The 49,239-nt window shown below is 71.6% G+C and carries 45 protein-coding genes, 1 rRNA gene and 1 pseudogene; 27 read left to right on the top strand and 20 right to left on the bottom strand.

Going from position 1 to position 49,239, the window contains the following annotated elements:
- Positions 1-126: 126 nt before the first annotated feature.
- From AB0E67_RS31080 to AB0E67_RS31090, 3 genes are all read right to left on the bottom strand, one after another.
- Complete coding sequence (locus AB0E67_RS31080) at positions 127-342, bottom strand: I78 family peptidase inhibitor (protein WP_362032968.1); 216 nt, start codon at positions 340-342, stop codon at positions 127-129.
- A gap of 511 nt (positions 343-853) precedes the next feature.
- Positions 854-1,732, bottom strand: a complete 879-nt coding sequence (locus tag AB0E67_RS31085; RefSeq protein ID WP_362032970.1) for a transferase — start codon at positions 1,730-1,732, stop codon at positions 854-856.
- Complete coding sequence (locus AB0E67_RS31090; protein WP_362032973.1) at positions 1,729-3,012, bottom strand: glycosyltransferase family 4 protein; 1,284 nt, start codon at positions 3,010-3,012, stop codon at positions 1,729-1,731. Before AB0E67_RS31090 ends, AB0E67_RS31085 begins: the two co-directional genes overlap by 4 nt.
- Positions 3,013-3,367: 355 nt before the next feature.
- On the opposite strand from AB0E67_RS31090, the gene AB0E67_RS31095 reads away from it, so the two are divergent.
- Both AB0E67_RS31095 and AB0E67_RS31100 read left to right on the top strand, forming a co-directional pair.
- A complete protein-coding gene (locus AB0E67_RS31095) occupies positions 3,368-4,168 on the top strand; it encodes a hypothetical protein (RefSeq protein ID WP_362033057.1) in 801 nt (266 codons plus the stop codon).
- Between the two features lie 188 nt (positions 4,169-4,356).
- Positions 4,357-4,725 (top strand): hypothetical protein, encoded by a 369-nt coding sequence (locus AB0E67_RS31100; RefSeq protein ID WP_362032976.1) that lies wholly within the window; start codon positions 4,357-4,359, stop codon positions 4,723-4,725.
- Positions 4,726-4,944: 219 nt separating this feature from the next.
- Here the strand turns inward: AB0E67_RS31100 and der are convergent, their stop codons facing one another.
- The 5 genes from der to aroH all read right to left on the bottom strand — a co-directional run bounded on the left by der (position 4,945) and on the right by aroH (position 9,536).
- Complete coding sequence (gene der, locus AB0E67_RS31105) at positions 4,945-6,414, bottom strand: ribosome biogenesis GTPase Der (protein ID WP_362032979.1); 1,470 nt, start codon at positions 6,412-6,414, stop codon at positions 4,945-4,947.
- A 110-nt stretch (positions 6,415-6,524) separates the two neighbouring features.
- A complete protein-coding gene (locus AB0E67_RS31110) occupies positions 6,525-7,184 on the bottom strand; it encodes a lysophospholipid acyltransferase family protein (protein ID WP_360118569.1) in 660 nt (219 codons plus the stop codon).
- Positions 7,181-7,897 carry a (d)CMP kinase gene (gene cmk / locus AB0E67_RS31115; RefSeq protein ID WP_362032982.1) on the bottom strand — a complete coding sequence of 239 codons (717 nt, stop codon included), beginning with the start codon at positions 7,895-7,897 and terminating at the stop codon, positions 7,181-7,183. Before cmk ends, AB0E67_RS31110 begins: the two co-directional genes overlap by 4 nt.
- A 194-nt stretch (positions 7,898-8,091) precedes the next feature.
- The gene (locus tag AB0E67_RS31120; protein WP_362032985.1) at positions 8,092-9,177 is read right to left on the bottom strand and encodes a prephenate dehydrogenase; all 1,086 of its coding nucleotides are present in this window, start codon (positions 9,175-9,177) and stop codon (positions 8,092-8,094) included.
- A complete protein-coding gene (gene aroH / locus AB0E67_RS31125) occupies positions 9,174-9,536 on the bottom strand; it encodes a chorismate mutase (RefSeq protein WP_362032987.1) in 363 nt (120 codons plus the stop codon). Before aroH ends, AB0E67_RS31120 begins: the two co-directional genes overlap by 4 nt.
- A 265-nt stretch (positions 9,537-9,801) precedes the next feature.
- Between aroH and AB0E67_RS31130 the strand changes: the two genes are divergently transcribed.
- From AB0E67_RS31130 to pstB, 12 genes are all read left to right on the top strand, one after another.
- Positions 9,802-10,398: a DUF1016 N-terminal domain-containing protein gene (locus AB0E67_RS31130; protein WP_362032990.1), complete on the top strand. Its 597-nt coding sequence runs from the start codon at positions 9,802-9,804 to the stop codon at positions 10,396-10,398.
- A 211-nt stretch (positions 10,399-10,609) separates the two neighbouring features.
- Entirely contained in the window at positions 10,610-11,533 is a 924-nt protein-coding gene (gene mshD / locus AB0E67_RS31135; RefSeq protein ID WP_362032992.1) for a mycothiol synthase, read from the top strand.
- Between the two features lie 179 nt (positions 11,534-11,712).
- The gene (locus AB0E67_RS31140) at positions 11,713-12,123 is read left to right on the top strand and encodes a GntR family transcriptional regulator (protein ID WP_073785743.1); all 411 of its coding nucleotides are present in this window, start codon (positions 11,713-11,715) and stop codon (positions 12,121-12,123) included.
- Positions 12,124-12,128: 5 nt separating this feature from the next.
- Positions 12,129-13,088, top strand: a complete 960-nt coding sequence (locus tag AB0E67_RS31145; protein ID WP_362032995.1) for an ABC transporter ATP-binding protein — start codon at positions 12,129-12,131, stop codon at positions 13,086-13,088.
- A complete protein-coding gene (locus AB0E67_RS31150) occupies positions 13,085-14,059 on the top strand; it encodes a hypothetical protein (RefSeq protein ID WP_362032998.1) in 975 nt (324 codons plus the stop codon). The genes AB0E67_RS31145 and AB0E67_RS31150 overlap by 4 nt, the downstream gene beginning before the upstream one ends.
- A 393-nt stretch (positions 14,060-14,452) precedes the next feature.
- Positions 14,453-16,708 carry an RNA degradosome polyphosphate kinase gene (locus AB0E67_RS31155; RefSeq protein WP_362033000.1) on the top strand — a complete coding sequence of 752 codons (2,256 nt, stop codon included), beginning with the start codon at positions 14,453-14,455 and terminating at the stop codon, positions 16,706-16,708.
- On the top strand, positions 16,695-17,702 hold the full coding sequence (locus AB0E67_RS31160) for a CHAD domain-containing protein (RefSeq protein WP_362033002.1): 1,008 nt from the start codon (positions 16,695-16,697) through the stop codon (positions 17,700-17,702). The genes AB0E67_RS31155 and AB0E67_RS31160 overlap by 14 nt, the downstream gene beginning before the upstream one ends.
- A gap of 128 nt (positions 17,703-17,830) precedes the next feature.
- The gene (locus tag AB0E67_RS31165) at positions 17,831-18,247 is read left to right on the top strand and encodes an NUDIX hydrolase (protein WP_362033060.1); all 417 of its coding nucleotides are present in this window, start codon (positions 17,831-17,833) and stop codon (positions 18,245-18,247) included.
- 372 nt (positions 18,248-18,619) lie between these two features.
- Positions 18,620-19,759, top strand: coding sequence for a phosphate ABC transporter substrate-binding protein PstS (gene pstS, locus AB0E67_RS31170; protein ID WP_362033005.1), 1,140 nt, complete (start codon positions 18,620-18,622; stop codon positions 19,757-19,759).
- Positions 19,760-19,922: 163 nt separating this feature from the next.
- Positions 19,923-20,915, top strand: a complete 993-nt coding sequence (pstC, locus tag AB0E67_RS31175; RefSeq protein WP_362033008.1) for a phosphate ABC transporter permease subunit PstC — start codon at positions 19,923-19,925, stop codon at positions 20,913-20,915.
- Positions 20,912-21,994 carry a phosphate ABC transporter permease PstA gene (pstA, locus tag AB0E67_RS31180; protein ID WP_362033010.1) on the top strand — a complete coding sequence of 361 codons (1,083 nt, stop codon included), beginning with the start codon at positions 20,912-20,914 and terminating at the stop codon, positions 21,992-21,994. The genes pstC and pstA overlap by 4 nt, the downstream gene beginning before the upstream one ends.
- A 63-nt stretch (positions 21,995-22,057) precedes the next feature.
- Complete coding sequence (pstB, locus tag AB0E67_RS31185; RefSeq protein WP_073785733.1) at positions 22,058-22,834, top strand: phosphate ABC transporter ATP-binding protein PstB; 777 nt, start codon at positions 22,058-22,060, stop codon at positions 22,832-22,834.
- 182 nt (positions 22,835-23,016) lie between these two features.
- Here the strand turns inward: pstB and AB0E67_RS31190 are convergent, their stop codons facing one another.
- Positions 23,017-24,015, bottom strand: coding sequence for an inorganic phosphate transporter (locus AB0E67_RS31190; RefSeq protein ID WP_073785731.1), 999 nt, complete (start codon positions 24,013-24,015; stop codon positions 23,017-23,019).
- 5 nt (positions 24,016-24,020) lie between these two features.
- Complete coding sequence (locus AB0E67_RS31195) at positions 24,021-24,641, bottom strand: DUF47 family protein (protein WP_351524653.1); 621 nt, start codon at positions 24,639-24,641, stop codon at positions 24,021-24,023.
- Positions 24,642-24,842: 201 nt separating this feature from the next.
- Between AB0E67_RS31195 and AB0E67_RS31200 the strand changes: the two genes are divergently transcribed.
- Complete coding sequence (locus tag AB0E67_RS31200; protein ID WP_362033015.1) at positions 24,843-25,289, top strand: metal-sensitive transcriptional regulator; 447 nt, start codon at positions 24,843-24,845, stop codon at positions 25,287-25,289.
- A gap of 290 nt (positions 25,290-25,579) precedes the next feature.
- On the opposite strand, the gene AB0E67_RS31205 is transcribed toward AB0E67_RS31200, so the two are convergent.
- A complete protein-coding gene (locus AB0E67_RS31205; RefSeq protein ID WP_362033017.1) occupies positions 25,580-25,774 on the bottom strand; it encodes a hypothetical protein in 195 nt (64 codons plus the stop codon).
- A 220-nt stretch (positions 25,775-25,994) separates the two neighbouring features.
- Positions 25,995-26,900 (bottom strand): hypothetical protein, encoded by a 906-nt coding sequence (locus tag AB0E67_RS31210; protein WP_362033020.1) that lies wholly within the window; start codon positions 26,898-26,900, stop codon positions 25,995-25,997.
- A gap of 133 nt (positions 26,901-27,033) precedes the next feature.
- Between AB0E67_RS31210 and AB0E67_RS31215 the strand changes: the two genes are divergently transcribed.
- Together AB0E67_RS31215 and AB0E67_RS31220 are read left to right on the top strand one after the other, a co-directional pair.
- Complete coding sequence (locus AB0E67_RS31215) at positions 27,034-27,222, top strand: hypothetical protein (RefSeq protein WP_362033023.1); 189 nt, start codon at positions 27,034-27,036, stop codon at positions 27,220-27,222.
- Positions 27,223-27,305: 83 nt separating this feature from the next.
- The gene (locus AB0E67_RS31220; protein WP_362033026.1) at positions 27,306-28,970 is read left to right on the top strand and encodes an FAD-binding oxidoreductase; all 1,665 of its coding nucleotides are present in this window, start codon (positions 27,306-27,308) and stop codon (positions 28,968-28,970) included.
- A gap of 125 nt (positions 28,971-29,095) precedes the next feature.
- Here AB0E67_RS31220 and AB0E67_RS31225 read toward each other — a convergent pair whose 3' ends face one another.
- The 5 genes from AB0E67_RS31225 to AB0E67_RS31245 all read right to left on the bottom strand — a co-directional run bounded on the left by AB0E67_RS31225 (position 29,096) and on the right by AB0E67_RS31245 (position 36,257).
- The gene (locus AB0E67_RS31225; RefSeq protein ID WP_362033029.1) at positions 29,096-29,827 is read right to left on the bottom strand and encodes a phosphatase PAP2 family protein; all 732 of its coding nucleotides are present in this window, start codon (positions 29,825-29,827) and stop codon (positions 29,096-29,098) included.
- Between the two features lie 346 nt (positions 29,828-30,173).
- Entirely contained in the window at positions 30,174-31,181 is a 1,008-nt protein-coding gene (locus AB0E67_RS31230; protein WP_362033063.1) for a bifunctional lytic transglycosylase/C40 family peptidase, read from the bottom strand.
- A 341-nt stretch (positions 31,182-31,522) separates the two neighbouring features.
- Positions 31,523-32,170: a hypothetical protein gene (locus tag AB0E67_RS31235; protein WP_362033031.1), complete on the bottom strand. Its 648-nt coding sequence runs from the start codon at positions 32,168-32,170 to the stop codon at positions 31,523-31,525.
- Positions 32,167-34,503: an alpha/beta hydrolase gene (locus AB0E67_RS31240; RefSeq protein WP_362033033.1), complete on the bottom strand. Its 2,337-nt coding sequence runs from the start codon at positions 34,501-34,503 to the stop codon at positions 32,167-32,169. Before AB0E67_RS31240 ends, AB0E67_RS31235 begins: the two co-directional genes overlap by 4 nt.
- A 1,187-nt stretch (positions 34,504-35,690) precedes the next feature.
- Positions 35,691-36,257, bottom strand: coding sequence for an ATP-binding protein (locus AB0E67_RS31245; protein WP_362033035.1), 567 nt, complete (start codon positions 36,255-36,257; stop codon positions 35,691-35,693).
- Positions 36,258-36,453: 196 nt separating this feature from the next.
- On the opposite strand from AB0E67_RS31245, the gene AB0E67_RS31250 reads away from it, so the two are divergent.
- Together AB0E67_RS31250 and AB0E67_RS31255 are read left to right on the top strand one after the other, a co-directional pair.
- A complete protein-coding gene (locus AB0E67_RS31250; protein ID WP_362033038.1) occupies positions 36,454-37,305 on the top strand; it encodes a helix-turn-helix transcriptional regulator in 852 nt (283 codons plus the stop codon).
- 308 nt (positions 37,306-37,613) lie between these two features.
- Positions 37,614-37,835: pseudogene (locus tag AB0E67_RS31255) on the top strand (DUF397 domain-containing protein); the annotation flags it as partial.
- A 151-nt stretch (positions 37,836-37,986) separates the two neighbouring features.
- On the opposite strand, the gene AB0E67_RS31260 reads toward AB0E67_RS31255, so the two are convergent.
- A complete protein-coding gene (locus AB0E67_RS31260) occupies positions 37,987-38,463 on the bottom strand; it encodes a nuclear transport factor 2 family protein (protein WP_362033066.1) in 477 nt (158 codons plus the stop codon).
- A gap of 285 nt (positions 38,464-38,748) precedes the next feature.
- Here AB0E67_RS31260 and AB0E67_RS31265 point away from each other — a divergent pair, with 285 nt between their 5' ends.
- The 7 genes from AB0E67_RS31265 to AB0E67_RS31295 all read left to right on the top strand — a co-directional run bounded on the left by AB0E67_RS31265 (position 38,749) and on the right by AB0E67_RS31295 (position 47,345).
- Positions 38,749-39,375, top strand: a complete 627-nt coding sequence (locus AB0E67_RS31265) for a DUF402 domain-containing protein (protein WP_362033041.1) — start codon at positions 38,749-38,751, stop codon at positions 39,373-39,375.
- A gap of 315 nt (positions 39,376-39,690) precedes the next feature.
- The gene (locus AB0E67_RS31270) at positions 39,691-39,999 is read left to right on the top strand and encodes a hypothetical protein (RefSeq protein WP_018101695.1); all 309 of its coding nucleotides are present in this window, start codon (positions 39,691-39,693) and stop codon (positions 39,997-39,999) included.
- 213 nt (positions 40,000-40,212) lie between these two features.
- Positions 40,213-41,079: a hypothetical protein gene (locus AB0E67_RS31275; protein ID WP_362033044.1), complete on the top strand. Its 867-nt coding sequence runs from the start codon at positions 40,213-40,215 to the stop codon at positions 41,077-41,079.
- A 220-nt stretch (positions 41,080-41,299) separates the two neighbouring features.
- Positions 41,300-42,583 carry a hypothetical protein gene (locus tag AB0E67_RS31280; protein WP_362033068.1) on the top strand — a complete coding sequence of 428 codons (1,284 nt, stop codon included), beginning with the start codon at positions 41,300-41,302 and terminating at the stop codon, positions 42,581-42,583.
- Positions 42,580-44,130 (top strand): SCO6880 family protein, encoded by a 1,551-nt coding sequence (locus AB0E67_RS31285; protein ID WP_362033046.1) that lies wholly within the window; start codon positions 42,580-42,582, stop codon positions 44,128-44,130. The genes AB0E67_RS31280 and AB0E67_RS31285 overlap by 4 nt, the downstream gene beginning before the upstream one ends.
- Before the next feature lie 67 nt (positions 44,131-44,197).
- The gene (locus tag AB0E67_RS31290) at positions 44,198-45,619 is read left to right on the top strand and encodes an ATP-binding protein (protein ID WP_360118941.1); all 1,422 of its coding nucleotides are present in this window, start codon (positions 44,198-44,200) and stop codon (positions 45,617-45,619) included.
- A gap of 112 nt (positions 45,620-45,731) precedes the next feature.
- A complete protein-coding gene (locus tag AB0E67_RS31295) occupies positions 45,732-47,345 on the top strand; it encodes a type VI secretion protein (RefSeq protein ID WP_362033049.1) in 1,614 nt (537 codons plus the stop codon).
- 101 nt (positions 47,346-47,446) lie between these two features.
- Here AB0E67_RS31295 and AB0E67_RS31300 read toward each other — a convergent pair whose 3' ends face one another.
- A complete protein-coding gene (locus tag AB0E67_RS31300) occupies positions 47,447-48,007 on the bottom strand; it encodes a GNAT family N-acetyltransferase (protein ID WP_362033051.1) in 561 nt (186 codons plus the stop codon).
- Positions 48,008-48,387: 380 nt separating this feature from the next.
- On the opposite strand from AB0E67_RS31300, the gene AB0E67_RS31305 reads away from it, so the two are divergent.
- A complete protein-coding gene (locus tag AB0E67_RS31305) occupies positions 48,388-49,056 on the top strand; it encodes a response regulator transcription factor (RefSeq protein ID WP_362033054.1) in 669 nt (222 codons plus the stop codon).
- 107 nt (positions 49,057-49,163) lie between these two features.
- On the opposite strand, the gene rrf is transcribed toward AB0E67_RS31305, so the two are convergent.
- Positions 49,164-49,239: ribosomal RNA gene (gene rrf, locus AB0E67_RS31310) — 5S ribosomal RNA — on the bottom strand; the annotation flags it as partial.

Raw genomic sequence — 49,239 nt, forward strand, 5'->3', positions numbered from 1 at the left:
CGGGGGCCGGGGGGGTGCCGGGGGGTTCCCCCCGGGGTCGTGTGGGGGGGTTCCCCCCCCCGCCGCCCCGGCATTCCGTGAGGGCCCCGACGTGGTCGGGGCCCTCACTCATGCCGGGGGCCGGGCTCAGCCCACCCAACAGCGGGTGACGACCGAGTCCGCGACCTCGAAGTTGATCCGCCCGGCCCGGAACTCCATGGTGATGACCGTGCCCGGCGGCACGGATCTGACGGTGGTCCAGCCGCGCGTACGGGCCCGCCGTTCGGCCGTGTCGGCGGCGAGGCCGACGTACGTGCCGGGCGAGTCCTGGGGCTGGACGGGACGGTTCGACGAAGTCGCCATACCCCTCACCGTAGGTGTCCGGGAGCCGCGGGGAAAGCCGGGACCGGATCCGTCGCACGTCATCCGCACATCCCTTGCCGGTCACACTTGTGTCACAGGATCACGACATCGGTTCCGGCGTCGTCACGCGCCCCGAACACACCGTCCACGCCCCGACGCAGGGTAATCGGAAAACTTCGGGAAATCATGCGCAGGGCGCGGAAAATCGAGCGAATCACCTCGTTCCGAGAGGCCGGAATTTCTCCGCCCAATATCCGACGTGAACGCTCGCGCCACCGGGAATTCACGCTTCCTTATGGCACCCTTATCGTCTGGTCACAAAATTCGTGTCGGGGCGCGGGGAGAGGCGGCGGCATCCGGGACGGCGGAGCTCGGACGGGTACGGGTACGCCGCCCGACGGCGGCCGAGGATCGCTCCGGTGTTCCGGCCCCACCGGTCACGGACCGGCCGAGGGCGCGCGACCGGCCCGGGTCCGCGACCGGTCCGCGGTGGCCGCCCCGGCCTCCCCGGTCAGGCTCCGGGGCCGGGTCCGACCCGTACGCAGAGGTCGTTGTCGCCCGTGTAGCAGGGAGTGGCCCGGGCCCCTTCCCCGATGTCGCGGCCCGGGTAGACGAAGATGTTCTTGCGGTCCCACACGTCGTCGAGGAGGCGGGAGATCCGCACCGCTCCGGCCCGTTCCCCGGTCCCGGGGACCAGCCAGAGCGACCACAGCCGCTCGCCGCGCACCGGCCCGTCCACGAGCCGGTCGAACGGCAGCGTGAAGGCGAACGCCCCGTCGCTCCCGTCGGCGGGCACCCGGCACACCCGGTCGGGGGCGCCGGTCCACCTCGCCTCCACATGGGCGCCGTCGCCGAGCGCGACCCCGTACAGGGTGCCCTCGACGGTCATCCCGTTCCCCTCGAGGGTCACCGGCCCGGCCTCGGCGTGCGGTGAGCGGATCCAGCAGCGCAGGGCGAGCCGGCCGGCGGTCGGGTAGGGGATACGGACCGCGACCCGCCCGCCCTCCGGTACGCGGTCCATCAGCAGTCGCAGGTCCCTGATGCCGGGCTCGACCGCCGTCTCCCCGCCGTCGCCCGCGCCCGGCCGTCGCACATGGACGTCCCAGCGGCCCTCGGCGGGCTCCACCGTGCTCGGCAGCACCGCCCGGAACCGCCCCTCCCCCACCGGGGCCAGGGGAAGCCGGAGAACGGCCCCGTCGTCCCTGCCGCCGCGCAGCCGGAGGAGCAGCTCGGGGGCCTCCCCGTCGTCACGGCCCGGGCCGGGGCCGTCGGTTCCACAGGCGGGGACGTCGAGTTCGAAGGTGATCGACCCGTCCGGGCCCGCGACGCAGTCGGCCCGCGGTGCCCGCCGCTCCGCGGCGAGGGTCGTACGTTCTGCGGGGACGGTCATGCGGACTTCCTCCTGCGGATGATGTCTGCGGCCTTGTGGCGCACGGCGTACGCCCCGTCCAGCACGGCGCTCCGGGTCCGGTGCAGGGTGGTGCGCAGCGCGCCGTGCGAGCGGTCGTGCGGGACCCGGGAGGCGAGTTCGGTGAAGAGCCGCTCGTGGCGTTCGGCGATCCGCGCCGGGTCGAAGCGCTCGGACGCGGCCAGCGCGGCGCGTCCGAAGCACCGCCGGGCCTCGTCGTCCTCGATCAGGCCGAGGAGTGCGTCCTTCAGCGCCACCGGGTCGCCGACGGGCACCAGCCGTCCGTCGATGCCGTCCCCGATGATCTCGCGCGGGCCGTGCGGGCAGTCGGTGGCGACGACCGGCAGGCCGCAGCGCATCGCCTCCACGATGGTCATGCCGAAGGACTCGCGGTCCGACGTGACCGCGGCGATCGACCCCTTGGGCCACTCGGCCTCCAGAGGATCGACCGCGCCCATCAGGAACACGTGGTTGTGCAGGCCGAGTTCGCCGACGAGCGCGAGCAGCGCCCGGCGCTCGTTCCCGGTCGCGTCGCCGGATCCGTAGATGCGCAGCCGCCAGTCCGGGCGGACGGCGACCACGTCGGCGAACGCGCGGACGAGCAGGTCGTACCGCTTGACCCGGTGCAGTCGGCCCGCGGCGACGACCCACTTGCCGGTGCCGTCGGCGGGTGCGATCCGCGGGACGGGCACGCTGTTCGGGATGGCCTCGATGCGCACGCCGGGCAGCCTGAACCCGGCCCGGTAGGCGCGGGCGTCGGCCTCGGTGACGGTGGTGATCGCGTCGAGCAGGGCGTAGCGGTGCCCGATCTCCCGGCGCAGCCGGTAGCCGTGGCTGTCGAGGGTGAGGTGCTCCTGCCCGATCCGTACGGGCCCGCGCCGGGTCTGCCTGCTGATCTGCACGTTGAGCCCGGGGCGGGTGCCGACGACGACGTCCGCGTCCAGGGAGCGCAGATGGTCCGCCACCCGGGCGTCGGTCAGCCTGCTGTACTGCCGGTACCTGCTGTCGCCGCGCGGGAACACGGACGCGGGGCGGGCGTGGTCGGCGGCGTCGCCGTCGTAGGCCGGACTCTTCTTCCGCAGGTCGACGAGGTGGCCGAGGCGGACGCCCGCCGGGGCGCCCAGCACCGGGACGTCCCGGTGCCGGAACACGGACACGATCTCCACGTCATGGTGCTCGGCCAGCGTCCCGGCGAGGTTGAACGTCGTACGGATCGTGCCCCCGACTCCATAGGCGTTGTGGAGCAGGAAAGAGATGTGCATGAAGTGCCATGGCTCCTGGTTCGGCGGGTCAACGGCGGGCCGCACTTGCCAGGACGGGTCGGACCGGCCATCGGTTCATTCCGTGCCTGGACCAGTTTCAGCCACCTTTGCGTTCACCTGTTTTCCCGATTTATCGACGTATCGGTGAACCGCTGCACAGCAGATTGGCTCACCTCGCCCGGCATCAATCGGCACACATAGGGCGTAACCACCCCTCTGAATGTGAGATTCACTCTCTACGTCAGATGGTTCGATTACGTTCCCTTTCCCGCGTGACCCCGACCTCGGATCGCCCGTTGTCCCTTTCATGAGCCGGGAAGCACCCGGCGCACGCACCGAGTTCGAGGAGCCACCCGTGCCGCGCATGCTCGACGTCAGCGAGGACGTACGCGCCGAGATCGGCGACGCCGAAGCCGACCGACTGCTCGTCGGCGACAACACCCCAGGCAGTTACGACTGCACCTCGTGCCGTACCCCCGGCGACTCCGAACAGGAACGCACCAGCACGGTCCTCTTCGTCGGCGAGGAGACCGCCGTCCTCGCCTTCGCCCATGCGAGCTGCATCCCCTCGCAGGTCGTCAGGGTCGCGGAGGAGCAGTTGCAGGGCGCGGTGCGCAGCATCACCGATGGGGAGGCGGAGTCGCAGGGCCGGCGGGTGCTTCCGGAGGGCATCGGCGCCGAGCAGGCCGTCCTCGGGATCACCAGCGGACTCGTGCTGATCGACGACGATCTCCACCCGGCGCTCGTCGTCGAGCCGACGGGCGCGATCGTCCGCCCGGGCACGGACGGCAGCCAGGGCGACGAGTTCCTCCGACTGCTCCTGGAGCAGGGCTTCCAGCCGGTCCACCGGATGGAGCAGGTGCCCGCGGCCCTGCCCGGCTGGTCGATCCTGCTCGCCATGGGCCGGCTGCACGCCGTGCTCCAGCCGGGCACTGACGGCGGGCCCCAGGTCGCCTGGTGGCAGGCGCACGCACCGCTCCAGGTCACCGAGGGCTGGCGGACCGCGGCCAACAAGACGCGGACGGTGCTCGTCTACGCCGCCCCGGCGGGGGCGATCGGCCAGCAGCCCCGCGAGGACCTGCTGCGCGACGCCCTGGACAAGGCCGCCGCGAACGGACTCCTGGTCGCCGCGGCGATGCCGCTGGCCGGGACCTGATTCGCGCCCATCGGGCCTCGGGCCTGTCTTCGGGCCGCCGCACGGCGTGCGGCGGCCCGAAGACAGGCCCGAGGCTGCGGCGAACAGTTAATTCTCGGCCGGGCCCGCATCCGACGGACCCCGGGGTCGTTGGCAGATACGTGCACTCATACGACTCCTCCCACCAGCGCCCGAGCCCGATCCCTGCCATGCGCCCCTCGCGGGAGCCCTCGGGCGGTCAGTCCCAGACCCCGATCTACGACGCGCTGTACTCCGAGTACCGCCGGTCGTTCCGGGCGCTTCCGGGCGATCGTAGCGGCGAGGAGAATCTCGGCTTCGTGGCCTTCGGCCTCGGACTGCTCGGCGGGCGCGCCCCGCTGAACGGCCACTCCTCCGGTCACCCGGCGGGCCTCTCCACCGGCCTGTCCGTACACAGCGCGTCCTCCGCGCACGGCGGGTCCACCGGACGCCATGGCGGCGCGGCCTCCCACACCGGCGGTCCCGCCGCCTGGCAGCGGGTGGGGCGGCATTCCGGGCGGGCCCAGGCCGCTCTCCCGCCGGGCTCACGCGGCGTCTGAACCGCACGACGGAGCCCCGGACCGCATCCGTCCACGGACCGGTCCGGGGCTCCGTCACGCACGTCCGGACGTTGCGGCCGGGGGCGACAAGGAGCGGGCTCATGCCGCCCTGCGGCCGCGCTCACGGCGTTGTCGTCGGCCGCCGATGTGCCGCATCGGCTCCCTCCGCCGCCTCGCGGCCGAAGCCGCAGGACGACGCTCCCTGTCGGCCCCGGGCCGTTACTTGTTGCGGCCGCGCTTCTCGCGGACCCGCACCGAGATGTGGATCGGCGTGCCCTCGAAGCCGAACTCCTCACGCAGCCGACGCTCGACGAAGCGCCGGTAGCCGTGCTCCAGGAAGCCGGAGGCGAACAGCACGAACCGCGGCGGCTTGGTGCCGGCCTGGGTGCCGAAGAGGATCCGGGGCTGCTTGCCGCCGCGGATCGGGTGCGGGTGGGAGGCGACGAGTTCGCCGAGGAACGCGTTCAGCCGTCCGGTGGGGACACGGGTCTCCCAGCCGGTGAGAGCGGTCTCGATCGCGGGGACCAGCTTCTCCATGTGGCGGCCGGTGGCGGCGGAGATGTTGACCCGCGGGGCCCACCCGACCTGCGCCAGCTCCGTCTCGATCTCGCGCTCCAGGTAGTAGCGCCGCTCCTCGTCGAGGGTGTCCCACTTGTTGTACGCGATCACCAGGGCACGCCCGGCCTCCACGGCCATGGTGATGATGCGCTGGTCCTGGACGCTGATGGTCTCGCCCGCGTCGATCAGGACGACGGCGACCTCGGCCTTCTCCACGGCGGCGGCGGTGCGCAGCGACGCGTAGTAGTCCGCGCCCTCCTGGAGGTGGACGCGGCGGCGGATGCCGGCCGTGTCGATGAACTTCCAGGTGACGCCGCCGAGCTCGATCAGCTCGTCCACCGGGTCGCGCGTGGTGCCCGCGAGCTCGTTGACGACGACGCGGTCCTCATTGGCCACCTTGTTGAGCAGCGAGGACTTGCCGACGTTCGGTCGGCCGATGAGGGCGATCCGGCGGGGGCCGCCGACCGCGGTGCCGAAGCTCTGTGCCGGCGCTTCGGGCAGTGCTTCGAGCACGGCGTCGAGCAGGTCGCCGGTGCCGCGGCCGTGCAGCGAGGAGACCGGGTGCGGTTCGCCGAGACCCAGCGACCAGAGCATGGCGGCGTCCGCCTCGCCACTCTGGCCGTCGACCTTGTTGGCGCACAGCACGACGGGCTTGCCGGCCCGGCGCAGCAGCTTGACGACGGCCTCGTCGGTGTCGGTGGCGCCGACCTTCGCGTCGACCACGAAGACGACCGCGTCGGCCGCCTCGATCGCGTACTCGGCCTGGGCGGCGACGGAGGCGTCGATGCCCAGCACGTCCTGCTCCCAGCCGCCGGTGTCGACGACCTTGAAGCGGCGGCCCGCCCACTCGGCCTCGTAGGTCACGCGGTCGCGGGTGACCCCGGGCCGGTCCTCGACGACCGCCTCACGGCGGCCGATGATCCGGTTCACCAGTGTCGACTTGCCGACATTGGGGCGTCCGACGACGGCGAGGACGGGCAGCGGCCCGTGCCCCGCGGCGTCGATCGCGCCCTCGATCTCCTCGGCGTCGAAGCCCTCCTCCGCGGCGAGCTCCATGAACTCCGCGTACTCGGCGTCGCCAAGCGCTCCGTGCTCGTGGTCCGAGCCCCCGGAGTGAATCTGGTCGTTCATGAAGTCCGTTCCTCTTTGCCTCATCATCGATGGGCCGCCATCGAGCGGCCCACTACTCAAGTCTTACGCAAGGGAGCCCCGTGCTCCTCGGCGGGCGCACGGGACGCCCCTCAGCGCCCGGTGAAACGCCGGGCCTCCTCCAGGTGGGCGGTCAACCGGGCCTGGATCCGCGCCGTCGCCTCGTCCAGCGCCGCGCGGGTCCGGCGGCCGCCCACCGCCGCCGCCTCGAAGGGGTCCCCGAACACGACGTCGACCCGGCTGCGCAGCGGCGGCAGCGCCCGTATCAGCCGACCGCGGCGCTCGGTGCTGCCCAGGACGGCCACCGGCACGATCGGTGCCCCGCTGCGCACCGCGAAGTACGCGAGCCCGGCGCGCAGGGCGGCGAAGTCGCCCTCGCCCCTGGTGCCCTCGGGGAATATCCCGAGGGCGCCGCCGTTCTCCAGCACCCCGAGGGCGTTGGTGATGGCGGTGCGGTCGGCGGTCGTGCGGTCCACCTTCAGCTGACCGATTCCGCGCAGGAACGGGTCGAGCGGGCCGACGAACGCCTCCTTCTTGATCAGGAAGTGGACGGGCCGGGGCGCGGTGCCCATCAGCATCGGACCGTCGATGTTGTGGGAGTGGTTCACCGCGAGTATGACGGGTCCGGTGGCGGGCACCCGCCACGCGCCGAGGACGCGGGGCTTCCACAGCCCGTACATCAGGCCGATCCCGATCCCGCGTCCGACCGCCGCGCCCCGCGGTGAGGGCGAGCCCGTGGTGGCTCGGGTCACTTCGCGGTCCGCTTCTCCTCGACGAGGGTGACGACACACTCGATGACCTGCTGCAGGGTCAGCTCGGTGGTGTCCACCTCGACGGCGTCGTCCGCCTTCGCCAGCGGCGAGGTCTTGCGGCCGGAGTCCGCCGTGTCGCGCTTGATCAGCGCCTCCCTCGTGGTGGTGAGGTCGGAGCCCTTGATCTCCTTGCTGCGGCGGGCGGCACGTGCCTCCGGCGACGCGGTGAGGAAGATCTTCAGGTCGGCGCCGGGCAGCACCGTGGTGCCGATGTCGCGGCCCTCGACCACTATGCCCCGCTCGGCCGCCGCGGCGATGGTGCGCTGCAGCTCGGTGATCCGGGTACGCACCTCGGGGACCGCGCTGACGGCGCTGACCCGGGCGGTGACCTCGTGGGTACGGATCGGGCCCGAGGCGTCCGCGCCGTCGACGGTGATCGTCGGGGCGGCGGGGTCCGTGCCGGAGACGATGACCGGCTTGTCGGCGGCGGTCGCCACCTCCGCGGCGTCCTCGATGTCGATGCCGTTGTTCAGCATCCACCAGGTGATCGCCCGGTACTGGGCGCCGGTGTCCAGGTAGCTCAGACCGAGCTGGGCGGCGACGGCCTTGGACGTGCTCGACTTGCCGGTGCCGGAGGGTCCGTCGATGGCGACGATCACTGCGGCCGGGGCCGTCCGGGCGGCGGCGCTTGCGGTTTCCACGGCGGTGGACACCTTCCTGGTACACGGGGTGGGCGGACGGGGGCGCGCGCGAACCCGCCCCGCACAAGGTTACCGAGTGTCGGGACGGTCCTCCGCACCCCTGTGGACAACCGCCCGGGACCGCCGCCCGTACCGCTGCCCGGGGCTGCCCGTCCCCGGGCTCGCCGCCCGCCCGGGACGGGCCCGTCCCGGGCCGCCCTGTACGCCTACTGCCGTATGGCCCAGCCGCGCTCGCGCAGGGCCGCGCTCAGCCCGAGAGCGGCGCTGGGCTCGACCATCAGCTGGACCAGGCCCGCCTGCTGCCCGGTGGCGTGCTCGATGCGCACGTCCTCGACGTTGACCCCGGCCCGTTCGGCGTCGGCGAAGATCCGGGCCAGCTCGCCCGGCCGGTCGCTGATGAGCACGGACACCATCTCGTACGAGGCGGGGGCCGCCCCGTGCTTGCCGGGCACCCGCACCCGGCCCGCGTTGCCGCGGCGCAGGACGTCCTCGATGCCCTCGGTGCCCTCGCGCCGCCGCTCGCCGTCGGCGGACTCCAGGGCGCGCAGCGCCCGTACCGTCTCGTCGAGATCGGCGGCGACCCCGGCCAGCACGTCGGCGACCGGCCCGGGGTTGGCGGAGAGGATCTCCACCCACATCCGGGGATCGGACGCGGCGATCCGGGTGACGTCCCTGATGCCCTGGCCGCAGAGGCGTACGGCGGTCTCGTCGGCCTCCTCCAGGCGGGCGGCGACCATCGACGAGATCAGCTGCGGGGTGTGCGAGACCAGGGCGACGGCCCGGTCGTGGGCGTCGGCGTCCATGACGACCGGGACGGCACGGCACAGCGCGACCAGTTCCAGGGCGAGGTTGAGGACCTCGGTGTCGGTGTCCCGGGTCGGAGTGAGGACCCAGGGGCGCCCCTCGAAGAGGTCGGCGGTGGCCGCGAGGGGCCCGGACCGCTCCTTGCCCGCCATCGGGTGCGTACCGATGTACGGGGCGAGGTCGACGCCGAGCGCCTCCAGCTCGCGGCGCGGCCCGCCCTTGACGCTGGCCACATCGAGGTAGCCGCGGGCGACGCCGTCGCGCATGGCACTCGCCAGCACCGGGGCCACGTGGGCGGGCGGCACGGCGACGACCGCCAGGTCGACACGGTCCTCGGGCGGCTCGTCCGTACCGGCGCCGAGAGCCGCCGCGGTGCGGGCCGACTCGGGGTCGTGGTCGGCGAGGTGGACCTGGATGCCGCGCCCGGCCAGGGCGAGGGCTGCGGAGGTGCCGACGAGGCCCGTTCCGATGACGAGGGCGGTTCTCATTGGGCGATGTCCTTGCGGAGGGCGGCGGTGGCACCGAGGTACACGTGCGTGATCTCGGACTTGGGAAGGTACGTCTCGACATGCGCGAGGATCCGCACCACGCGGGGCATGGCTCCTGCGACGTCCAGCTCCTGGGCGCAGATCAGCGGCACGTCGACGATACCGAGCCCGCGCGCCGCGGCCGCCGGGAAGTCGCTGTGCAGGTCGGGGGTGGCGGTGAACCAGATGCTGATCAGGTCGTCCGCGACGAGGCTGTTGCGCTCCAGGACGGAGGTGAGCAGGGCGCCGACCCGCTCGGCCATGTGCCCGGCCTCGTCCTGATCCAGCTGGACGGCTCCACGGACCGCTCGAACCACCACGTCGTGCTCCCGACTCTCGCGTACATGATCCTTCCGCGCGACCAGCCTAAGAGGTCGCGCGCATAGGTGGGGCGGAAGAAGGAACGGGGCGAGGGGCAAGCCTGGCAAGGCGGAGGAGGGAGGCGACGCGGAGCGTCGTCGACCGACGACAACGCCGCCAGGCGCCGCCCATCGGCACGCGACGCCGCCCCACCTATGCGCGCGCCCTCTTACATATAAGGGCAGAAACGTCACCGCGCGTGCGGCCTCCGGAAACCTGTGCGGCATGACAAAGGAACCCATGACGCGGGCGACCGTACCGGCCCAGCAGCGGACCGCTCCGGAACTGCCGCCCGGTTTCCACGAGATGGTCGCCGGACTCAAGTCGATCGTGCGGGGCGCGCACGTCCGCGCGCGCCTCAAAGTCAACACCGAGATGCTGCGGATGTACGGGGAGATCGGGCGGACCATCCTGGAAAGCCAGGGACGGGAGAAGTGGGGCGCGAAGGTCATCGAGCGGATCGCCACCGAGCTGCGGACGGAGTTCCCGGACCAGCGGGGGTTCAGCCGATCCAATCTCCACTCCATGCAGCAGATGGCCAGGACGTGGGACGCGTCATTTGCGCAACAGGCTGTGGCGCAAATGCCCTGGGGCCACGTCATCGCCCTCATGAGCTCCTGCGAGACCCGCTTCGAGCTGGACTTCTACGCCCAGAGCCGGGACGAGACGACCGTGGAGTTCGCCCTCCAGCTGCAGAACCAGCCGCTCGCGGTCCGCACGTACGCGACCCTGCCCCCGGGTGTACGGGAGCTCATGCCCAGCTCGGAGAACCTGTCCCGGGTCGCCCGCGAGGCGCTCCGTCGCGGAGGCGGAGGAAACTGAGCCCCTGCGGAGGCCGAGCCCCGAGGGCGCCCGAGCCCCTGCGGAGGCCGAGCCGAAAGGACGACTGAGCCCCGAGGAGACCGAGCCGTGTGTGGCTGCGCCCCCGGCCTCGGCCCATGGCACCGCGGCCGCCCCCCGCCCCGTGCCGTTGCGGCTCTCCCGGTCCCGTGACACCCGCCAACCGCCGCCTCGCCCCCGTACGCTCGTAGACATGACGACTGACGTACCTCTGCCCGCCCCCGGGCGGGCGATCCAGACGCTCGACGCCCTCTCCCCCGAACAGGCCCAGGCGGTGTCCGATCTGCTCTCCGAAGCGGCCCGCTCCGACGGCAGGCAGGCCGTGTCCGAGCAGGGGCGGCTGCAGCTGCGGGGCGGGCGGCGCGAGGGAGTGCGGCACCTGCTGCTCAGCAGCGGACCGACCCTGGTGGGGTACGCGCAGCTGGAGGACACCGACCCCGTCGAGGCACCGGCCGCCGAGCTGGTGGTCCACCCGGCGTACCGCGGGCAGGGACACGGTCGAGCGCTCGGTGCTGCGCTGCTCGCCGTGACGGGCAAGCGGCTGCGCGTGTGGGCGCACGGCGGGAAGTCCGCCGCCCGGCATCTGGCCCAGGTCCTCGGCCTCTCGCTCTTCCGTGAACTGCGCCAGCTGCGCCGCCCGTTGACCCCGCCTGACATCCCGGAGCCGGTGCTTCCACCCGGTGTCACGATCCGCGCCTTCGTCCCCGGCGAGGACGACGCCGCCTGGCTCTCGGTGAACCGCGCGGCCTTCGCCCACCACCCCGAGCAGGGCTCGCTGACCCAGCGCGACCTGGACGACCGCAAGGCGGAGCCCTGGTTCGACCCGAAGGGCTTCTTCCTCGCCGAGCGCGACGGCGAGCTGATCGGCTTCCACTGGACGAAGGTGCACGCCGAGGAGCAGCTCGGCGAGGTGTACGTCCTCGGCATCCGGCCGGACGCGCAGGGCGGCGGGCTCGGCAAGGCGCTCACCGCGATCGGGCTGCGCCACCTCGCCGCGCAGGGGCTGCCGACCGCGATGCTCTACGTCGACGCCGACAACAAGGCCGCCCTGACCGTCTACGAGCGCATGGGCTTCGCGACGCACGAGGTGGACCTGATGTACCGCACGGAGACCTGAGCCGGCGCACGGCCCGCAGACCTGCGCAGGCCGCGCGGCGCGAGGGCCCGGGCCGCGGCGGGAAACCGCCCGGCGGGACCAGGGGCGGTGTCGAGCGGACACCGGAGTCGGATGTCCGCTTGACACCGCCCCTCTCTTGCAACACCCTTTCACTACTTGATTAGTGAAAGGGGGGAAGCATGGCAGGACCCGCAGCGATCGAGTACCGCATCGACCGGCGCAGTGGCGTCGCCACGTACCTCCAGATCGTCCAGCAGACCAAACAGGCCCTCCGGCTCGGCCTGCTGGAGCCCGGCGACCGGCTGCCCGCCGCGCGGGAGGTCGTGGAGGCCACCGCCATCAATCCGAACACCGTGCTCAAGGCGTACCGGGAGCTGGAACGCGAGGGCCTGGTCGAGGGCCGGCGCGGGCTCGGCACCTTCGTCACACGGACGCTCGGCGGCGCGGCGGCCGTCGACGACACCCCGCTGCGCGCCGAACTCGCCGACTGGACCCGGCGGGCCCGCGCGGCCGGCCTGGAGAAGGACGACGTGAGCGCGCTCTTCACCGCCGTACTGGACAGGACTTTCGAGGGGGATCAGCCCGGATGACCCGGATGACAGGAGCCACGAGCACGGCGGGCGCGGGGGGCGCCGCGGCGGCAGGCGTCGCGATCGAGGCCGTCGGCCTCGGCATGAAGTACCGGAACGGGAGAGGCGGGGGCTGGGCGCTGCGCGGCTGTTCGTTCCGGTTGCCCGCCGGGCGCGTGTGCGCCCTCGTCGGGCCCAACGGCGCGGGCAAGTCCACCCTGCTCGCCCTGGCCGCGGGCTTTCTGCGGCCCGTCGAAGGGGCGATACGGGTGCTGGGCGCGGCGCCCGGCCAGGCGCGGGCGCGGGTGGCGTTCGTGGCCCAGGACAAGCCGCTGTACCCGCAGTTGACGGTCGCCGGGACGCTCTGGGCGGGCGCCGAGCTGAACCCGGACAGCTGGGACCGGGACACCGCCGAACGCATCGCCGGGGACCTCCCGCGCGACGCGACGGTCCGTACCCTCTCCGGCGGTCAGCGCACCCGGCTCGCGCTGGCCCTCGCCCTCGGCAAGCGGCCCGAACTGCTCCTGCTGGACGAACCGATGGCGGATCTCGACCCGCTCGCCCGCCATCAGCTGATGGGCGCGCTGATGGCGGAGGCCGCCGAGCACTCCACCACCATCGTGATGTCCTCGCACATCCTCGGCGAGCTGGAGAACGCCTGCGACTACCTCCTGCTGGTCGACGGCGGCCGGGTCCGGCTGGGCGGCGAGACGGACGACCTCCTCACCGCGCACGCGCTGCTCACCGGCCCGGTGCGGGACACCGCGCCGCACACCGTCGTGGAGTCCCGCACGACCGGGCGGACGCAGACCACGCTGGTGCGCAGGCAGGGCCCCGTGGACACGGGCGTCTGGGATGCGGCGGAGCCCTCGCTGGAGGAGCTGCTGCTGGCCCATCTGCGGTCGCCGGAGGCGCCGACCCTGCTGACACCGAGCGCCGAGGTCGGAACCGGAGCCGGGATCGATGCCTGCGAGGAGGTGGCATGAGCGCGATCTCCCTGCCCGGCCCGGCCCGTGTCGTGATACGCCAGCACCGCCGCACCTTCTGGGGCGTCTGCGTCCTCGCACTCGTGGGGATCACGGCACTGGTCGGCGTCGTTCTGTGGCCAGACCCTGCGGTCGACGCGTTCGCGGACTCCGGCTGCTCGGTCGAGAACACGGTCCGGGGCTGCGGCGACATCGTCCGCGATTTCCTCGACTCCGAGCTCCGGACCAGTCAGGCCGTCGGCTACGCGACCGGGGCGATGATGGTCCTGCCCGCGCTCGTCGGCCTGTTCGTCGCCGGTCCGATGATCGGCCGTGAGCTGGAGAGCGGCACGTACAAGCTGGCGTGGACCCAGTCCGTCTCGCCCGCGCGCTGGCTGGCCGTCAAGCTCGCGGTGCCCGCCGTACTGACCCTGGCCGGGGTCGCCGCGCTGTCGGCGGTCTGCGCGTGGGCCCGGTCGCGGACCGGTCAGACGTACTACCCCATCGGCGCATACGATCGCGCGGCGTACGGTTCGATCGGTACGGTTCCTGTCGGCTACGCCCTGTGCATGCTGGCCCTGGGCGGGCTCGCCGGGCTGATGCTGCGGCACACCGTGGCCGCGATGGTCACGACCGTGATCGGATACGGGGTGCTGACAGTGACCCTGAACGCCGTGCGCAACCACCTGTGGCCCACCGTGAACAGCACACACGTTCTGGGGGCCGAGCGCGTTCTGCCCGACGGCGCCACTGCCGTGTCCTCGGGCTGGCTGACCGCCGACGGCGAACGGCTGCCCGACGACGCGTGTCTGAGCTGGGGTGCCGACCTCAAGCAGTGCCTGGCCGACAAGGGCGTCACGCGGGGCTACGTCGACTACCACCCCGCCTCGCACTTCTGGCCGCTCCAGCTCGTCGAGACCGGCATCCTGCTCGCCCTGGCAGCGCTCGCCGTCGTCCTCGCGTTCCGGGCGCTGCGCCGCCGGCACGGCTGAAGCTCCGGCCAAGGACCGTCCCGGCCCCCTTCCGAGGGGGCCGGGACGGTCCGCGCACGGCACACCGCTTCCTGCACGTCATGTCGCCGTTACCAGCCATTCAGAAGGGCTTGCCACCCTCTCAGAATGCAGCCAGCTGTGCCGACGCCTCACGACGGGAGACATCCCGGCGGAGACCAGGCGAACCACGCGAACCGCACGAACCTCACGGGCCTCGGAAACCGTACGGTCCCCGAAGCGCGCGCCGGGCGCCCCGGGCGCGCGAACGCCGCCGCCCCCACGAGCCGTACGAGCCGCACGGACGGCGCTCCGGACCGTACGGACCGCGTGTTCCCCGTGGTCTCCACGTCCTCCGGCGCGCCCTCGAAGCCCCGGGCGCGGAAGAATGGGTTCATGAGCCAGCAGCCCAGCTCCGAGGTCCCGGCCCGGTCCACCGCGCAGCCGTCGGTCGGCTCGCTCGCCGCGCACCGGCCGCACGCCGTTGCCGCTTCCTCACGCGACGGGGCCGCCCTGTCCACCGCCGCCGACCTCGATCCCGACATCGACGGCGACGTCGACGCGTACGAGCCCGACATCGACGGCGACGAGCTGCCGCACGACCGGTTCCTGGACCGGGAACGCAGCTGGCTCGCGTTCAACGAGCGGGTTCTCGAACTGGCCGAGGACCCGGCGACCCCCCTCCTCGAACGGGCTAATTTCCTCGCCATCTTCGCCTCGAACCTGGACGAGTTCTTCATGGTCCGGGTGGCCGGGCTCAAGCGCCGCATCGCCACCGGTGTCGCCACCCGTTCCGCCTCCGGGCTCCAGCCCCGCGAGGTCCTGGACCTGATCTGGACCCGCTCGCGCGAACTCATGGCCCGGCACGCCGCCTGCTACCAGCAGGACGTGGCCCCCGCCCTGTCCGACGAGGGCATCCAGCTGATCCGCTGGCCCGAGCTGACCGAGAAGGAGCAGGCCCGTCTGTTCACCTTCTTCCGGCAGCGCGTGTTCCCGGTGCTGACGCCGCTGGCCGTCGACCCGGCGCACCCCTTCCCGTACATCTCCGGTCTCTCGCTCAACCTGGCCGTCGTCGTGCGCAACCCGGTCAGCGGGCACCGCCACTTCGCCCGGGTCAAGGTGCCGCCGCTGCTGACCCGCTTCCTGGAGGCGTCGCCGCAGCGGTACGTGCCCATAGAGGACGTCATCGCCGCCCACCTCGAAGAGCTCTTCCCGGGCATGGAGGTCCTCGCCCACCACATGTTCCGGGTCACCCGGAACGAGGACCTGGAGGTCGAGGAGGACGACGCCGAGAACCTCCTCAAGGCCCTGGAGAAGGAGCTCATGCGGCGCCGCTTCGGCCCGCCGGTCCGCCTGGAGGTCGAGGAATCCATCGACCCGTACGTGCTGGACCTGCTGGTGCGCGAGCTGAAGGTGTCCGACTCCGAGGTCTACCCGCTGCCCGGACCGCTCGACCTGACCGGGCTGTTCGGCATCGCGTCCCTGGACCGGCCCGAGCTGAAGTACCCCAAGTTCATCGCGGGCACCCACCGCGACCTCGCGGAGGTCGAGTCCGCCTCCGCGCCCGACGTCTTCGCCGCGCTGCGCGAACGCGACGTGCTGCTGCACCACCCGTACGACTCGTTCTCCACCTCCGTCCAGGCGTTCCTGGAGCAGGCCGCCGCCGACCCCGACGTCCTCGCCATCAAGCAGACCCTGTACCGGACCTCGGGCGAGTCACCGATAGTCGAAGCCCTGATCGACGCCGCCGAGTCCGGCAAGCAGGTCCTCGTCCTCGTCGAGATCAAGGCCCGCTTCGACGAGCAGGCCAACATCAAGTGGGCGCGCAAGCTGGAGGAGGCCGGCTGCCACGTCGTCTACGGACTCGTCGGCCTCAAGACCCACTGCAAGCTCTCGCTCGTCGTCCGCCAGGAGGGCGACACGCTGCGCCGCTACGCACACGTCGGCACCGGCAACTACCACCCCAAGACCGCCCGGCTGTACGAGGACCTCGGCCTGCTGACCTCGGACCCGCAGGTCGGGGCGGACCTCTCCGACCTGTTCAACCGGCTCTCCGGCTACTCCCGCCGAGAGACCTACCGCCGCCTCCTGGTGGCTCCGCGCTCGCTGCGCGACGGGCTGATCGCCCGGATCGACAAGGAGATCACGCACCAGCGGGCCGGGCGGACCGCCTACGTGCGCATCAAGGTCAACTCCATGGTCGACGAGGCGGTCATCGACGCCTGCTACCGGGCGGCGATGACCGGGGTCCCGGTGGACATCTGGGTACGCGGCATCTGCGCGATACGCCCCGGCGTCCCCGGCCTCTCCGAGAACATCCGGGTCCGCTCGGTCCTGGGGCGCTTCCTGGAGCACTCCCGGATCTTCGCGTTCGGCAACGGCGGCGAACCCGAGGTGTGGTTCGGCAGCGCCGACATGATGCACCGCAACCTCGACCGCCGGATCGAAGCACTGGTCCGGGTCACCGACCCCGCCCACCGCGCCGCCCTCAGCCGGCTCCTGGAGACCGGCATGGCCGACACCACCTCCTCCTGGCACCTCGGTCCCGACGGGAACTGGACCCGCCACTCCACGGACGCGGACGGCCAGCCACTGCGGCACGTACAGGAAATGCTCATTGACGCCCGGAGGCGCCGGCGTGCGACGCCATGACCACCAGACGACGACGCAGGCGGACCTTACGGCGGGCGCGGTGCTCGCGCCCTACCTTCAGGAACGGGCCGCCGAATTCCTCCGCGGCCTGCGCCTGCACCGCGAGCACGGCGCGTCCTCGGACGCCGGGACCCGCACCGCTGAGGAGGCCGCCGCCGCGCTGCGCCGCTCCTCACGCCGGATCGGCGGCACCCTGCACACCTTCCGGACGGTGCTGGACCCGGCCTGGGCCGAGCATCTGCGTGCCGAACTGGCCTGGCTGTCGGGCACCCTGGCCCGGGAACACGCCTACGCGACCCGGTTGAACCGGCTCCTCGAAGCGCTGCACCACGTGTCCGGCGGACCGCTGCCCGCCGCCCGCAAGGCAGCGGAGGCCGGACCCCACGGACCCGACGACAAGGACCGTGCCGCCCTCGGCGTCGGCGCGGCCCGTGCCGGGGCCCTGCTGGAGCGCCAGCTGACCCTGGCCCGGACCCGCGCCCACTCCGCCGCGCTCCAGGCACTCGGCTCCTCCCGCTTCCACGCGGTGGCCGACGCCGTGGCGCTGCTCGCCTCCGAGGTCCCGCTCGCCGCGTCGGCCGCCGCCCCGGCCCACGAGATGCTGCACGGCCCCGCCGAGCGGGCCGAGCAACAGCTGCTGGGCGTGGTGGCCGCGCTGCCGCCGGACGGGGCGACCGAGCCGTACAACGAGGCACTGGACGCGCCCTGGCACCGGACCCGGCTGCTGCTGCGGCTGCACCGGTACGCCCACGAGGTGGTCCGCGGCGCCCCGGACCCGGTCCTGACCGCGGCGGGGCGCGCCCTCGACCTGCACCGGGACGCGGCGGCGGCCGCCGCGGCGGCGGCATCGGCGGCCCGCACCCCCCGGATCGCGCCCGCGACCGCGTACGCCCTCGGGGTGCTGCACGCGGACCAGCGGCACGAGGCGGGGGCGGCGCGCGGGATGTTCCGGGCGAGCTGGCCGTACACCTCGGCGGCGGTGACCACGCCATGAGCAGGCCGCCCGCGCCCGGTCCTGACGCCGCGTCCGCCGGAAGGCCCGCCGCCGCCCGGGCCGCAGGAGCCGACGCCGCCGCCCGTGCCGGGAGGCCGACGGGCAAACCCTCCGCGAACGGACCGGTCCTGGCGGCCGGATGCGTGCTGTGGCGGCGTTCGGAGCGCACCGGCGGCGTGGAGATCTGCCTGGTGCACCGGCCCCGTTACGACGACTGGTCGCACCCCAAGGGCAAGTTGAAGCGCGGCGAGTCGGCCCGGGACGCCGCCCGCCGTGAGGTCCTGGAGGAGACCGGTCACCACTGCGCGCTGGGGACCGTGCTCCCCACGGTGCGGTACGCCGTGAACGGGCGGCCCAAGGAGGTCGCCTACTGGGCGGCCGAGGCCACCGGCGGCACGTTCGTGCCGGGATCCGAGGTCGACCGGCTGGTCTGGCTCGCCCCGGCGGACGCCCGGGCCCGCCTCACGCAGGACCACGACCGGGACCTGCTCGACGTCTGGCTCGCCAGTGCCGCTCCCGGCAACGTTTGCCCCTCCCGGCACTAGCCTGCCGGCCGTCCGACCTCCCCGCCCGGCCCGTCGGCCGGTGTCCGGCAGCACCGCCCGCCCGTCGTCGGCCGTCCGACGCTCCCGTACCGGCCTCGTGGCCCTTGCCCGGTCCGGGGCCACCGTCGGTCCCGGACCGCGCCCCGGTCCGGGACCGGAACCGCCCCCGGACCGGTCCGGGCGACCGGTGGCGAGAACCGCACCGTCCAGCACGGTTCACCTCCCGTTCACCCACCCCCGTAAACCGCTTCACCTGTTCTGCCTAACTTCGGCAGTGCACGGTGCACGGCGAAACGCCGCGGCACCCACAACATCGCGCGCCGTCGTAGAACAAAAAAGGCATCGGCGGCTCCTGGAAGGAACACCCGAAAAGTGAAGCTTCAGCGCAAGAACCGGCTTCGTGCCACCGCGCTCGGTGCCCTCGCCGTCTCCGGCGCCCTGGTCCTCACGGCGTGCGGTTCGGACGACAACAGCAACGGGTCCGCCGACGGCAACGGCGGCGGCAAGACGAGCACCGCGTCGGACATCAAGTGCGACGACGCCAAGGGCCAGCTGCTCGCCTCCGGCTCCAGCGCGCAGAAGAACGCCATGGACCTCTGGGCCAAGAACTACATGGCCGGGTGCTCGGGCGTCGAGATCAACTACAAGTCGTCCTCCTCCGGTGAAGGCATCATCGCCTTCAACCAGGGCACGGTCGGCTTCGCCGGTTCCGACTCCGCGCTGAAGCCCGAAGAGGTCGCCGACTCGAAGAAGATCTGCAAGGACGGCCAGGGCATCAACCTCCCGATGGTCGGCGGCCCGATCGCCATCGGTTACCACCTGGAGGGCGTCGACAACCTGACGCTGGACGCCCCCACCCTCGCCAAGATCTTCGACACGAAGATCAAGAAGTGGAACGACCCGGCGATCGCCAAGCTCAACAGCGGCGTCGAGCTCCCGGACAAGGCGATCCAGCCCTTCCACCGCTCCGAGGACTCCGGCACCACGCAGAACCTCGGCAAGTACCTGAACGCCGCCGCGCCGAGCGACTGGAAGTACGAGGCCGAGAAGAAGTGGCCGGCCCCCGGTGGCCAGGCCGCGTCCGGCTCCTCCGGTGTCGCCTCCCAGGTGAAGGCCGTCGACGGCTCGATCGGCTACTTCGAGCTCAGCTACGCCACCGCGCAGTCGATCCCCACCGTCGACATCGCCACCGGTGCCGCCACCCCGGTCAAGGCCACCCCGGAGAACGCCTCCAAGGCCATCGCCGCCGCCAAGATCAAGGGCACCGGCAAGGACCTGGCCCTCGACCTCGACTACGCGACCAAGGCCGACGGCGCCTACCCGATCGTCCTGGTGACCTACGAGGTCGTCTGCGACAAGGGCAACAAGTCCGAGACCCTGCCGACGGTCAAGTCCTTCCTGAACTACACCGCCGGTGACGAGGGCCAGAAGCTCCTCACCGACGCCGGCTACGCGCCGATCCCGGCCGAGATCAACGCCAAGGTCCGCGAGACCATCGCCTCCCTCTCGTAACCCGGGAGCGCGTCGCGCGGTACCGCGCGACGCACGACACGACAACACCAGCAACACCCGGCGGGCCGGTCCGGTACACCCCTCCGGACCGGCCCGCCCCCGCCCATCCGGTGCACCGCCGCCAGGGGAGCCATGCCGCTCCCCCACACAGACCGGAAAGACCATGGCTTCCACCACACCGATAGACACGCCGCCGGTACCACCGGCGGCGACCGGCCGCGCCCCCAGTACCGGGCGCGCGGGCGACAAGATCTTCCTGGGGCTCTCCCGGGGCTCGGGCATCCTGCTGCTCGTGATCATGGCGTCGATCGCCGTGTTCCTCACCTACCGCGCCGCACTGGCCGTCTCCAAGAACGAGGGCAACTTCTTCACCGCCTTCGACTGGAACCCGGCCGGCGACCCGCCGGTCTTCGGCATCGCGGTCCTTCTCTTCGGCACGGTCGTCAGCTCGGTCATCGCGATGGCCATCGCCGTCCCGGTCGCCGTCGGCATCGCCCTGTTCATCTCGCACTACGCGCCGCGCAAGCTGGCCGCGCCCCTCGGATACGTCGTCGACCTGCTCGCCGCCGTGCCGAGCATCGTGTACGGCATCTGGGGCGCCCTCTTCCTGGTCCCGTACCTGGAGGGCCTCAACCTCTGGCTCGACGACTTCTTCGGCTGGACGTACCTCTTCGACAAGACCGAGGTCGGCGTCGCCCGCTCGCTGTTCACCGTCGGCATCCTGCTCGCGATCATGATCCTGCCGATCGTGACCAGCGTCAGCCGCGAGGTCTTCCTCCAGGTCCCGAGGATGAACGAGGAGGCCGCCCTCGCCCTCGGCGCCACCCGCTGGGAGGTCATCCGCCTCTCGGTGCTCCCGTTCGGCCGCTCCGGCGTGATCTCCGCGTCGATGCTGGGCCTGGGCCGGGCGCTCGGCGAGACGATGGCCGTCGCCACGGTCCTGTCGCCGAGCTTCGTCATCTCCGGGCATCTGCTCAACCCGGGTGGCGGAACGTTCGCCCAGAACATCGCCGCGAAGTTCGACGAGGCCGACCAGTTCGGGCGTGACGCCCTGATCGCCTCCGGCCTCGTCCTCTTCGTCCTCACCCTGCTGGTCAACGGCGCGGCCCGGCTCATCATCGCCCGCCGCAAGGAGTACTCGGGGGCCAACGCATGAGCCACGCAGCCAACACCGGCGTCCAGGAGGTCCCCGCCCGCGCGGCGACCGTCGCTCCCCGGACCGGCCTCGGCACACGGTCACTCCCCCGCTGGGCGCCCTTCGGCTTCGCGGCCGTGGCGCTCGTGCTGGGCGTCGGCACCGGCATCGCCGCCGGCTGGGAGAGCCGCACCCAGTGGGGGCTGTTCTCCGCCCTCCTCTTCGTCGTCATCTCGTACATCACGACCTCGGTCGTGGAGAACCGGCGCCAGGCCAAGGACCGGCTCGCCACCAGCATCGTCTGGGTGTGCTTCCTGCTGGCCGTCGCCCCGCTGGCCTCCCTGCTGTGGACGACGATCAGGCGGGGCGCCGAACGCCTCGACCTGTACTTCCTGACCCACTCGATGGCCGGGGTGCTCGGCTCCGAGGCCAGCGGCGGTGTCTACCACGCGCTGATCGGGACCCTGGAGCAGGTCGGTCTCGCCACCCTCATCGCCGCCCCCATCGGCATGCTGAGCGCCGTCTACCTGGTCGAGTACGGCCGGGGCGCGCTGGCCCGGGCCGTCACCTTCTTCGTCGACGTCATGACGGGCATCCCGTCGATCGTCGCCGGTCTCTTCATCCTCTCGATCATGCTGATGACGCAGACCGACCCGTCCGGTCTGATGGGCGCGCTGGCGCTCACGATCCTGATGATCCCGGTCGTGGTCCGCTCCACCGAGGAGATGCTCAAGCTCGTCCCGAACGAGCTGCGCGAGGCGTCGCTCGCCCTCGGCGTCCCGAAGTGGCGCACCATCCTGAAGGTGGTCCTCCCGACCGCGCTCGGCGGCATCACCACCGGTGTGATGCTCGCGATCGCCCGCATCGCCGGTGAGACCGCACCGATCATGCTGCTGGTCTTCGGCAGCCAGCTGATCAACACGAACCCGTTCTCGGGCGCCCAGTCCTCGCTCCCCTTCTACATCTGGGAGCAGTACAAGGTCGGCACCGAGCAGTCGTACGACCGGGCCTGGGCCGCCGCCCTCGTGCTGATCGCCTTCGTCATGATCCTCAACCTCGTGGCCCGCGGCATCGCCCGCTGGAAGGCCCCGAAGCACTGATACGTGCGGCTCCCGCCCCGTGACCGGCCGCCGACGCGGCCACAGAAAGAAGCAGTGATTCAGATGGCCAAGCGCATCGACGTCAGCGGCCTGTCCGCCTACTACGGCTCCCACCTCGCCATCGAGGACATCTCGATGACCGTGGAGCCCCGCTCCGTGACCGCCTTCATCGGCCCCTCCGGCTGCGGCAAGTCCACCTTCCTGCGCACCCTCAACCGCATGCACGAGGTCACCCCCGGCGGCCGCGTCGAGGGCAAGGTGCTGCTGGACGACGAGAACCTGTACGGACCGAACGTCGACCCGGTCACCGTGCGCCGCACGGTCGGCATGGTCTTCCAGCGCCCCAACCCGTTCCCGACCATGTCGATCTTCGACAACGTCGCGGCGGGCCTCAAGCTGAACGGCTCGTACAAGAAGAGCGAGCTCCCCGACATCGTCGAGAAGTCGCTCCGCGGCGCCAACCTCTGGAACGAGGTCAAGGACCGGCTGAACAAGCCCGGCTCCGGCCTCTCCGGCGGTCAGCAGCAGCGTCTGTGCATAGCCCGCGCGATCGCGGTCGAGCCGGAGGTGCTGCTGATGGACGAGCCGTGCTCCGCCCTGGACCCGATCTCCACCCTCGCCGTCGAGGACCTGATCGGCGAGCTGAAGGAGCGCTTCACGATCGTCATCGTGACGCACAACATGCAGCAGGCGGCCCGCGTCTCGGACCGCACGGCGTTCTTCAACCTCGCGGCCGTCGGCAAGCCCGGCAAGCTGATCGAGATCGACGACACGGAGCGCATCTTCTCCAACCCGTCCGTCCAGGCCACCGAGGACTACATCTCGGGCCGGTTCGGATAGCGGAGGCCGGGCCCTCCTCCGGACCGGCGGAGGGCCGGATCCCCGACCCCCAAGGATGGCCTTTGGGTGCTGCATGGCGGTGCCACCCGTAAGGCAAAGGGTCCGCCCCGCTCCCCTCACGGGGAAGCGGGGCGGACCCGACTTTCGTACCGGCGCGTCCCGGCGGCCCTCGCGGCCGTTCGTCAGCCGAAGAGCAGCAGCACGACCCCGTAGCTGGCGGCGGCGACCAGGGCCGCGGCCGGCATGGTGATGAACCAGCCGAGGATGATGTTCTTGGCAACGCCCCAGCGCACCGCGTTCACCCGCTTCGTGGCGCCCACGCCCATGATCGCGGAGGTGATCACATGCGTGGTGGAGATCGGCGCGTGGAACAGGAACGCCGAGCCGAACATGATCGACGCGCCGGTGGTCTCCGCCGCGAACCCCTGCGGCGGATCCAGCTCGATGATCTTCCGGCCCAGCGTGCGCATGATGCGCCAGCCGCCCGCGTACGTGCCCAGCGACAGCATCAGCGCGCAGACCAGCTTCACCCAGACCGGAATCGGGTCCTCCGGGCTCTCGATGTCCGCGATGACCAGGGCCATCACCACGACACCCATGGTCTTCTGGGCGTCCTGGAGCCCATGGCCGAGCGCCATGCCCGCCGCCGAGACCGTCTGCGCTATCCGGAAACCGCGCTTGGCCTTGTGCGGGTTGGTCTTCCGGAAGATCCACATGATCACGACCATCACCAGATAGCCGACGACCAGCCCTATGACGGGCGAGAGGAACATCGGGATGACGATCTTGTCGATCACCCCGTCCCAGTGGACCATCGTCCCGCCGGCGAGCGCCGCGCCGACCATGCCGCCGAACAATGCGTGCGAGGAGGAGGACGGAAGCCCGAAATACCAGGTGACGAGGTTCCATATGATGGCACCGACGAGGGCGGCGAAGAGGATTCCCATCCCCTTGTCGCCTTCGGGCGTCGCGATCAGACCTTCACTGACGGTCTTGGCGACGCCACTGCCGAGAAACGCGCCCGCGAGATTCATCACCGCCGCCATCGCCAGCGCGGCACGCGGAGTGAGCGCCCGGGTGGAGACGGAGGTGGCGATGGCGTTCGCCGAGTCGTGGAAGCCGTTCGTATACGTGAAGCCGAGCGCGACCCCGATGGTCACGATCAGCGCAAAGGTGTCCACGTGGTTCAGGACTCCTTGACCGCGATGGTCTCCACCGTATTGGCGACGTGCTCGAACGCGTCGGCCGCCTCTTCCAGTACGTCCACGATCTGCTTGAGCTTCAGCACCTCTATGGCGTCGTACTTGCCGTTGAAGAGATGGGCGAGCAGTTTGCGGTGGATCTGGTCGGCCTGGTTCTCCAGACGATTGACCTCGATCCAGTACTCGGTGAGATTGTCCATGGTCCGCAGCCCGGGCATCGCCTCGGCGGTCAGCTCGGCCGCGCGGGCCAGCACCTCGATCTGCTGCGCGATGCCCTTGGGGAGTTCCTCGATCTGGTACAGCACGACCAGGTCGACGGCCTCCTCCATGAAGTCCATGATGTCGTCGAGCGACGAAGCGAGGCTGTAGATGTCCTCGCGGTCGAACGGCGTGATGAAAGAGGAGTTCAGCTGGTGGAAGATCGCGTGGGTGGCATCGTCCCCCGCGTGCTCCGCTGCCCGCATGCGCTCCGCGATCTCGGCTCGGGAGGCAGGGTCCGCCCCCAGCATTTCCATCAGGAGTTTCGAGCCCGTGACGATGTTGTCCGCGGAGGCGGAGAACATGTCGTAGAAGCTCGTCTCCCTGGGGGTCAGACGAAAGCGCACGTGGGGTCCTCGGGGTGCTTTGGATTCGGTCAGGCTGATGCTAGGCGCATCATCCGGCCACGGCTAACCGGCATTCTTCAGTGTCGCGCATGGGATGCGGAGATCAGCACGGGCCCCCGGTCACGTTTCGGCAGAATTCGTTAAGCTATACCCACCAGGGGTATATGGACGGCAGTAGTAAAGGGAATACGGGAGGCAGCCATGACCACCACCGGGACCGCCGCGACCACCTCGGACGCCGGCACCGCGAGCACCGGCGCCACGGCGGATGCCACGACCTCGGGCGCCTCGACCGCCCCCGACCCCGTGGCCGGTTCCGCCACCACCGGGGCGGCCGAGCCGGTCGTCACCGACCACGACCGGGGCATCCACGGCTACCACCACCAGAAGGCCGAGCACCTCAAGCGGCTGCGCCGGATCGAGGGCCAGATCCGCGGCCTGCAGCGCATGGTCGACGAGGACGTCTACTGCATCGACATACTCACCCAGGTCTCGGCATCCACGAAGGCCCTCCAGTCCTTCGCCCTCCAACTGCTGGAGGAGCATCTGCGGCACTGCGTGGCGGACGCCGCGCTCAAGGGGGGCGACGAGGTGGACGCCAAGGTCGAGGAGGCCACCAAGGCCATCGCCCGCCTGCTCCGCACCTGACGACGGGACCCGGCCCGCGACCGGGCGGGCCGGGCGACGACCGGTCACGCCCGGCGGGCGCCGACCGGGCCCCGGGCATCGCCCGTCACGGCGGATGGTCGCGGGACGGACCGGATCACCGCCGGTGCCGCGACCGGAAGATCTGCCCGGAAGGAACGTCATCCGGTGCGTGCGATCGCAAGGTGACCGGAAGCCCTCGGACGGGATCCCTCCTCGGCTCGAACGAAGTCGAGAGCCCGGGGAAGTGCCGGGCGGCGTGACGGGGCGAACGTTGCCGGGAGGGCCAGTGGTCAGGCCAGGCGGTCACCGGACCGCGGAGCGGCGGCCCGCTCGGCGACCACCCCCACGTTCAGCACCTCGTCGATGCGGGCGGAGCTGAGCCGCTCCCCGATCGCGGCCGACGCTGCGATCATCAGCTCGCCGCAGAGCTCGATCTCGGCGAGAGCCACATGGTCGGATTCGGTCCGTGTGCCGAGCGTCACCACGCCACTCACCTCTCATTGCCGTCGCCGACTTCCCAGCGTAGGGAGCGGAGCACGGGCCGCGCATGGCACGGACGGACCATTTCTGCTCCGCCGGCTTGCCTACGTCCGACCCCGCCCGGCCGTCCGGCCGCCCGCGCCGCCCCGGCCGGGACGCACCCGCCGCCGTGCCGACACGCGCTCCACAGACGTACCGGCGCACCGAAGCCGCTCCGCGCCCCGCCTACCGCTCCTCGATCTTCCCGGTGTAGATGTCGTCGTCGTCCGGCAGCCGGACGGAGACGGGCACCCCGAAATCGGACAGCGACGTCGTCGACGTCACCTCCACCGCGGGCCCCTCGTCGGCGAAGGTGAACCGGTGGCGCACCTCGCGCAGCCGCCCCTGTTCGTCCAGGTACGCGTCGAACGGCACGGTTCGGGTGCGAAATCCTTTCGTCGCCGCGACCAGCGCCCCGCGCGATTGCGGTGACGCCTCGCGGGCCGCCCGCCCGATGTCCGAAACCCCTCGGTAGTGCCGCACGCTCACCCCGGCGAGCACCGCCTGCCCCACGTACTCCACCTGCCGTGCCCCGCGCAGCAGTTCCGCCGCGATCATGGGGTCGGTCACCCCGCCGGTGACCAGATTGCCGTCCACCAGTGCCGTCGTGTCGACCCTGACCCACTTGTCCGCGGGCACCCCGGCGCCGCGATTCATCATGTACAGCGCGTCGGGGACCAGCAGCTCGGTGATGGGGCGGTGCCCGTCCGCCCCGGCGGCGTCCTCGGGCAGCACCACCTCCAGCCGGCCGACGCGCCTGCGGAAGTCGTACGCCCCGCGGCCCCTGATCGTCACCCGCGTCCCGCCCGCCGCGGTCTGCATCGACGTACGCACCCGGGCGCTTCCCCCGACGTCCCCGCCCCCGGCTCCGGCCACCGTCCCCGTTCCGGTGCCGGACACCGTCCCGCCGAGCACCTCGGCCGCGCGGCGGACCGCGTCGAGCGAGTCGCCCCCGCCCCGCTCGTCGGCCACGGCGCTGTCGCCGCCGACCCGATCACCCCCGCATCCGGCGGTCGCCGCCATCACGCCCACCACGGCGAGGGCGCAGACAGCGCGCGCCCCGCCTCCGGACCTGTGCCGCTGCACCACCATCGCCTGCCAACCCCCAACGCCGTACCGCTTGACCGAGCCCCCCATCCGTTCCGGATAACGACAACCCGTGTCCCCCGTCACGCCGTTCCCGAACGCCACACCGCCGAGTGGCGGCGCCCAGTACCGTGGACGGGTGTACGTCCAACACACCCCAGAGGTCCCGCCGACCGCCCCCGCCCCCACGTCCTTCGGACACGAACCCACGACTGTGGAACGCGGCTCGTTCTGCACCGCCCGTTGCGCCTGCGGATGGTCGGGACCGGCCCGCCGCTCCCGCGACCGGGCCCGGGCCGACGCCTCGGAGCACCGCGCCTCGCCCTGACCCCACGCCGCACCCCCGCACACCTCGCGCCCGGCCTCTCCCCCCACCGACCGGCCCGCGCCGGCCCCTGCCCCGGAGGTCCGATGGACACGCCCCACCAGCCCCCCGTTCCCCAACCGCGCACGGGGCCGGGCCGGCGCGCGGTGCTCACCGCGGGCGCCGTCGCGGCGCTCGCCGGCGCCGCGAGCGCGTGCGACAACGCCCCCGTGCCCGGCGACGATCCGGCGGGCACGGGAGGAGCGTCGGGCGCTTCGGGCGCCTCGGGCGGGACCGCCCCCGGCTCACCCGCCTCACCGGACCCATCCGTCCCGTCGAAGCCCTCCCCCGCCGGTCCGGCCGACTGGTCCGCCCTCGCGAAGGGCCTCGACGGCAGGCTCGTACGGCCCCGGGACGGGGACTACCCGACCGCCCGTCAGCTCTACAACACCCGGTTCGACGGTCTGAAGCCCGCCGCCGTGGCCTACGTGGGGCACGCTGCGGACGTCCGCGAATGCCTGGCCTTCGCCCGCCGCACGGGCACCCCCGTGTCGATCCGGGGCGGCGGCCACTCCTACGCGGGCTGGTCGAGCGGCGACGGACGCCTCGTCATCGACGTCTCGTCGCTGTCGCGCGTCGAACGGAACGGCACGATCGGCGCGGGCGCCAGACTCATCGAGGTCTACCAGGGCCTCGCCCGCCACGGCCTGACGATCCCCGGCGGCTCCTGCCCCACGGTCGGCATCGCGGGCCTCACCCTCGGCGGCGGCCACGGCGTCGCCTCCCGCGCGTACGGTCTGACCTGCGACAGCCTCACCTCCGCCACCCTCGTCACGGCCGACGGCAGGACCGTCACCGCGGACGCGGACCACCACCCGGACCTCTTCTGGGCGCTGCGCGGTGCGGGCAACGGCAACTTCGGCGTGGTCACCGAGCTGACGTTCCGCACCCGCCCGACCCCGCAGGCCGTCACCGCCTACACGTCCTGGCCCTGGTCGCGGGCCCGTTCCGCCGTCACGGCGTGGCAGGAGTGGGGGCCGTCGCAGCCCGACGAGATCTGGTCCTCGCTGCACCTCGCCGCCGGTCCGGGCGGCGGCAGCCCGACCGTCACGGTGGCCGCGTTCGGTCTCGGCACGTACGACGAGCTGCAGAACGCCGTCGACCGTCTCGCCGACCGGATCGGCGCCCCTGCGTCCTCCGTGTCGCTGCGCCGCCGCGGCTACCAGGAGGCGATGCTCGGGTACGCGGGCTGCGCGGGCATCACCGACGCCCAGTGCCATCTGCCGGGTTCGACGCCCGGCCGCACCGAGCAGGGCACGCTCCAGCGGGAGACGTACGCCGCCGCTTCCGACTTCTACGACCGCTCGCTGTCCCCGGTGGGCGTCGGCGCCCTCCTCGACCGGGCCGAGGCGTTCACCCGCATCCCGGCCTCCGGGGGCGGCGCGGGCACCATCACGCTGACCGCGCTCGGCGGCGCGATCAACCGGGTCGCCCCTCGGGCCACGGCGTTCGTCCACCGCCGTTCACGCGTCCTGGCCCAGTACATCGGTGCCTGGGAGCACGGCACGGCGGGCAGCGCACAGCAGGACTGGCTGAAAGACACCCACACGGCGATGCGCCGGTACGCGTCCGGGGCGGCGTACCAGAACTACCCGGATCCCTCCCTGGGCGACTGGCGCCGGGCCTACTACGGCACGGCCGCCGAGCGTCTGGCGGACCTGAAGAAGCGCTACGACCCCGAGCGCCTGTTCTCGTTCCCGCAGGCCCTCTGATTCCCCGGCCCCTGACGCACCACCACATCGCGGCCGGGAACCGGCGGGGCGGTGCTCCGGCCCCGGTCCCGACGGGCAGCGCGTCGGCCCGGCCCCGGCCGGGCCGGACGAGTTCGAAGCGCGGCCTACGCGGCCAGGTCCTTCTCGCCGTCCCGGCAGACCGCCCCCGGTCGCGGCTCGGGAATCCCGATCGTCCCCGCCCGGCCACCGGGCCTCGCCGCCGACGACGAACCACGCGACCTGACGAGCCGTCCGAGGCGGTCCGAGCGGGCGACGGCCGCCGTCAACGGCGTCAGCAGCATCATCGCGAGCGGGGAGAGCAGCAGGGCGACCGCCGTGCCGAGCGCCAGTCCGCCGACGACGTCGGTCGGGTAATGGACACCCATGTAGATCCGGCAGAAGCCCTCCAGGAGGGCCAGGCCGATCGCGACGACACCGAACTTCCGGTTGACCACGAAGAGTCCGACGGCCAGGGCCATGGCCATCGTGGCGTGATCGCTCACGAAGGAGAAGTCGTTCTTCCCCTCCACGAGGACCTCCAGCCCCGCGTGTTCCCGGAACGGACGCTGCCGTTCCACGAATCCGCGGATGGGGATGTTGACGAGCAGCGCGATCCCGGCGGCGAGCGGCGCCCAGACGATCCCGGCGACCGCCGTCACCGAGTCCTCGGCCGTGCCGCGCCGGCGCACGCTCCACCAGCACCACAGGACCACCAGGACCATGCCGAGCATGATCCCGTACTCGCCCACGAACTCCATGATCCGGTCGAACCAGGCGGGGGCGGACTTCGCGAGCCCGTTGATCTCGTAGAGCAGGCCGACGTCGGGGTTCGACCCATCCATTGCGAGTCCAGCCATCCGCTGCGGCCCCTTGTCTTGTCTGCTGACGCGGGGCACACCCGTGCACCGCCCTGACGAACCCCCGTGTCGGTTCGATCACCGCGTGGTCGCGCTGCCCGTGCGGACCCGTCCGTACGGACCTGCCGGCGAGGGCCGGTCCGGAGGGCGTGCGCGCGGTCGGCTCACAGCCGCCCGCGGGCCGCCCGGTCCACCCGGGTCATCCAGTCCATCCAGGGAACGACGCGGTCCGTGCGCGCGTTCCACTCTCCACCGAATGATCACTATGACGTTATCGAAGAGTGACTCATCGTCGCAGCTCAGGGCCTGGGCCTTACGGAGAGTTCCGGCCACCGCCGTCGCCGCGTCAGACCTCCGGACGGTCGCCGGGAAGGTCGGTCGGGAGGGCCGCGGCCCCTTCCTTCGTCACGCGGGTCGCGCCGAAGTAATCGGGGGTGTCGATCTTGTCGAACCGGATCACCGACCCGGTGTACGGCGCGTTGATCATGTAGCCCCCTCCCACGTACAGCCCCACGTGCCGGATGGCCCGCGAGTTGGTCAGGTCGTCCGAGAAGAACACCAGGTCACCGGGGAGCAGTTCGTCGCGCGAGGGATGCGGCCCGGCGTTGTACTGGTCGTTCGCCACCCGGGGCAGGTCGATCCCCACGGTGCGGTACGCGGCCTGGGTCAGCCCCGAACAGTCGAACCGCCCGCCCTGCTCCGGTGTGCCGTTGCCACCCCACAGATACGGCGTGCCGAGCTTGTTCTGGGCGAAGTGGATGGCCCCGGCCGCCTGCTCCGAGGGCTGCACCCGCCCCACGGGCCGGGCGAAACTCTTCTCCAGCGACCGGATGATGGTGACGTAGTTCTTCGTCTCCGCGATGTTCGGGACCCCGCCGGAGCGGATCACCCGGTACGCCCCGGCGTTGTACGCGGCGAGCATGTTGTCCGTCTGGTCGCCGGGCACCTTCTTCACGTACCCGGCCAGCTCGCAGTCGTACGAGGCGGCGGACGGAATCGCGTCCTGCGGATCCCACACGTCGCGTCTGCCGTCGCCGTTGCCGTCGATCCCGTGCCCGGCCCAGGTGCCCGGGATGAACTGGGCGATCCCCTGGGCGGCCGCCGGGCTCTCGGCCCGGGGGTTCCATCCGCTCTCCTGGTACAGCTGGGCGGCCAGGAGGGCCGGGTTGATGGCCGGGCAGAGGTTGCCCCACTTCTGCACCAGACCCTGGTACTTCGCCGGCACCGCGCCCTTCGCCAGCCCGACCGACCCGCTCCTGCCGGAACCCGCGAGTCCGGCTGCGGCGGAATACGTGCCGACGACGAGCAGCGTCACGAAGCACATGGCCATGCCGACGCCGAGCCCACCGATCACCCAGAATTTTCGCACCCCTCAACCATCCCCCATCCAGGCGGCTTTCATGGCCGCTTTCGCGGGTGTGTACGAATCAACCGGGTCATTGGGGTCGTTCACGGGCCCCTCCCGCACCTCGGGTGACACAGGGGGCGCACCCGCCGGCCGGTGGGGCGCACCGCCCCCCGACGGGGCGCACGCCGCGCCGCCACGGGTTCACCGTGCGCCGAACTCCGACGGGTGTGCGCCGAACGGCGATCGGCACGCCCTGAACACGAGTCAGGGCGTGCCGATCCGGAATCCTCGCGCGTCGGCACGGACCACGCCGTGCCGACACCCCCTCAGGCCATCTCGATTCCCCGTCAGGCCGTGCCGCTCGACCAGTGATCGGACCGCACGTTGGGGCGCGGGAGCGGGTAGACCCCCTTGTACGCCGGTCCGTTCGGCTCGGACGTGGACTCGGCGACCTTCGACTCCTTCACGCAGGGGCTGTCCGCCTCGAAGAAGACCTGGCCCTTGCCGCGGACGCTCACACTGATCCCGAAGCCGTCCTTGGTCTGCGCGTAGACCGCAGGGAAGACCTTGTCGTCGTTCTTGCCCTTGATGCGGTAGCCGTTCTCGCGCCAGTGGTTCTCGACCTGGTCCAGGAAGCTCTGGCGGCGTTCCGCCGACACGATGGTCATCACGGTCCGCCTGCGGGTCACGTCGCAGGTGCCGGTGGTCGTCGGGCCGTGCGCCCACTGCACCTCGGGGTCGATCGCCTCCAGCACGGAGTCGAGCATGCCGTCGGACCGTTCCGCGGCCTCCTGCATGTCCATGTCGGTCCTCTTGGCTCGCCGGACGCCGTCGGTCTCCTGGGTGTTCTCGTCGCCGGTGCCCTTGGTGCTCATGTTGCTCTCGGTGGAATTGCCCGGGCTCTCGCCGCCCGAACCCGCGTGTTCGTTGCCGCAGCCCGTCAGCGCGAAGCCGACGGCCAGTGCCACCGCGACGAACCGGAACCTTCGCTTCATCGCTGTTCCTCCATCTTGAGCCTGTCGGAGTTGCCGGACACGATCAGGGCGATGCTGTCCGCCGACATGGCGTCCCGTACCGGGTCGAAGTAGTTGGAGTGCGCGTCGAAGCTCACACCACCGGTACTGACGAACGGCGTCCCCGGGGCCACCGGGAACCGCTTGGCCCCGAACGCCTTGCTCGCCGGGTCCTTGCCGAACCAGAGGTCGTCGTCGCCCTTGTCGGCCAGGTCGCCCGCGATGTACGCGCCGGCCGGGCCTCCCAGGATCATCCCCACCGTACCCACGACCACCTGTGTCTTGGACGGAAGGTGGGTGACCGGGTCGTTCTGGGCGGCACCGACGAAGACGTGCCCGGCACCGACGCCGAGGTCCACGGCGCGGTCCACGCCGACTCCGGGACTGCCGACCAGGATGATGTCGTCGACCCCCGGGATACCGCCCGGGTGCTGTGTCGCGGCCCCCACGGCGCGGGAACCGTAGGAGTGACCGATGGCGGTGATGTGCGGGTCCGCGTTCTGGTTGGTGGCCGAGATGCCCGACATGAAGTCGTTGTACGCGGCTCCGCCCTTCTCCGCCCGGCTGGTGCCCGCGACGGCCAGGCTGTGCAGCCCGTCCGGCGACTGCGGCGCGTCGTAGCCGAGCCAGACGATCGCCGCGGTCGACGAGTCGTAGCCCTGGGCGCCGATCGCCGTGTCGCGGGCGCGCTTGAGGCCCGTCTTGGCGAAATCCTCGTCCAGCGAGGTGTTCAGGCCCGGCACATAGGCCGACACGTGCTTCGACGTGTCGGGGTTCCCGTACGAGACGATGGCCCTCCCGTTGCCCTCGTCGCTGATGCCGAGCAGGTACATCGGCGGCTGACTGCCCTCGTTCAGCTGACGCTGGATCTCCCGCAGACCGGCCAGCTGCTCCCTCGACTTGGAGTCGGTCTTGCCCTCCAGCTTCGAGATCAGCTCGGGCAGGTTCTTGCGGTTGGCCTTGTCCCGGTCCGCCGCCGGAATGCCGTCCAGGTAGCCGATCTTGTCCGAGGAGAGGTCGAGGTACTGGTCGCGCTGCTGCTGCGACAGGCCGTCCCACCACGCCTTGCGATCGGCTGCGGAGGCGTTGTACGGGATGCGGTCGTTGAGGTAGTCGCGCGTCGCGCCCTGCACCGCCGCTTCGACCCGGGGCCCGGAGCCGGGCAGTCCGGCGACCGCGCCGCCGCCCCCGCCGGACGCCTTGGTCATGTCCCAGGCGGCGGCGATGTACTGGCCCTTGTCCCACTTGTTGCCCGCGCCCCGTGCCGCCTGGCCGTACTGGTCGGCGATGCCCTTGACCGTGTCGCCGGGGTGGAAGACCGCGTCGACGACGCCGGTGACGTCGCCCCACAGGCCGCCGTCGCCGACGACACCGTCGAGGAAGCCGCCCTCCGAGGAGCCGGAGGAACCCGACGAACCGTCTTGTCTACCCGCGTCAACCGGCGAAGAAGAATTGCCGCCGGTCGATTCGCCGGAGCCACCGGAGCCCTCGGTGCCGCCCGAGCCCTGGGTCCCACCGGTTCCCTGGGTCCCACCCGTGCCACCGGAGCCGCCGGAGCCGCCCGACGAGCCCGTGCCACCGGACGCGTCGGATCCGCCGGACGCGGCCGAACCGCCGGAGTCCGCACCACCGGAGGTGGTCGACCCGCCGCTGCCGGTACCACCGGTCACGGTCGCACCTTCGGAGCCCGCACCGCCCGACGAGCCGGACCCTCCGCCGGTCGCCCCCGAGCCCTTGCCCGCCTCCACATTGCCGTCCGGCGGCGCGCACGCGCCCCCGGTCAGCTGGCAGATGGCGTTCTGGATCTGCCCGGTCAGCTGCGCGCCGATTCCCGTGGCCACGAGCGCCCCGATGAGGGCCACGACCACGAGGATCATGCCCAGGTACTCCATCGCCGTCTGCCCGGCGTCGGCACGACGCCACTTCAGCATCCGCGCGAAGCTGAACGGGCGGTACTGGACGCGCTGTTCGGGCCGCAGCCGGAACCACTCGCGCGAACCGGAACGGCAGAGCAGGACGATGACGACGACCGGCAGGACCACCTGCGCCAGGCCCTGCCCTGCGGTGCCGTCCTTCAGGGTCGCGAACGCGCCCAGGGCGAGCCAGATGTGTACGGCGAGGAGCCCACGCCGGATCCAGACGCCCCCGGTCCGCACGTACAGCGACAGCACGAACCCGATCACGCCGGGCAGGGCCGCGTACACGAGCATGCCCAACAGCCGCCCGTCCACCGCGTCGACGGCCGACGCCACGACGAGCGCGTCGATCACACCGATGACGGTGACGGCGAAGAGAAGCCGTACGAGAATCAGCACCGCCTGCAAGGGGCGCGACAACGGCTGTCTACCCGGAGGAACGTCGGCGGCACCGATGCCGGCACCGCCCGGTACCGCTAATTCTCGTATGCCAGACACGGCGAGTCTCCCCAGCTTTGTGAGTGGGTGCAGCGACAGTTCCCCCCGGTACCGTTATGCGACCACAGCACTACAGGGCGCGGCATGGGCCCCAGGGCCCAATACCAGGCTCAAAAACCCAGGTGATCGGCCTCTCCCGTACCGTCACCGACCGCCTGGATCCGGGGCATTGAGGACGGGCCACCCGTCGGGGCGCACCGGCGGACCAGAAGGTGGAGTGGACGTCGGGGCGAGGAATGATCTCGGCGCGCCTCCGGACGAACCTCTCCGAAATGGGGGCAAGGATTGCGCGCCGGCCCGGCCCGCCGCGGCTTTCATGTCCATGCGAGCCTGTTTCCCTGCCACTCATCGGAAACCCACTCCCAGAACAGCCGTCAATGCCATAGGCGCTGGAATGGCAAAACAACGATCTCCGCATTCCGTCCCCTCGGTATCGCTCCGCCCCGATCCCTTTCCGCATGCCCTGGAAGCGATCGACGCGGAGTACTGTCGGCCGACACGGCGTCCCTGTTCGGGTCGAAGTGGCCGAAGTGGGCGTCCGGAGTGATTCCAACTCACGTAGAGGACCGAACCGTTGATACCCGTGATATCGGAGAGCCTGACGACGCTCCGCCGTGCCGCCGAGGGCTAAACGGTGACGCTCACGGCGTCTGCACCCGCCTCATCCGAGGCCGTTCGACAACCGGTCTGTCTCCACCCACAGGACGAGCCCCGCGCGCGGTACGCCGACACCGGCGAGTGGGCGGACGGGGTGGAACACGCCCCTGACCTCCCTCGTTCGCAGCCTGGTTGGACGCCATGGCCCGTTCCCTCACCGCTCCCGGGACGGGGAGCTGAGAATCGGAGCCGTCAGGGAAATCAGGTCCGCAGGAAGGCCGCTGGGGAAGCGGTTGGGAAAGTCGGGGACATCAAGGGCTGCGAAGTCGCCTCAGTCCCTCGGCTCGTCCGCGAGCTCTGGCGGCTCCGGGTCGGCGGCCAGGCGGGCATGCAGGTGTTCGTCGTGGCATCCGCCGTCGCCGAAGCGGAAGGACTCCCGCAGGATCCCTTCCGGCAGGTATCCGCTGCGATGGACGACGCGGCAGGCCCCCTCACCCCGGCCCTGATCGGGTCTCGCGCTGCGCCTCCGCGTCCGCCCCCTCCGCGGTTTCCTCGCCCTCTCCCTTGGCCACGCACTCCACCCAGAGCAGCTTTCCGCCCTGCCCCGACACGATGCTTCTGTCCGGCGACCCGGCGGCCCGCAGTGCGCGTTCGGGCCGCCCGCCGCCACCGACCCCTCCGCCGCTCAAGGGAACCGCTCCCCAGCTCTCCGCGTAGAGCGTCACCAGATACAGCCCGCGCCCCCGTTCAGCCAGCTCCGCCGGGGTTCCGGCGCTCCATCGGAACGGTGCGGGAATGCGCGGGCTGGTGTCGCGGACGCCGAGCCGGATCCGGCCTCGCCCGGCTTTGCGCAGACGCAATGAGTACGGCCCCGGCGAGTGCAGGTACGCGTTCGTGACCAGCTCGCTCGCCAGCAGTTCGGCGTTCTCGACGAGTTCGGGCATGCCGTGCAGGCGCAGCGCGGTGCGGAGCATCGCGCGGGCCACACCGGGAGCACGGGGATCTCGCGGGAGTTGAAGGGTGTACGTCCAGGGCGGGGATACCGTGGCATTGACCATGGAAGTCTCCGTTCACGGAGGGAAGTCGGAAGATGCGCTTCGGGTTGTCCGGTGACGAGGCCGCTCCGTCGAGCGGGGTACTTCCGGACCGGTGGCCTGCGTCACACACTAGAGCCCGATGCGGAATACATTCCATGAAATCCATGGATTACGTAACAGATACGCTCGTGTGGGTGACCAAGACGGGGAGTGAGTGATGCCGCCCAGCACCACACCGACGGCCCGCCGCAGACGGCTGGGGGCCGAGCTCCGCAAGCTGCGCGAACGCGCCGGGATCACCGCGACCGAGGCCGCGCGCCTGCTCGGCGGCAACCAGGCACGCATCAGCAACATCGAAGCCGGCCGCTACGGCGTGAGCGCCGAACGGGTGCGCACGCTGTCCTGCCACTACCACTGCCCCGACGAGGCGCTGGTCAACGCGCTGGCCGCCATGACGGGCGACCGGAAACGGGGCTGGTGGGAGGAGTACCGGGAAATCCTCTCCGCGGAACTGCTGGACCTGGCGGAACTCGAACACCACGGAACCGCGCTGCGCACCGCCCATGTCTCCGGCCTGCCCGGTCTGCTCCAGACCACGGACCATGCCCGCGAGGTCTTGCGCCAGGTCGTCCCCGCTCTCACGCCCCCGGAGATCGAGCATCACCTGTCGTTCCGGATCAAGCGTCAGGCCGTCATCTTCCGCGAGGACCCCGCGCCCTACCGGGCGGTCGTCCACGAGGCGGCCCTGCACATGCGATTCGGCGGTCCGGCCGTGGCCAGACAGCAGCTGGCCCACCTGCTGGCCATGAGCGAGCGCGATCACGTCACGATCCGGGTGATCCCGTTCCGGGCCGGCGGATATCCGGGGACCGGCCAGCCGGTCCACTACGTACACGGATCCGTGCCGCAACTGGACACCGTGCAGCTGGACCAGGCGCACGGCATGGCCCTTCTGGACGCGGAGGCCCACCTGCACAAGTACCGGCAGGTGCTGGACCGCATGGAGTCCCTCGCGCTGGACGCCGCCGAGTCGCGCGACCTAGTGGACGCCATCGCCCGGGACCTCTGAAGAGAACCCGTCGCCGGACCGTGCACGAGGTCGCCGGACCACTCGCGGCGGTCGCCGGTTCGCCCGCGGTCGTCGCCGGACCGCCCGCGGCGGTGGCCGGACCGCCCGCGGCCGGAGCCCTCGCACCCACGGCGGGGCGGATCCCGCGCGCCCGTCTTCGCCGCCCTGCTCCCGCTCCCGGCACGGTCCGTCCTGCGGAGATCCGCGTGCTCCGGCACGGCCCCGCGCACGCCCCGGCGCCCGGCCGGCTTCCCCGCGGCACCGTCAACACGCGCCGTCAACACGCATAGTCAAGGAGAATCCCGTCCATGACCGACATCCCCGCCGACCTGACCTGGATCCGCGCCGCCCCCGAGGACGACGAGGGAACCGGCCCCTGGATCGAGATCGCCTTCGGCCCGGACGAACTCGTCCGCCTCCGCGAGACCGGCGACCCCACCAACATCGTGACCACCACCCGCGCCAAATGGGATGCCTTCGCCAAGGGCGTCCAGGCCGGCGAGTTCGACCACTTCATCGACGACGTGGACTCCCAAACGGACTCCGGCACGGCCACGGTCTCCGACACGGCCACGGACTCCGGCACGGACACCGACCCCGGTACGGGCATCGGCAAGGACATCGACGGGACCGCCGACGACGGCGCCTCCGCCCGGCCCTGAGCCGCCCGCTTCCGGTCCGCTACGAGCCCTCGGCGCCGGGCACGTCGACGGCGTCCGGGACATCGACGGCGTCGGCCTCTTCGAAGGCGCGGGCGACGGCCAGGCTGTCCTCGTAGACATGGTGCCGGACGACGAGACCGTTCTCGACCGTGAGGTGCAGGGCGAACCGGGCCCGATACGCGCGTCCGGTCGAGCGGACGGTCTGGCGGATCTCGCCGAGCACGACCGCGTCGTCGCCGTCGACGAGGATCCGTTCGATCACCGTGGCCGCCCGCCCCGCCACATGGTGCTCGGCGAGCTCGCGGTAATGGGCGACGGCATCGGCGCGGGTGGAGCGGTGGCGGATCCACGGGGTGGCACGGCGACCGTGCTCGCCCTCCGGCCAGTTCAGCTTCCAGTCGCCCCGCTCGGCGTACAGCTCCGCGATGTGCTCGGGGTCGCCGGCACCGATGCGGCCCAGCAGTTCCTCCACCACGGCGCGGGTGGTCGTGGGTATGACCGACAAGGCCGCTCCCTCCGAATACGTCGGCACTCCGCACCCGGTCGGCGCGGAGAGGAACACCATTCCTACAGGCGCCGCCGCCTCCACGCGATGACTCCCGAAGTAATCACCTGGGACATACGGGACGCATGAGATGCATGGGACGCGTGCCACGACCGGACCCCGCCCGGCCGTCGCTCCACGTGTCCTCGCTCGGCGCCACCCGCTTGCGTACCGCGCCACCCATCCGCGAACCCGCGCCACGTGTCCGCGCTCCGCGCCGTGGGCACGATCAGCGGCATGGACGACGCCCCTGGCCGGATACTTCACTGGAACTTCTTCATCGGCGGCCACCTGAGCGCCTCGGTACCCGTGCGCCTCGTCGAGCGCACCGACAGCGGTCAGCTGGTCTGGATGGAGACCGGCACGCCCATGTGGCGTACGAGGCTCCCGCGCGGAAAGCATCTGCGGGACATCGCGCCGCACGAACGCCCGGCCGACGGATACCCGTTGGTCGCCGACCGGTGGCCGATGGGCAGCGCCCTCTTCCACCAGCCGGCCGGTGCCGGGCACTCGGTGCTCTGGCTCTTCGGCCGCCACCGGAGGTTCCGCGGCTGGTACGTGAACCTGGAGCACCGGGTCCACCGCGGTGACGACATCGACGTCGCCGACCACGAACTCGACATCGACGTGGCCCCCGACCGCAGCTGGCGGTGGAAGGACGAACGTTCCTTCGCCGAGAAGACCGGGCATCCGGCCTACTGGACCCCCGAGGAGGCGTCGGCCATCCGGGACGAGGGCCGCGCGGTCGCTCGACTCGCCGAGGCCGGAACGTTTCCCTTCGACGGCACCTGGTGCGACTTTCAGCCACCACCGACCTGGACGACGCCTCCCCGCCGTCCCGTCCCCCGTCACCCTCTGCTCTGACCGGATCCCGTCCCGACCTGGAACGGACCGGCTCCACGCCTTGAACCCACCAGGTCCACACCGGGCTCCAGCCGGGGTGACGCGATGGCGATCATTGCCCGGGGTCACTCTCCGTGATACACAGAGTAACCATACGTGTTCGCTCATACACCGATTCGATCCGCCAGTCAGATGGTCGAACCGGTCACACGTGCGAGATTCGGGTAAAGAGAGCCGTCAAGCCGTCGTACGAAAGCAGTTTCATCAGCGAAGATAGAGGGCGACCCGTGTCGTGTGGCAGGGGCATCGAACTACCCAACAGGGGCGGTGACTTACATGATCCTGGCAGCTGAAAAGGGCGACATCACCACCATCATCGGCGGAATCGCCCCGAACTGGGGGCCGTTCGGGACCCTGGGCAACGAGGCCCGCGTGATGATCGAAGTGGTGATGGCCATCGCCATCCTGCTCTGCCTCGGCATCGCGGTCTGGGGTGCGGCCAAGCAGCGCATCGGCGCCACCGCACTGCGCGACACGTTCAGCGCGGAGCAGGGCAAGGGGCTGATCGTCGCGGGGCTCACCGGTGTGTTCATCATCGGATCCCTGGGGACGTTGTTCACCATCGTCTACGGGATGGCCGTCTGACCGGCGGTCACCCCTGCCAGGGGCGCTTCGCGCCCATTCCTCCGTTCCTTGTCCGCCCCACCTCCACCACCCGCCCGTCGTGCCCACCGGCAGAGGTTGCGTCCCCCTGATGTCGAGTCACCACACCGCGCCCGCGCGGGAAGCCGTGCGGCTACCGTCGTATCACCCGGTTCAGGAAGCGGTCGAGCAAACGGTTGAGGGGGCGTACGAGAGATGAGCACCGGCGACGAGCGCGGCTACGGCGGCCCGGGGCGTACCGCCGACCCGTACAGCACCATCGGTGGTACGCGGCAGACCCGTACGCGCCTGCCCGACGGCGAGGGCGACGACTACGGCGCCGCCCGCCGCCCGGCCCGTTCCTCCCGCTCCCTCGTCGTGGTCGTCGGCGTGGTCGTCCTCCTGATCGCCGCCATCGCGTTCGCGAACCTGGGCGGAGGCGGCAAGGACGGCAAGGACGGCGGCCCGGGGAGCGCGGGCGGCAGGCCCGACTCCTCGTCCACCGCGGCCACCGGCACCAGACCGGTGACGGGGAAGAACGGTTCGATCCCCACCGGGTTCGCCCACGACGAGCAGGGCGCACAGAGCGCGGCGTCCAACTTCGCGGTGGCGCTGGGCTCGGCCGGGATGTTCAGCGCCGACACCCGCCGGTCCATCGTCGAGGCCACCCATGACCCCGCCGTCGTGGAGAGCCTGCTGACCGACCTGACGAAGGCGTACTCGCCGGGCCTGCTGGAGAACCTCGGTCTCCACGCGGACGGCACCACCCCCTCCGGCCTGACCTTCGTCTCCCGGACCATGCCCGTGGGCACGAAGGTGGTCGAGCACGGCGGCGACACCGCCACCGTCGAGGTCTGGTGCACGGGTCTGGTCGGCATGGCCGGCCAGGACTCCACCAAGCCCGTCACCTCACGGTGGTTCACCCTCACGCAGAAGCTCAAGTGGGTCGGTGGCGACTGGCGGATCGAGTCGTCGAGCCAGACGGAGGGCCCCACGCCCGTCAACGGCGACAACCGGGCCTCGACCGCGGACGAGATCGCCAGTGCCGTTCAGGGATACGGAGGCTTCACCTATGCCCGCTAGTGCCGTGACCGGAAAGGCTTGCGGGGCGGACGTCGCCGGGAGGGGCACCGGGTCTCGTCGTCATCGCCCATCGGCGCGCGTCCCCGCATCGGCCCTCGGCCGACGCCGTCGCACCCGCTCCTTCCCGACGCTCCTCGGCCGACGCCCGCGCGCCCGCGCCCTCCTGACGGTCCTCGCCGGTCTGCCGGTGGTGGCGGCGCTCCTGCCGGTCGTGTCGCTCCTGCTGGCCTCACCGGCCGTCGCCGACCCCTCGCCGTCGTCCACGCCCCAACCGTCGTCGACGCCCTCGCCCGGCGCGAGCGACGGCGCCTGCGACCTCATCGTCGGACTCGCCAAGGACTACTGCGAGAAGGGCGAGGCGGCCACCACCCAGACCCCCCGCTCCACCGTCGACGAATCCCTCGACCCCCTCTCCTCCCTCGCCCGGGGCTGCGCCGACGCCGCCGCGTGGATCATCGACAAGCTCAGCGAGGCCGTGAAGCAGACCGCGAACGTCGACTTCACCAACGAGACCTTCCGCAACCAGTACGCGATCGTCTTCGCCGCCTCCGCCTTCCTCACGCTCGTCCTGTGGCTGTTCGCCGTCGCCAAGCGCGCCATCCGCGGCGTCCCGCTCAGCACCGCGATCTCCGAGGCGGTCGGCTTCCTCTGGCTGACCGTCATCGCGTCGGCGTTCACCCCGCTCGTCCTGTACGTGGTCGTGTCCGCCACCGACGGCATCAGCGACGTGATCGCCTCGGCCACCGGGAACAAGGCCGACGTCTTCTTCGGGTCCTTCGCCGAAGCGCTCAAGAAGGGCTCCGACATCGGCGGCGGGCCGATCATGCTGATCGTCGTCTCGCTCGTCTCGATCCTCGCCGCGGGCGTCCTCTACCTGGAACTCGTCATCCGCGCCGCCCTGCTCTACGTCGGCGCCCTGCTCGGCACCGTCGTCTACGCGGGGCTCGTCGACAAGAACATGTGGGGCCACGTACGCCGCTGGGCGGGCATCATGATCGCGGTGATCATGGTGAAACCGGTCATCGTCATCGTCCTCGGACTGGCCGGCGCCCTCTCCGGCGACGACGGACCGGACGCGTTCTCCTCCGTGGTTTCCGGGCTCGCCATCATCCTGCTCGCGATCTTCGCCTCCGCGATGATCTACCGCTTCGTGCCCGGTTTCGGCGACGAGATCCAGGGCGCGCGCACCAACCGCAAGCAGGCCACCGACGGCTCCCAGGCCGCCGCGCTGATCAGTTCCCCCGCCGCCCTCGTCTCCCAGGGCATCAAGACGCACAGCGGCCGCGGCGGCCAGAACGGCGGCGACGCCGGCGGCGGCCCCCGGCCCGCCAACCCGGTCAGCGGCGGCGTCGCCGCGCACGGCTCCCGCGGCACCGGTTCCCCCACCGCGCCCCCGCCCCGCAGCGGATCGGGTCCGGCCTCCGGCACCCCGCACGGCAGCCGCACCCCGCGCGGCGGATCAGGCAGTACAGGTAACAACAGCACGGGAGGTGGAGGGCGTTGACGACTCCGGCCCACACGATCGCGCCCCGCCGCACGTATCTCATCGGCCGCGCCCGGCCGAACGCGATCGTCGGCAAGAACCGCGAGACCGGGGAGATCGCGCTGATCATCGTCGGCGCGTTCCTCGGCATGGTGAGCGGACTGGCCATCCCCTACCTGGCCCCGCGGATCGTGCTGCTGGCGGGCTTCCCGCTGCTCGCCCTGGCCATCGTGTACGTCCCGTACCGGCACCGCACCTTCTACAAGTGGTATGAGATCAACCGGAGTTACAAGCGCCTGCTGCGCCGGGGCACGTCCTACCGCTCCGGCGCCATGGAGGCCGGGGTGCGCGCCGACGGGCAGGAGGTCGAGATCGGCCCGCCCCCGGGCATCGGCCGGATCAACTGGCTCGCCGCCCCCTTCGGTCCGGACGAGATCGCCGTGCTGCTGCACGCCGACCGCCGCACCGTCACCGCCGCGATCGAGATCGAGGGCCCCGGCGTCGGCCTGCGCGACAGCGAGGACCAGGAGGCTCTCGTCGACCGCTTCGGCACCCTGCTGAAGCACGTCGCCAACGGGGACGGCTTCGTGACCCGTATCCAGATGCTGGCCCGTACCCTCCCCGCCGACCCCGACGCGCATGCCAAGGACGTCGGCCAGCGCGGTGACGACTCCTCACCGGCCTGGCTGCGGGACTCGTACGACCAGCTCCAGTCCATGGTGTCCACCTCCAGCGAGCAGCACCGCGCCTACCTCGTGGCCTGCATGCACTACACCCGTGAGCTCGCCGCCGAGGCCAACGCCATGGCCCGTGCGGCCCGCCCCGCGTCCGGCCGCAAGCTGGACCGGGACGCGGGCCTCGCCGTCGTCATGGCGCGCGAGCTCACCGACATCTGCGCCCGTCTCGCCGAGGCCGACATCAGGGTGCGCCAGCCGCTCGGCCAGAGCCGGCTCGCCTCCCTCGTGCACTCCATGTACGACCCCGACCACCCCATCGACCACATCCAGGCGATGACCAAGCGCAACGCCTGGCCCGCCGAACTGGACGCGGTGGAGCCGACGTTCCTCCAGGCCAAGACCCGTGAGTCGGCCACCCGCGCCCCCTGGTGCCACTCCACGGCCTGGGTGAAGGAATGGCCGATGACGCCCGTCGGGGTCAACTTCCTGGCCCCGCTCCTCGTCCACACGCCCGATGTGATCCGTACGGTCGCGGTCTGCATGGACCTCGAACCCACCGAGATCGCCATCGAGCGGATGCTCACCGAGAAGACCAACGACGAGGCGGAGGCCAGCCGTCAGGCCAAGATGAACCGCACCGTCGACCCGCGCGACATCGCCGCGCACGGCCGCCTCGACCAGCGGGGCGAAGACCTCGCGAGCGGCGCGGCCGGGGTGAACCTCGTGGGGTACATCACCGTGTCCTCGCGCTCCCCCGAGGCCCTCGCCCGCGACAAGCGGACGATCCGTGCCTCCGCCGGCAAGTCGTACCTCAAGCTGGAGTGGTGCGACCGCGAGCACCACCGCGCCTTCGTGAACACCCTGCCGTTCGCCACCGGCATCCGCCGCTGACCGCGCGACCGACCCCACCGAGACAACCGAGAGACACGAGAGACACGAGAGGGAGGCCGGTCCCGCCATGCGAGATCCTCTGTCCGCGCTGTCGGACGCCTTCACCGCCTTCCTCTTCGGGAAGGTGGAGACGACGAGGCTGCCCGTCCGTACGTCGACGGGACAGGCCCAGGCCGTCTACCTGCCCACCGCGGCCCCCGGCCTCGGCGACTCCGGCGTGATCATCGGTCGTGAGGTGTACTCCGGCAAGGGCTACATCTACGACCCGTTCCAGCTCTACGGGCAGCAGCTGCCCGCCCCGCACTGGCTGGTGCTCGGCGAGTCCGGGAACGGCAAGTCCGCGCTGGAGAAGACGTACGTGCTCCGCCAGCTCCGCTTCCGCGACCGCCAGGTCGTCGTCCTGGACGCGCAGGGCGAGGACGGCGTCGGCGAGTGGAACCTGATCGCGCAGCAGCTCGGGCTCACCCCGATCCGCCTCGACCCGGCCGCCGCGCTCAACGGCGGCATCCGGCTCAACCCCCTCGACCCCGCGATCACCACGACCGGTCAGCTCGCCCTGCTCCGCACCATCATCGAGGTGGCGACGGGACACGGGCTGGACGAACGGTCCGGCTTCGCGCTGAAGGTCGCCCACGCGTACGTCAACGAGACGATCACCGACCGGCAACCCGTCCTGACCGACATCGTCGAGCAGCTCCGGCACCCGGAACCCGAGTCCGCCGAGGCGATGAACGTCGACATAGACGACGTACGGGCCTGGGGCCTGGACGTCGCGCTCGTCCTGGACCGACTGGTCGACGGCGACCTGCGCGGCATGTTCGACGGGCCGACCAGCGCCGGCATCGACCTCGACGCCCCGCTGATCGTCTTCGACCTCTCGCACATCGACCGCAACTCGATCGCGATGCCGATCCTGATGGCGATCGTCGGCGTCTGGCTGGAGCACACCTGGATCCGGCCCGACCGGAAGAAACGCATCTTCCTGGTCGAGGAGGCGTGGCACATCATCAACTCGCCCTTCGTGGCCCAGCTCTTCCAGCGCCTGCTGAAGTTCGGGCGACGGCTGGGCCTGTCGTTCGTGGCGGTCGTCCACCACCTCAGCGACGTCGTCGACGGAGCGGCGGCCCGCGAGGCCGCGGCGATCCTCAAGATGGCCTCGACCCGCACGATCTACGCCCAGAAGGCCGACGAGGCCAGAGCGACGGGACGGGTGCTCGGCCTGCCGCGCTGGGCCGTCGAGATCATCCCCACGCTCACACCCGGCATCGCGGTCTGGGACGTCAACGGCAACGTCCAGGTCGTCAAACACCTGATCACCGAGGCGGAACGGCCGCTCGTCTTCACCGACCGCGCGATGACCGAGTCCTCCTCCGACGAGACCGTCCCGGACGACGAGCGCGCCGCCGACCTGGAGGCGGAGGAGCGCGCGGCACGGATCGAGTACCAGCAGCGGCGGCTGAACGAGTCGTCCGAGTCAACGGTGGCCTGACATGGCGGGGCACGGTGGAGTACGAGGCACTGGAGGCGGGGGCGGGAACCGAGGAAGGAACGGGCACGGCGCAGCCGACCGGGACGGCAACGGCGGAGGCATCCCGGACGGGATGCTGATCGGCCTGCTGGCGTTCCTGCTCGGGCTGACGCTCCTGGCGTGGACGGCCACCGGTCTGGCCGGTCTGTTCGCGCACGGCGCCTGGCCGGAAGGGGTCACCCTCGCCGAGACCCCCCTCGCGATGCGCAGGCTCGTCACCGCGCCGCACGACCTCCCGGCCGCCTGGCCCGGGACCCCGGCGGACGCCCTCTCGGGATACGGGCTGTTCTGGGGCCTGTTCATAGGCGAACTGATGGTGCTGGTGGTGCTCGCGATCTTCGTGCTGGGGGTGGTGACCCGCTGGCGCGCGGTACGGGCCCGGCAGCGCGCCGAACGGTACGCGGCCCTGTACGAGGACGGCGAGACGGGCAGGAAGACAGGCAAAGAGGCAGGCACGGAAACGGGCAGTGACACGGGCAGCGACACGAGCGGGCCCGCGGAAGCCGCCGTGACGGGCCGTCACCCGGCGCCCGCCCCGCAGCCCCTCGCCCCCGAGCCCACGCCGCGCCCCGGGGCCGCACCGGAACCCACGCCCGTACCGCACTCCGCCGCCACGCCCGCGACGGACCCCGTTCCCGTGCCCGGCCCTGTTCCCGTGCCCGGCCCCGCTCCGGAGGCAGCCACCGCCCCGGCTGCGAGGACACCCGCCGCTCCGGAGCCCGGCCCCGGCGCCGGTCCCGTCGCGGGGACCACCCCCGGCGCCCCGCTCGTCGTCCACGGTCCGCCCGCCACCCGCCGCCCCACTGTCGTCCGGGCGATCCTGGAGGCCGACGGGCCCGCGCTCGTCGTCACCTCGGACCCCACGGTCTGGGCGGAGACGAAGGGACCCCGGGCCAAGCTCGGCCCGGTCCTCGTCTACGACCCCGGCCACCTCTGCGACACCCCGGCCCGTCTGCACTGGTCGCCCACCACGGGCTGCGAGGACCCCGACACCGCCGCGTCCCGCTCCGCCGCGCTGCTCGCCCCGGTCCGGCCGCAGGCCCGTATGGACGCGGCGACGGCCGACACCGCGGAAACGCTCCTGAAGTGCTGGCTGCACGCCGCGGCCGTCGACGGCCGCCCCTTCCGCCAGGTCCACCGCTGGGCCCTCGGCGGCGGCGCCCACGAAGCGGTGCGGTTGCTGCGCACCCACCCCAAGGCCGCGTCCGGACTCGCCGGGCTGCTGGAGTCCGCCCTCACCGCGCACCCCGAACGCCGCGAGATGGCACAGGAGTTGACCGTACGGGCCTTCGGCGCGCTCTCAGCGGTCCACATCCGCGACGCCTGCACACCGAACCGAGCGGATTCGCTCGCGCTGGCATCTTTCGTGGACGAGGGGGGCACTCTCTATGTGGTGGGTGAGCCGATCGAGGATCCCCGTTCGGGCCCCGGAGCGATGCCCCTGCTCACGGCGCTCGCCTCACACGTGGTCGAGCACGGCCGCCGCCTGGCCGCACGGTCAGCCGACGGTCGGCTCGACCCACCAATGACGCTCGTGCTCGACGACGTCGCCGCGGTGGCGCCCCTCCCCCGGCTCCCGGAGCTGCTGTCGACGGGCGGGGCCGCGGGGCTGCCGACCCTGGTCCTCCTCCGTTCCCGTGAACAGGCCCGTGCCCGCTGGCCCCAAGAGCTCCCGCCCTCGCGCTGAGCTCCGCGCCGCCTCGTGCGGCCTCACGCCCCTCGCCGAGCGGACCGGGCCCCGGCCCGCCGCGAGCGGCCACGACCCGCCGAACGCACGCCGCCTCGTGGCTACTCCGGGCGCGCCACCGCGCACTCGATCTCCCGGGCGGACGGATCCCCCGGCACGGGCTCCGTCCGCCCGGTGGGCACGAACCCGATCCGCCGGTAGAACGCCGCCGCCCGCGGATTGTCCTCGTGCACGTACAGCCGCACCCGCTCGATCCGCGGCCCGTCCAGCGACCAGGCCCATTCCGTCGCGGCCCGGAACAACTCCTCGGCCAGGCCCCGCCCCCGCGCCTCGGGCCGCAGGAACACGCCGACCACATGAGCCTGGTGGGTCTCGGCCTTCTCCCCGAACCGGACCTCCGCGTCCGGCCGTTCGATCAGCACCGTCACGCTGCCGTCCCACCGCCCGTCGGGCGCCACGGCGACGAACTGCCGCACCTCGCCGTTCCCGTCCTCGGAGGCGCCGAGCGCCCGGTCCCGCCAGAACGCGTCGGAACGGGTCACACCCTGCTCGTACGTCTCCAGGAACGCCACGGACGCCACCGGGTCCCGCAGGGCGGCCAGCCGCAGCTCCTTGACCAGGCGCCATTCCTCGGCACGTACGACTCGAATCACATGGTCCATCCACCGATCCTGCCGCCACCCGCCCGACCAGCACAAACAACTTTCCCGGCCGGCGCCCGTGTCCGCCGCCCGTCGTGCGCCGGGCGGCCCCATCCCCGTGTCGTACCCCGGTACTACGCGCGCCGCCACGTCCCGCCCCGGGTCGGACGCCGCCGCCCGCCCCGCTCCGTAGCGTCGCGCTCATGACACAAGGCCGGTGGCCGCCAGGCCGGTGGCCGGGAGGAGGACGGAGGGGAAGCCGCCGGGCAGGGCATCGCGGGGATGCGGGAACGGGCATCTCTCTACGACGGCACAATCGAAGCAGCCCCGCTGCCGCCGGGCGCCGGCTCCGCGACCGGCTGGCGGGTGCGGATGCTGCTCCCCCTGGAGGACACACCCAAGTGACGACCGTGCTCATCGCGGACGACCAGCCGATGCAGCGATTCGGCTTCCGCATGCTGCTGGAGAGCCAGGACGACATGACCGTCGTCGGGGAGGCCGCGAACGGCCACGAGGCCCTGGAGCTGGTGACCCGGCACCGCCCGGACGTGGCGCTGATGGACATCCGCATGCCGCTCCTGGACGGCATCGAGGCCACCCGACGCATCGTCAGGACCGGTGCCGGCACCCGTGTCCTCATCGTCACGACGTTCGATCTGGACCGGTACGCCTATGACGGACTGCGCGCCGGTGCCAGCGGGTTCCTCATCAAGGACGCGCTGCCGGAGGAACTGCTCTCCGGCATCCGGGCCGTGGCGAGCGGGGACGCGGTGGTCGCCCCGAGCCTCACCCGTCGGCTGCTGGACGCGTACGTCCAGCACCTGCCGGCCACTCCCGGTGGCCCCGCCGCAGGGCTGCACGCGCGCATCGCGACCCTCACGGAGCGGGAGCGGGAGATCCTCACGGTCATCGGCCGGGGATGGACCAACAGGGAAATCGCCGAGCGTCTCCACCTCGCGGAATCGACGGTGAAGACCCATGTGACCCGCATCCTCGCCAAAACGGGTTCCCGTGACCGTGTCCAGGCGGTCATCCTCGCCTACGACACCCGCCTGGTCACCCCTGCCTGAACGGAGCCCCCCCGAAAACAAGAATTCCCCCGGAGAAACCGAGGGAAAAGATTTTGAACGCGAGAAAGCCCCGCACCACAAGGGTGCAGGGCTTCCCCACAAAAACTGTTCGGCGGCGACCTACTCTCCCACAGGGTCCCCCCTGCAGTACCATCGGCGCTGAAAGGCTTAGCTTCCGGGTTC

The organism is Streptomyces sp. NPDC032161, from assembly GCF_040636995.1.
GTDB lineage: Bacteria > Actinomycetota > Actinomycetes > Streptomycetales > Streptomycetaceae > Streptomyces.

What these genes read in the sequence shown, in the direction of transcription:
- der (WP_362032979.1), bottom strand. Translation starts at nt 6,414, where the DNA reads ATGAACGACCAGATTCACTCCGGGGGCTCGGACCACGAGCACGGAGCG.
- AB0E67_RS31265 (WP_362033041.1), top strand. Translation starts at nt 38,749, where the DNA reads ATGGACGACGCCCCTGGCCGGATACTTCACTGGAACTTCTTCATCGGC.
- AB0E67_RS31270 (WP_018101695.1), top strand. Translation starts at nt 39,691, where the DNA reads ATGATCCTGGCAGCTGAAAAGGGCGACATCACCACCATCATCGGCGGA.
- AB0E67_RS31155 (WP_362033000.1), top strand. Translation starts at nt 14,453, where the DNA reads ATGAGCCAGCAGCCCAGCTCCGAGGTCCCGGCCCGGTCCACCGCGCAG.
- pstB (WP_073785733.1), top strand. Translation starts at nt 22,058, where the DNA reads ATGGCCAAGCGCATCGACGTCAGCGGCCTGTCCGCCTACTACGGCTCC.
- AB0E67_RS31090 (WP_362032973.1), bottom strand. Translation starts at nt 3,012, where the DNA reads ATGCACATCTCTTTCCTGCTCCACAACGCCTATGGAGTCGGGGGCACG.
- AB0E67_RS31275 (WP_362033044.1), top strand. Translation starts at nt 40,213, where the DNA reads ATGAGCACCGGCGACGAGCGCGGCTACGGCGGCCCGGGGCGTACCGCC.
- AB0E67_RS31150 (WP_362032998.1), top strand. Translation starts at nt 13,085, where the DNA reads ATGAGCGCGATCTCCCTGCCCGGCCCGGCCCGTGTCGTGATACGCCAG.
- AB0E67_RS31080 (WP_362032968.1), bottom strand. Translation starts at nt 342, where the DNA reads ATGGCGACTTCGTCGAACCGTCCCGTCCAGCCCCAGGACTCGCCCGGC.
- AB0E67_RS31250 (WP_362033038.1), top strand. Translation starts at nt 36,454, where the DNA reads ATGCCGCCCAGCACCACACCGACGGCCCGCCGCAGACGGCTGGGGGCC.
- pstC (WP_362033008.1), top strand. Translation starts at nt 19,923, where the DNA reads ATGGCTTCCACCACACCGATAGACACGCCGCCGGTACCACCGGCGGCG.
- AB0E67_RS31100 (WP_362032976.1), top strand. Translation starts at nt 4,357, where the DNA reads ATGCGCCCCTCGCGGGAGCCCTCGGGCGGTCAGTCCCAGACCCCGATC.
- AB0E67_RS31120 (WP_362032985.1), bottom strand. Translation starts at nt 9,177, where the DNA reads ATGAGAACCGCCCTCGTCATCGGAACGGGCCTCGTCGGCACCTCCGCA.
- AB0E67_RS31145 (WP_362032995.1), top strand. Translation starts at nt 12,129, where the DNA reads ATGACAGGAGCCACGAGCACGGCGGGCGCGGGGGGCGCCGCGGCGGCA.
- AB0E67_RS31085 (WP_362032970.1), bottom strand. Translation starts at nt 1,732, where the DNA reads ATGACCGTCCCCGCAGAACGTACGACCCTCGCCGCGGAGCGGCGGGCA.
- mshD (WP_362032992.1), top strand. Translation starts at nt 10,610, where the DNA reads ATGACGACTGACGTACCTCTGCCCGCCCCCGGGCGGGCGATCCAGACG.
- AB0E67_RS31140 (WP_073785743.1), top strand. Translation starts at nt 11,713, where the DNA reads ATGGCAGGACCCGCAGCGATCGAGTACCGCATCGACCGGCGCAGTGGC.
- AB0E67_RS31220 (WP_362033026.1), top strand. Translation starts at nt 27,306, where the DNA reads ATGGACACGCCCCACCAGCCCCCCGTTCCCCAACCGCGCACGGGGCCG.
- AB0E67_RS31235 (WP_362033031.1), bottom strand. Translation starts at nt 32,170, where the DNA reads ATGAAGCGAAGGTTCCGGTTCGTCGCGGTGGCACTGGCCGTCGGCTTC.
- AB0E67_RS31225 (WP_362033029.1), bottom strand. Translation starts at nt 29,827, where the DNA reads ATGGCTGGACTCGCAATGGATGGGTCGAACCCCGACGTCGGCCTGCTC.
- AB0E67_RS31300 (WP_362033051.1), bottom strand. Translation starts at nt 48,007, where the DNA reads ATGGACCATGTGATTCGAGTCGTACGTGCCGAGGAATGGCGCCTGGTC.
- AB0E67_RS31245 (WP_362033035.1), bottom strand. Translation starts at nt 36,257, where the DNA reads ATGGTCAATGCCACGGTATCCCCGCCCTGGACGTACACCCTTCAACTC.
- pstA (WP_362033010.1), top strand. Translation starts at nt 20,912, where the DNA reads ATGAGCCACGCAGCCAACACCGGCGTCCAGGAGGTCCCCGCCCGCGCG.
- AB0E67_RS31130 (WP_362032990.1), top strand. Translation starts at nt 9,802, where the DNA reads ATGACAAAGGAACCCATGACGCGGGCGACCGTACCGGCCCAGCAGCGG.
- AB0E67_RS31200 (WP_362033015.1), top strand. Translation starts at nt 24,843, where the DNA reads ATGACCACCACCGGGACCGCCGCGACCACCTCGGACGCCGGCACCGCG.
- AB0E67_RS31290 (WP_360118941.1), top strand. Translation starts at nt 44,198, where the DNA reads ATGCGAGATCCTCTGTCCGCGCTGTCGGACGCCTTCACCGCCTTCCTC.
- AB0E67_RS31210 (WP_362033020.1), bottom strand. Translation starts at nt 26,900, where the DNA reads ATGGTGGTGCAGCGGCACAGGTCCGGAGGCGGGGCGCGCGCTGTCTGC.
- AB0E67_RS31295 (WP_362033049.1), top strand. Translation starts at nt 45,732, where the DNA reads ATGCTGATCGGCCTGCTGGCGTTCCTGCTCGGGCTGACGCTCCTGGCG.